Below are 57,671 nucleotides of genomic sequence, written 5' to 3' on the forward strand. Positions count from 1 at the left end.
TAACTCGCTGAGCGAGCAGGAATACCTTTATTTTGCCCGTGAGCAGCTCCGCAACGGCGCGAGGGAGCCGCCGCAGGTCGAGCTGATTCTGGCGGACGGGTCGACCTACGAACACCGGGGAACCTTCTATTTCGCCGACCGGCAAGTAGACGCCAAAACCGGCAGCATCCAGGTGGCAGCGTTATTCCCGAACCCGCAACAGATTCTGCGGCCCGGCCAATTCGGCCGCCTACGCGCCAAGCTCGGTATGAAAAACAATGCGTTGCTCGTGCCTCAGCGTGCGGTATTGCAGATCCAGGATCGCTATCAGGTCGCAATTGTCAATCCGGACAGCAAAATTGCCATGCGTAACGTCACAGCAGGAGAACGGATCGGCTCGTTGTGGGTGATCGACAAAGGGATAGAGCCGGAGGATCGGGTCGTGGTTCAAGGTGTGCAGAAAGTCCGCGAAGGCATGGTCGTGACGCCTGCGCCCTATCATTTCTCAGAGGAATTGCCGAAGGCCGAAACGGCCGACAACAACGTCAGCACACCGCAGCAATAGGCCGTCCACAATGTCCAGCTTTTTCGTCAACCGGCCGATAGTGGCCATAGTGATTTCCATTCTTCTGGTGCTGATGGGCGTGGTGGCGCTGATTCAATTGCCGGTCGCCCAGTATCCGGACATCGTTCCGCGGGAAATTCAGGTGTCCGCCACTTATACCGGCGCGGACTCCCTCACATTGGAGCAATCCGTAGCCACGCCGATCGAACAACAGATGGTCGGCGTTTCGCACATGAATTACATGTACTCCGTCAACGCCAACAACGGCGATATGACGCTGACCGTCAATTTCGACGTCGACACCGATTCCAATACCGATCTGATGCTGACGCAAATGCGTGAAACCCAGGTTGCGGCGCAACTACCCACGGACGTGCAAAACTCCGGCGTGACCGTGCAGGAAACTGCGTCCACGCCGTTGATCATGTTCGCGCTGTATTCGCCCAACGGCTCCTATGACAGCACTTTCCTGGCGAATTACGCCTATATTAATATTACCGACCAGATGAAACGCGTGCCGGGCATCGCCCGCACTCAGGTGTTCGGCGCCGGCAAATACGCGATGCGTATCTGGGTCAAGCCGGATCAACTGGCCAAACTCGGCATCACCATACCCGAGATCACCGCCGCCATCACCGCGCAGAATACCGTCAATCCCGCGGGCAAGGTCGGTGGAGAACCGGTGCCGGCCGGCCAGGAATACACTTACGCCATCCGCGCCCAGGGCCGGTTGCTGAGCGAGGAGGAGTTCGGCAACATCGTGTTGCGCGCCAATGCCAACGGGTCGCTGGTGCGCATAAAAGATGTCGGGCGCATTGAGCTCGGCGCTCAGACTTACGACCAGATCGGAAGCTTCAACGGCAAACCCGCCGCCATGGTCGCCCTGTACCAACTGCCCGGCTCCAATGCGATGAATGCCGCGGATGGCGCAAAAAAACTCATGCAGGAGCTGAAACAGCGTTTTCCGTCCGATCTGGAATACGTCGTGGCGCTGGACACCACGCTGGCGGTCAGCGAAGGCATGAAGGAAGTCGTCAAGACGCTGTTCGAAGCGCTGACATTGGTGATCCTGGTGGTATTCCTGTTCCTGCAGGGCTGGCGCGCCACTTTGATTCCGCTGCTGGCGGTTCCGGTTTCGCTGGTCGGCACCTTCGTGATGTTTCCACTGCTTGGTTTTTCGCTTAATACCCTGTCCCTGTTCGGCCTGGTGCTCGCCATCGGTCTGGTGGTGGACGACGCCATCGTGGTCGTGGAAGCGGTGGAGCAGCATATCGAGAAAGGATTGCCGCCGAAGGAGGCGACGCTGAAAGCCATGTCGGAAGTATCGGGGCCGGTTATCGCGATTGCGCTGGTGCTGGTGGCGGTTTTTCTGCCCACGGCGTTTATTCCCGGCATCACCGGGCAGCTCTACAAGCAGTTTTCGATTACCGTCGGCGTGTCGGTGGTTATTTCCGCTTTCAACGCGCTGACCTTGAGCCCGGCGCTCGCGGCGCTGCTGTTAAGACCCCGGCAGCGCGGAAACAGCCCTGTGCAGAAGTTCTTCGACGCTTTCAACCGCCTATTCGGCCGGGTTACCGACGGTTATGTCGGATTTTGCGGCACATTGATCCGGAAAAGCCTGATCGGCATGATTTTTCTGGTATGCGCTGCGGCGCTGGCGGGCCTGCTCGGGAGCCGTTCGCCCAGCGGATTTTTACCCGAGGAGGATCAGGGCTACCTATTCGCCGTCATACAGCTGCCCGATGCATCTTCCCTGCAGCGTACCGGCGATGCCGCCAGGGAAGTGGAAGACATACTGGCTAACACGCCGGGCGTCGAATCCTATTCCCCGGTCGTCGGTTTCAATATGTTGAGCCAGGTAACCAACACCTACAGCGCCTTTTTCTTCATTACCCTTAAGGATTGGGGGGAGCGCACCAAACCCGAAGAGCAGTATCAGGCCATCGTCGGGCATCTGAATCAGGAGCTGGCGAAACTCAGGTCAGCGATAGGTTTCGCTTTTTCGCCGCCGGCCATCCCGGGTATCGGAACTTCCGGCGGCGTGACTTTCCTGCTGGAAGATCGCGCCGGTAAAGACATTGAATTCCTTGCTCGGAACGTACAAAAATTTATAGACGCCGCCGGTAAGCGTCCGGAACTGGCAAGCGTCAGCACTACCTTTCTGCCGATTGTGCCGCAGTACTTCATCGAAGTTGACCGCGATAAGGTGCTTCGCCAAGGGGTAAGCCTGTCCGACGTGTACAAGACGCTGCAGACTTTCATGGGCAGCGGTTTCGTCAATTACTTCAACCGTTTCGGCCGGCAATGGCAGCTCTATGTGCAGGCCGAGGGGGAATACCGGACCGGCACCGAACAGCTCAGCCAGTTTTATGTCCTGAACTCCGACGGCAAAATGGTTCCGCTGGCTTCGTTGATCAAGGTGAAAAACGTCGTCGGACCGGAATTCACCATGCGCCACAACCTGTTCCGCAGCGCGCAGATCAATGCCCTTCCCGGCCCTGGTTACAGTTCCACCCAGGCCATGGCGGCCATGGAGCAGGTATTCGCCGAAACCATGTCGACCGAGATGGGCTTCGACTATATGGGTATGAGCTATCAGGAAAAAAAAGCTCAGCAAGGCGTTTCGTCAACGGTTATTTTCGGCATGTCGCTGCTGTGCGTGTTTCTGATTCTGGCCGCGCAATACGAAAGCTGGAGTCTGCCGTTCGGCGTGCTGCTGAGTACGCCGGTAGCGGTGTTCGGCGCTTTTGCAGGTCTGAAGGCCGGCGGGTTTGAATATAATGTTTATGCGCAGATAGCGCTGGTGATGTTGATCGGCCTGTCGGCCAAGAACGCCATCCTCATCGTTGAATTCGCCAAAGCCGGTATGGAAGAGGGAAAAACCGCGACGGACGCGGCGCTCGACGCCGCAAAACTGCGTCTGCGCCCGATACTGATGACCAGTTTTGCGGCGATACTCGGTTTCGTGCCGCTTGCTACGGCCAGCGGAGCCGGTTCGCTGGCGCGCCAGGTCACCGGCTTCGTATTGATAGGCGGCATGCTGGCGTCGTCGTTCATTGCCATTTGCCTGGTGCCGGTTACCTTCTATGTCGCCGAAAATCTGATACGCCGCAGCGCCGTAACGGCGCCGAAGACCGAAGAGAATGCACATGAGTAAAAGCGTATTCGTCGCAGTGCTGGCCGGATTACTGATTACCGGCTGCGCCATGGTCGGGCCGGATTACGAGCAGCCCAAGGTCGCCATGCCGTCCAAATGGCGCTTCAGCGACAGCGAAGCGCGGGAAACGGTCAATACGCTTTGGTGGAAGGAATTCAATGATCCGATGCTCGATCGCTTGATCGAACGCGCGGTCCGCAACAATCTCGATCTTCAGAAAGCCATCGCCGCTGTCGAGAAATTCATGGGCGCGTACGGCTCGACCCGCGCCAATCTGTTCCCGCAGATTTATGGAACGGCTAGTTATTCCCGCCTTAATAATGGCATGAACCAGCTTGGGGGGAATCTGCCGGGCGGCCTCTCGTCGAGTAGCGGCGACATCAATTATGCCCGCCTGGGAGCGACCATGGAGTGGGAAATCGACCTGTGGGGCCAGCTGCGCCGCGCCAGGGAGGCGGCCCGCGCCGACCTGCTCGCTCAGGAAGCCTACCGGCGGACTGTGCTGCTGACTGTCGTCAGTCAGGTCGCCATTACCTACGTGACGTTGCGGGAGCTGGATTGCGATCTGGAAATCACTCGAAACATCATGAAAACGCTGGAAAGCGAGCTGCGGATAGCGCGTTCCCGCTTCAGGGAAGGCTACAGTTCGGAATTGGAAGTGAACCAGGTCGAATCAGAATACATCCGGCGCGCCGCCTATATACCGCAGTACGAACAATCCATTGCTGAAACCGAGCATGCCCTGAAAATCCTGCTGGGAGAAAATCCCGGCCCGGTCCCTCGCGGACGCACGCTCGACGAGCTTCATCCGCTGACCGTGCCGGCCGGTCTGCCTTCCGATGTGCTGGCAAGACGGCCGGATATCCTGCAGGCCGAACAGGAACTGGTAGCTTCCAACGCCCTTATCGGCGTCGCTCGCGGCGAGTATTTTCCAAAGATTCTTCTGACCGGAGATGTGGGGCAAACGACGTCGCAACTGTCAATGCTTTTTACTCCCGGCGCGAACTTCTGGTCGGCGGGATCGAGCCTGCTGCTGCCTATATTAACAGCGGGCAAGATCGCCGGCCATGTGCAATCGGCGGAAGCCGTGCAGCGTAGCGCCGTGGCGAATTATCAGCTTTCGATTTTAACGGCTTTTAAGGAGTTCGAGGACGCGCTTGTCGGACATACCAAGACTCGGGAGCAACGCGAACTGCAGAGCGCTCGCGTCAAATCGGCGGAAAAGTATTTTCGCTTGTCGAAACTGCAATATGACGAAGGCTACACCGACTATATAACCGTGCTCGATTCGTTAAGGCAGTCGTTCGACGCCCAGATCGAGCTGGCGAATGTGAAAAGTTCGAATATTGCCGCAGCGATCAAGCTCTACCGCGCCATGGGCGGCGGCTGGGTAGCCCAGGCGGAAAGCAACGGCCATGTTCCGGAACCGCGCGAAGCAGCTATGTTTCCGTAGCCGGGCCGTCAAGCAGCAGAGACGTTTACGAGCCGCCATTTTTATAAGATGGCGGAATAGTGGTTACTGTCTTGCAGCAATTTCAGTTGGTACCGGGAAGTTCCTGAGTTGAGATGAGCGAATATGCCAGATCAGCTAAGCTCTGGAATTAACACGGATGCAGATTGGGTGGTGTGAACTGCGATGCTGACCATCAATCATTTTGTGAGTATTGAAAGCTGGAGATATATACATGAAAAACTATCGAGCATGCACTATCAGAATTGATAACGCTCATCCAATGAATGCCGGCGGTAGCGTTTTCGATGCGAAAAGGGCGGCGCATACGCATCAATTAACAAAGCTGGCAGCTATGTCGGAAATGGCCGGGAATAATAAATCGCCGGCGCCGTTTAAAAAGCAACTTGGCAAAGGCAGTTACAAGACGGTATATATGATAGAAGGCGAACCTCCTGCGCATTTCAAAAGCCTGGATTCCGAATATGTTTTGGCAAAGTTACATATCAAGGAAAAGGAAAATATCAAGGAAAATGAAAATAAATATAATATGGACCGTTTTATTGCAGCAACATTGCAGGATGTTATATCTCAAATGATAGTGCTCGGTCAATATGAAACGACTGTTTTCTTCTCCAATATGGATCAATACGGCAATCCATGCGACTCTGCATATCGATACTGCGTGTATATGGAAAAAATCAGCGGTAAAGAGTGGAAAATTAAAGATTATACGGTAAAGCAGAATGTGCAATTTGCCGGCCGGATATACGAACAGCTTAAATCGTTTCATGGCAGGGGATTCTATCATAGCGATGTGAAACCCGGCAACATCATGATAGTAAATAATGATGCCAGGTTAATCGACTTTGGTGGCTTGAACAGGATTTGGAACGAATATCGAGTGAGCACGCCAAGATACAATCCTTTTTATGGAAATAAAGCGAGGGGGCGTACGTTTTGGGAGTCCTTGCTAAACCGCTTTTCCGAATCGGGAATCATCGACAGGATCGATTTTCCCGATTTGGCTGCAGAGTTCCAGGAAAAATTAAACGAGCTCAATGACGCTATAAAATATGGCGATGTAAAAAAGATATGCTCGGCCGATCTATCCAGGATTAATGAGAAAGGGAAGTTAAGATTGATGTACGGCGTATATATGGATATGGGATCCCTGTATATGATGATATCGGAAATTATAAGCAGTTCGAGCGATAGTAAGGTATTGCAATTGAACCATGATGAAATCTTATGGGAAAGTTGCATCAGGGATTTCTTTTCGCCAAAGGCTATTAAAAGCCTTTTAAATGACCTTGATAATAAACTGGCTATTAATCGTGCGCAGAGCAATGTCTTTAATAATATCATATCCGGCGCAGATGGAATTAGCGTGGAGTGGGCGCCGTATTACGGCATAAATCTAAACGATATGTCGAACGATTTGTTTCGGTTGGAAAATGCATATGCACAGGCCGGCGGCGCACAGCAGCCGGATCGGGTTGAGGTTTCGCTTGGCTTAGAAAGCCTTAACGATTCCGGTAAAACCTTTCTTGCAAAAGAGATTAAATGCCTGCAATATATTTTAAGACCCATTGCCGCTTCCGACTCAGGCGGCGCGAAAAAAAGCAATACGAAAGGCAGAGCATTGCTTGTTGTTTATAGCGCGCTGGCTAATTGCGGCTCGCGCACGCACCTTAAAACGATTCTTGAAAGGTTTTTGTATGTTGCTTTGATCAACAGGCACGGATCAGGCCTGTTCATTAGACATAAACAGATAACAGATACATTCGGAAAAATATATGATCGTATAATTGAATGCGATAGAAATCCAATGCAGGATGAAAATAAGAGGCCAATTCTTAATGACAAGCAGAGTAGCAAACTGGTTGCCTCCGTGCTGGGTTTTGAAGACCATCTCGATGCTTTTGGCAATGTCGAAATGTTTTACAACGCTTTCAAGGAAAGCCAGCATGGCAAGGGGTATGATTTTGTTTTCAATTGGATAGGCCATCAGGGTAGGGCGGAGCAAATTATCGAATGTATCGAAAGAGACTTCACTTACGCAGGAGGTAATCGGCAATTTACCCGCCAGGCGCTGAAACGTAATAATAGAGGGAATGTAAAGTTAAAAGATGCTGCGGATCCGAATGCCGCGGATGTAGAACAAAAAGCCTACGCATTGCATGATTACACAGGTAAAACCAACGAAATCGTACAAGCCCTTTTTAAGGATTACAGCTTGAAACCGGAGAATTATATCGCCAAAATACAGGGGCTTGCTGAAATATTGTATGCCTAGAAAATATCTGGTTATGTGCCGTTTCCGATGTTTTACAATTTTCGATATGTTAAGTCCAAAGTAAATGAAGCGCTTTTCTGAAAATCGACCGGAGATCCCCAGGAGTATCGCTGTCGCCGGTAGCGCCATGCTTGATAATGGTGTTTGTTTAAAAAGCAGTATATTGTTAGAATTTATTGTGAGGTAATTATGTCTATATCCGGCAAATGCCTTTGCGGCGCCGTTTCTTATTTATCCGAAGTAAACTACCAGATGTCCGGGAATTGCCACTGCGTGGATTGCAAGAGAATATCGGGCGCCGCTTACGCCCCAATGATGTTTTTTCCCGAAGATAAGCTAATCGTCAATGGAGATTTGAAATACTATTCATCGCCAGGCGGAAGCGGAAGGATGATGCACCGCGGCTTCTGCCCAAATTGCGGCTCTCAGATGTTCGCAAAAATAGAAGCATTGCCTGGTTTAATCGCCGTCAGAGCTGGTACGCTGGATGACCTTTCCAGGTACGATCCAAAAGTCGACTTGTTCATTAGCCATGCTCCTTTTTGGGATGTGATGGATCCCGCATTGCCAAAATTCGAAAAGATGCCCGGAGCTATCGCGTTATATGGGTTAATTAAATAAGTACTCAATCAAATCACAACATTAGCTGGCTGTTGAAAACTCCAAAAACATACTATTGTCTTGTGTTCATATGTTGCGCAGTGTTTCACTAAGGAAGCACGGATCGGTACAAATTGGCTTATTGCGGACAGGTAAAATCAAATAGTTGCTTTAAATGTACGCGCAAAAACCGATTAAATCAGCGTTTCTCTAACAAACTCGGGAAGGATATCTATATCAATTACTTCGAACTTAGAAAAGGAAATTAAAATCGTATTCGATAGATGTAAATCTCACACCGGTTCACTAATAAATAAAAAAAGCTGTCTGATATGTGCGAAATTACTTAAGGCGGATGATGACAATTCAGCTTGCAATATTTTTCATGAGGGAATAAACGACAGAACAAGCGGCTTTAGCAAGGCGATTGATATTAAAACGGGTTTAGGCAAAGTGTCTTCAGCGCCTTCCAAAACAAGATCTGAAATGGAAGCCCTACAACTGCGCAGTTAAGTTAAGCTCGCTTTGGCGGAATGTTGATACAGAATCGAATAGTCCCAGTCCCAAATTCGTCCGAATGAAAACTCAGGAAACCAATATCTGGTATCGACAAATAACAACAAAGGTCATGGAGAAAATTCAGTTGGAAGCCAACGCGATGGCGATACCCAAAATAGGCCAGCAGCAAACCGTTGGGGAAGTGAGGCTAAAAAAAATTAAAAATGCAGAGCCGATCAAATCGATTGTAAATAAACTGTCGGATGCCCAGTACAGTTTTATAAATACTATTGAATATCATACTGCCACAGCGGTTTGGAAACCGGAAGGCGAAAGGCTGCTGCTGTGCAAGGGTTCGGGAAGGTGTTATGGTCAGGCTCTTCTGCTCAATGAACTTATAGAATTAGGCGCTGTAGCTCAAAATCTAAAACCGGATAAGGTATCCGCGAAACATGAAATTCTCGCGAATAGCTTACATATCACCTACAATGATTTATTAGCTTTTTTCAATTCCTCCGACTATCGAGGGTTTGTACCACACTCGGCCAGTCAGTTAAACCTTAATCCGTGGGAAAAAGAAAATTTCGCAGCACAAGTGGGTTGCGTTCTAATTGAGTCCACATTTGAGCGCAACATGTTATCCAGTAATCTCGTTTTGAGAAAAAATCGTATTACTCCCCAGGATAAATTAAATATCGCGCCTGAAGGCGTACTGGCGTCCGCGGCTTTGCCTGACGTTAATCCCGCCGATAAGGATGATGAGTATAAACTCCAGTCCATCCGTTTAAGATACAGAATAGCGGACTTAAAAGAGGATAAATCAACCCCCTTCAAGCTGGGTTTGTATTTGCCGGGCACTTTTGAGTTAGGCATACGTCTTGAAGAAGTAGAAAACGCAGGCGCTTCAGGAATTGTCGACATAGTAACGTATTGGCATGGCGCCAGTTCATCAGGAACGGACATGTATAATCGGGATCAAACCGTCGCGGCAACTGTGCTGATCACTCAGTAGCAGTTTCGAATAGCGCGATGAAGAATCGTTGCGCCTAAAAACTTCTGGTCCTGTCCAAACTGCTCAGACACTCAGCTAGGAGAATGATCTCCACACCTGAGAAGTTTCATGAAAACTCCAAAGCAGGAAACGAACTTATCCAAATCCAGGCGCAACAAGTATTTGCCGCAGTTCAAAGAGCAGGCGCTAAAACGGGCAAAACGTGATGGCGTCCCCTAGGCAGCCGAAGACCTCGGCATTGCTGCTGCAATGCTCTATAACGGGCAAACAAAAAGCCGGAAAACAGCTCACCCTTTCTGAAGATCAGAAACTTCAGCAGGCGGCATTGGCCCGACTGAAACGGAAGGTTGCCCCCATGGAGGATGAGCTATCCTTTCTAAAAAAGGCAGCGGCGTACTTTTTGTCGGTATCTTGCAGTGGGTGTTAGCAATGGAGAAAATGCCCATTTTTGCTGCTTCAGCAAGCGCGTAAGGCTCCGGCGGACGAGGTAAAGCGTGTTTTAGACGATGAAAAGGGGGAACGGGTTCGATCGGAATCACCAAACATCTTAATGATATCTAGCCTAACGAAGGCTGGCTTTGTTTGGCGGTTGTGCTTGAGTTGTTTTCGCGCAAAGTCCTGAGCCGGACCATGGCTGTACGCATGACTGCTACACCGGTCTGCGATGTATTAATGATGGCCTTGTATAGGCGGCGTTTACCTTCAGGGATTATCGTCCATTGAGATCGAGCTAGTCAGCATAGTCCAAACGCCTATCAGGTTTTGCCGGCAAAACAGCAACCGATTTGCAGTATGGGCAAGAAAGGTGGCTGCTATAATAATGCCGATTTGGAGCGTTGGAATCACAGCCTTAAAGTCGAGGCTATACACGGAGAGCGATTCCTGGCCAGGGACGATGCAAACAACATGGCTTCTATTATATTGAAGTGTATTACAATAGAAAGCGACTTTATTCAAAACTGGGCTATTAGCTCTGCCGGTAATGGCGTACGGTTTTACTTGTAACAGCCTTCTTCTGTTGCGACCGATTACAGGAACTCACCATGCTGCACATCCCGAACCTAGAACAGGCAGGTCAGCTTTTCGTCAAGATGATACGCGATCTATCCTGCTCCGAAGCCGGTGTGCGGGCCAAGTTGCTGTTTATCGGGCTTATCCTTTTTCTGCTGGCGTTTAACGGCCTGAACGTACTGAACAGCTACGTAGGGCGGGATTTTATGACTGCTGTCGCTGACCGTGAGCAGTCGGACTATATCCGTCTGGCGCTGTTTTACATCGGCGTTTTTGTGGCGTCTACCGTAGTGGGCGTTTTTCAGCGTTATTTTGAAGAATTGCTGGGTTTGCTGTGGCGTGAGTTCATGACGCCCCGCCTCGTTCAGATCTATCTTCGCTATCCGACCTATTACCGGATGAATGACCGGGTCATACGCAAGAGCGGTATGGGACATCCCGATCAGCGCATAGCGGATGACGTAAAGACGTTTACCACGGTGACCCTGTCATTCGTGCTGCTGTCACTTAACAGTGCGTTTACCATACTGGCATTTTCCGGCGTGCTGTTATCCATCGACCCATGGTTGTTTGGCGCGGCGTTGGCCTATGCCATGATCGGCACCTTATGCATCATCCTGCTGGGCCGTCCGCTGATCGATCTCAATTATGCGCAACTGGATAAGGAAGCGGCTTTCCGCTCCGGCTTGGTTCATGTGCGCGAGCGGGCCGAATCGGTGGCCTTGCTGCATTGCGAGAGCAGGCTGTTGCCTCGTTCGCTGGGTCAATTCGCGGATCTGGCCGGCAATTTCAGGAAAATCATTTCGGTAAACCGTAACATGGGATTTTTTACATCAGGTTACAATTACCTGATACAAATCATTCCGATCCTGCTGGTGGCGCCGCTTTATATGCAGGGAAAAACCGACTTTGGCGTGATAACCCAATCCGCGATGGCGTTTTCAACGCTGGTGTCCGCCTTCTCGATCGTGGTAACCCAGTTTCAATCGCTTTCCTCGTACGTGGCGGTTGTCGAACGGCTGATAAATCTGTGGTACGTGATGGAAATGACGCAGACCGAAACGGTTTCCACCCTGGATGGCAAAGAAGACGACGATCATGTCGCTTACGAAAATCTGACCTTGTTTTCAGCTACCGACGGCCATGTGCTGGTTAAAGATCTCAACATCTCCATTCCCGTCGGAACCCGAGTCATCGTTTCCGGCACCGATGCCAGTGTCAAGGACGCGCTGTTCAAAGCAACCGCCGGGGTATATGACGCGGGAAGCGGATTGGTGCGCCGGCCGTTTATGGATCGTATCCTGTTTCTGCCAGAACGGCCATATCTTCCTCCCGGAACACTGCGTCAGGCTTTGGTCAATGTAGGCAGCGCTTCCGCGCACACCGATGAAAGTATCGAAGCCGTTCTGCGTACCTTGGGGATAGCTGATATTGTGGTGCGCGTGGAGGGAATGGACGTTCAACATCATGACTGGGATACGGTGCTTTCGTTGAACGAACAGCGTAGCGTGTCGTTCGCTCGCATCCTGCTTGACGCGCCTCGTTTCGCGGTGATTTACGACCCCTTCAAGGACTGCGACGCCGAGATTGCGTTCGAACGGTTGCGCGCGCTGACCGAACATGGAATCACTTATCTGACTTTCGGACCGGAGGGGCGCGAGGAAGGCGATAAACTGTCGCAATACTACGATAATGCGCTCGAAATCAAAGCGCAAGGCGCATGGTCCTGGCGGACCATCCGGCCCCATGCGCCGCGCCAAACATAATGTGCGCATTGGAATAATTTCAATCTAAAAAATCCGGGTAATTATTCGGTAAGTGACGATGAGCAATGACCGAAGCAGCCGGGTTAAGGCAAGCCAGTAAATGTATCCGTTGGTTTCCGGGCGGGTAGGCGCCTTGCCTGTATATATTGAAAATTATTGGCAATTATTCGGCAACCGATATCGGAGGCGTGAGTTTTTTGCGCATCTCAAGCACGTTGCCATCAGTGCATTTGTAGTAATCCACCGTATCCATCAGTTGTTTGATTACGAAGATCCCCCGCCCGCCTTCATCAAGGGCCTCGAAATCGGGCGATTGCACCTGTTTCAAGTCGAAACCTTCGCCATGGTCGTAAACCTTGATGCATAAGTAATCGCCGTCGATGTGGATGTGCACCCGCAACTTGTCGCACTTGTCAGGCGGGGGCGTGTGCTCAATGGCGTTAGCCATGGCTTCCGTCAGCACCAGATTCAGGTGATAGCCCAGCAGATCTCTGTCTCCGTTATATTCCTTGATTTCATGCATCAACACTTCCGCAAGATTACCGACCAGGCTCAGGTAACGGGTATTAGGCGGAACCGCGATTTGCAAATCAATATCGGTCTCGTTCATGAGTGTTTCCCCCCTTCGATATGATCCAGCGCTTCTTGCTGGCTGAGATAAATGTCGAATACCCGCTGTAAACGGGTCAATTCGAACATCGATTGTACTCGCGGCTGAAGGCCGTGCAGCACCAGACTGCCCTGATGCAGGTTGGCATTCTTGTAGCCGGAAAGCAGGGCGCCCAACCCCGAACTATCGATGAAGCTAACCATCGACAGGTCTATAATCACCGCTTTGGCTTCGGCTTCCAGCAGCCGTTTCAAGTATTCCTTCAGATCGCCGGAGTTATTGGCGTCAAGCCTCTCTTCCCTTACGAACAGCAGGGTTTTGCCGTTCCTGTCTTCCGCCGTAATATTCATGCTTAAACCTTTAACTGGAGAATTCCGCGAAGTAACCGATCGGCACGTCATACCGGCATGGGCTCACGCCGGTAGCCAGCGGGGCAAGACCTGTCCTGAGCGGCTTTTGCGCCAAGTAGCCGAGTGGAACGTTAATTCACAAGACGTACCGAACGTCCGGGTTCCGTCTATCCATGACGGAACAGCATCAGCTTTCATAATCCAACTCATCATGGCGCAAGCGTCGCACCCTCACTTCAGATTCATCACCGCCATGCTGACGTCGTCCGCCAGAGGCGCCGCGCCGCGGAAAGAATGAAGGGCATCGACCAGCCCCCGGATTACCTTTTCCGGGGCAACACCCCGGTACGAGGAAAACAGCTCGCACAAACGGGGTACATCGAAAAACTCGCCTTGTTCATTCAGCGCTTCGGTAACGCCGTCAGTATACAACAGCAAGCGGTCGCCACTTTCGATTTGCAGGGTTTTTTCCTCGAAGACAACGTTCCTTTTTACGCCGAGGATCAGCCCATCCGAATCCAGCGGTTCACAGGCGGTAGCGTTTGCGCGGGACAGCAAGGGGCAGTTATGTCCGGCATTGGCATAGGACAAGCGGAGAGTTGTAAGATCGAGCCGCAGGTAAAACATGGTGATAAACAGTTCCGAGCCGGTCAGATCATCATACAAAACTTCGTTTAGCAACGACAGAATTTGAGCGGGGCCGTGTTTGACGCCGCCGGCAAGCGACAATCGCGTTTCCGCCCTCAGCGCGCTTCGCATTTCGGTCATGATCAGTGCCGCGCCGACACTGTGTCCGGATACGTCGGCTATGACCAGATCGAGCATGTTGTCGGTATGGAAATAGTCGAAATAGTCGCCGCCGACATGGGTTGCCGGCAGGCAAACGCCAGCGATCGCTGCACGGTCAATATCTAACGGACGTTTCGGCAGCAGCGACATCTGGATTTGCTTGGCGATCTCCAGTTCGTGGCGCTCCTCGGATGCGCGCCGCAGTTCCGTTACGTCGGTATGCACCCCGATAAAGTGAGTCAATAATCCCTCCGCATCCCGCACCGGTGAAATGCGCAGCTCGTTCCAGAAGGGAGAGCCGTCCTTGCGGTAACACTTAAGCACCACGTCGCAGTGGCGTCCGTCGCTCATGGCCTGGGCGATGGTCTGTAGCGCGGAAAGGTCGGTGTCCGTTCCTTTCAGCAGGAGCATGTTGTCCCCCAGCAGTTCCTCGCGGCCATAGCCTGTGATGCGCGATAGCGCGGGATTGATGTAAATTTTAGGATAGCCCGGACTACGCGCATCAGAAATGTCGATGCCGACGCTGGCTGCTTCGAGCGCTTGCGCGTAAAGCCTGAGCGCGTCTTCATAAAGCTTGCGTTCGGTGACGTTATGATCGACGCCACGCCATTTCAACAGTCCTCCTTTGGCGTCGAAAATCGGTTTTCCTGTGGATTCGGTGATGACTTCGTGGCCGTCCCGATGCCGGTATCTGTTCAATAAATGGCTGAACGGCTGATGGTTGACGGGAGACGCCAGGTGGTTCCAGCGCGCTTTGTCCGCCGGCGTAAGCAGGTCGAGATAATTCTTGTTGAGAACTTCTGCCGGTTCGTAGCCCAGAATTTCACGCACCGCGCTGCTGCAATAAATATAATGCCCGCCGGAATCCTGTTCCCAAAGCCACTCCCCGACCATTTCCGCGACTTGGCGAAAACGTTCCTCGCTTTCCTTTAGCGCTTCCTTGTCCCGTTTGATTTCGCTGATATCCTGAAGAATGGCGAGATATTGCGAAATTTCTCCCGAAGCGTTACGGATCGGCGAGATGGTTTGCAGAGCCCAATACAGCTCACCGGTTTTTTTACAGCCCTGGATTTCTCCCTGCCATTCGCTGCCGCCAAGCAAAACCTCGCATGCAGGAGTAAATATTACGCCGGGAAATAATTCCGACGGTACCTGTCCTACGACGTCTTCGAGACTGTAGCCTGTCAGCCGCGTGTAACTGGGGTTGATATATTCGATTACGCCGTTGGCGTCGGCTATCAGCACCGCGTTGAGTCTTTTTTCGACTGAGCGTGTGAGCGTTTGCAACGTTGCCCCGGCGCGTCTCCGTTCGGTGAAGTCGGGCGGGGCGGGATGACAGCGCAGCAAAACCCGGTCGGTTTCCTGGTCCACCCGGATACGGTCCAGCGTGCAGGAAATCAGGAGCGGGGAACCATCCTTGCGCATGAGTTCGGAGGTTTGCTGTTGGTGATCTTGCGTGGAGGCCAGGAATTCCGTTGCCGGGATTTTGACGGGCGCGAATGTTTGACTTAAGTCTTCGTCCTGCTGAAATCCGAGCATACGCAGGGCGGCGCTATTGACGGTCAATAAGCGTCCGCCGGAATCTAAAATACAGACGCCGTCCTCCAGTGCGTTTAAAATTGATTGAAGCATTTAGTCAACTGCATTCGATACATCCGCCGTTAAAGGTTTCTTGTGACATTTTTAGTCCAGAAATCATGGAGCCTCCAAATTCTGTTCTATGTGATACTTTATAAGTAACTCAGCCCTGAATCGTCCCTGCGGGCTGTTCCCGGCAAAAGCTGCGATGCTCAGCGCGGCCAATGGAGGGAAAGATCAAAAGCATTATGTTGCCATACCCTATTTGATGTCTGGAACCAGCTAACTACCTGCCTTGCAAATTCGCATAAGCCAGCACCAGCCATTTGACGCCCGATTCGGCAAACTTGACCTGCACGCGCGCCTGAGCGCCGCTGCCTTCCGCCTGCAAAATAACGCCTTCGCCGAATTTGGCGTGAAAGACGGATTGCCCCAGCCTGAAACTTCCGCCGGCCGCCGCAGAGCCATCCTCGAAGCCGGAGCGCGCAGCTGCCTCGTACGAAGCAACCGGGCGGTTTACATTGGCTCTGGCGCGCACTTCCTGGCAGTTTTCGGCGGGAAGTTCGTTCAGAAAGCGCGAGGGCCTGGCTCTATGCTCCTTGCCGTACAGCCGCCGCGATTCGGCATAAGTCAGGTAAAGCAGTTTTTGCGCGCGGGTGAGGCCGACATAGCAAAGGCGGCGCTCTTCCTCCAGCCGTCCGGGTTGCTCCAGCGACTGCATGCTGGGAAAAAGCCCTTCTTCCAGTCCGACGATGAACACCAGCTCGAACTCCAGCCCCTTGGCCGAATGCAGACTCATCAATTGCACGCAGGCCTGATACGGATCGCCCTGGGCTTCTCCGGCCTCAAGCGCGGCATGAGCCAGAAAGCGCTCCAGCGGCGTGGCCGATAAGTCTTCTTCCGCGCCGGGGGGTTCCGCTTCGAACTGGCGCGCCGCAGTGACCAGCTCCTCCAGGTTTTCGACGCGCGTTTCCGCCTGTTCGCCCTTTTCCTTGCGATAGTATTCGAGCAGTCCCGAATTTTCGATGGCTAGCCGTATTTGTTCGTGTAAAGGCCGGTCCGCCATGCGTTCGGACAAGGCGTTTATCAGGTCGATGAAGCCGCCCAGCAGCGTTTGCGCGCGCGCCGGTAAATCGTTTGCGGTGCGGGCGTGCAGCGCGGCTTTCCATAAAGTCAGCTGTTGCGCCCTGGCCAGATTGCGCAGATAGTCGATGGTTCTCGCGCCTATGCCGCGTGTCGGGGTATTGATGATACGCTCAAAGGCCGCATCGTTGTCGCGATGCGTCAACAGGTAAAGATAGGCGAGGGCATCCTTGATTTCCTGGCGCTCGAAGAATCGCAGCCCGCCGTAAACCCGGTAGGGAATGCCCATCGCGATCAGTTTTTCTTCGAACTGGCGCGATTGCGCGTTGGAACGATAAAGTATTGCGCACTCCAGCGGACTGCCGCCTTCCTGTATCCAGCGCCGGATGCGATCAACGACGAAATAGGCTTCGTCCTGCTCGTTGAACGCCGCATACAGCGCTATGGGGTCTCCTGCGCCGCTGTCGGTCCAGAGGTTTTTGCCCAAACGGCCGTCGTTGTGGTCGATCAGCGCGTTGGCGGCGTTCAGAATGTTGCCGGTGGAGCGATAGTTTTGCTCCAGCCGGATTATCTGGTGATTCGGATAGTCACGCTGGAAGCTGTGCAGGTTTTCGATTTTTGCGCCGCGCCAGCCGTAAATCGATTGGTCGTCGTCGCCGACTACGCACAGGTTGTCGTTATCCCTTGTCAGCAGATTGAGCCAGGCGTATTGGATACTGTTGGTATCCTGGAATTCATCGACCAGCACATGACGGAAGCGCTGCTGATAATGCGCCAGCGCTGCAGGGCTATCGCGCAGAAATTCGTGCGCTCGCAACAGCAGTTCGGCAAAATCGACCAGGCCTGATTGTTCGCATAGCGTTTCGTATTCGCGATAGATGCGCTGTAACTGCCTTTCAGCCGGGTCGTAGGACTCCTGCAGATGGCATGCGCGTCTGCCTTCTTCCTTGTGACCGTTGATATACCATTGAATCTGCCGCGGGGGCCAGCTGGTTTCCTGCAGCTCGAGTTGTTTGAGTATGCGGCGGAGCAGGCGGTATTGATCGTCGGAATCGAGTATCTGAAAGCTTTCCGGCAGACCTGCCTCGCGCGCATGCCTGCGCAGCAGGCGGTTCGCCAGGCCGTGAAAGGTACCCATCCACATGTTGCCCGCCGGAAAGGAAAGCAGTTGCTCTATGCGTCCGCGCATTTCACGCGCGGCCTTGTTGGTGAAGGTCACGGCCAGAATGCTGTAGGGCGAAACGTTTTCAACGCGCATCAGCCAGGCGATGCGGTGCACCAGCACGCGGGTTTTGCCGCTACCGGCGCCGGCAAGCACCAGCATCGCGTGCGGCGGGGCGGTAACCGCCGTGCGTTGGGCTTCGTTGAGTGATTCTATGATAGAAGTGATGTCCATATGTCTATTTTACATGTTTATCTTGCGTAAATCGGCTTATGCCTGCAAAATCATCAGACCTACTTAAGAGGAGGGTAAAATGAGCTTCGACTATAAAAAAATGTTAAAAAAAGAAGAAATCAATGTCGGCTTGAAAGAGCAAAAGATACGCTACGGCGTTGCGGCCGCAGCCGGTGTCGCGTCTGCGTTTCTGGGTAACATCCCCTTGCTGCTGGTTGCCGGCGCGTTGGCTGCGTCCGGGTTTACACGCTGGTGTCCCGTTTATTCCGGGTTGAGCAAGAGTACGGTGGACCCTAATGAACCGCCTCCCGGTCCAGGCTGCTGCGGCGGTTCGCACAGCGAAGAACAGGGCAAGCATACGGAAGACAAATAGTCACTGCAGCCAGGAAAAGCCTATCCTTGATCCGGTTCGCACGTATAAATCCGCGAGCCGGGTCGACACGGTTTCTACCGCTATCGTGCGCAGCTTTATTCCTCTCGTCGATATTCGCCTTCGATGGTGCTGTTTGTTGCGGTATTGCCAGGATTTGATGACGCCTGTTGTTCGAAGCGGCGTTTCAATAACCACTCTGTAATCAGTTTGCGGGTTTGCGGCAACAGGCATAGCAGACCGGCCAGATCGGACAGGAAGCCGGGCAGCAGCAACAGCACACCGCCGGCCAGAATCACAAAACCATCCATCAATTCAACGGCCGGCAGTTCGCCGTTCAGCAGGCTTTGTTGAACGCGTAGCCATATTGCCAATCCCTGTGTACGCAGCAAGCCGGTGCCTATGGTTGCGGCGGTAACCAGCAGCATGATCGTAGGTATGAATCCGATTGATGAGCCGATTTTTATCAATAGATAAACCTCAAGGACAGGCAGGCTAAGCAGGGTAATCCATGCGAGTTGCGGTATGTTCATATGGCGGTTCCTTATGTCGCGTAGAGAGCGCTGACGTAATATTTCGGGTTGAGTGGAAAAGCTTATGGCGTTGATGGTGGTCTGCCTTCAGTACGGCAGGCGTTTCCTGGGCATAGTCGAAACGTACGCCTCGAATGGAAAAACCTAACGGCATAGGACCCAATGCCAAGAGGGCAGTACTGTTATGCATGCATCGTACTGTCAGTAACCGTTCATCCGGGCCGTTTATGTGTTCTCGATGATGCCTGAAACAGAAGACAGTTTTTGACGGATAGTCTAGTATTGTATGCTCAACTGGCTTGATTCAGAACTAAAACAATAACAGAAGGGGGTTGCATGTTTAGTGGTTTGATTTCCATCGCCGTTGCATTCTGGTTTTATCGTACCGCGAACGCCAAATCCGCACCGGCATTGCAGTGGGCGGGCGTCGGTTTCATTACATATTTATTGCCCAACCTGATTTGGACTTTTACGTTGACCAAGCCGCTGGTGAAAAGCCTGCATACGCAAAACGCGGGCTTTTCCGCTACGCTGGTGAGTCATTCAGGTATTTTGGTCGGTGTGACCGTTGCGGTATTTGTCTGGTACGCGGTTCTTGACAAGCTCAAGACGGACCCCAGGCGGGAAGAGTAGTGGGTTCTGTACGCCCGGACAAGCGCCGTAGAGCGCTTGTCCGGGCGTACAGAGACTAGCTCAGAGCTTATCCGCATTCGAGCTCAAATAAGCCGCTACGCCATCCGGCGTTGCTTTCATGCCTGACTGGCCCTTGCTCCAGCCTGCCGGGCAGACTTCGCCGTGCTCTTCGGTAAACTGAAGCGCATCGACGACGCGCAGCAGTTCGTCGAAATTGCGGCCCAGCGGCAGATCGTTGACAACCTGGTGGCGGACCAGGCCGCTTTTGTCGATCAGGAAGCTGCCGCGGTAAGCAACGGCAGCGCCCTCTTTCTCGACATCGTAAGCCTTGACTATCTCATGACTTACATCCGCTACCAGCGTGTATTTGACCGGGCCGATGCCGCCTTTGTCTACCGGGGTATTCCGCCAGGCATTGTGAGTGAACTGTGAGTCGACCGATACGCCGATGACTTCAACGCCACGCTTTTTGAACTCTTCCACGCGATGATCCAGTGCGATCAGTTCGCTGGGACAGACAAAGGTGAAATCCAGCGGGTAGAACACAATGGCCGCATACTTGCCGCCGGTTTCCTTGGACAGGGTGTAGCTGTCGACGATGGTGCCATCGCCTAAAACTGCTGCTGCAGTGAAATCAGGGGCTGTTTTTCCAACTAAAACGCTCATCAGATATCTCCGTGAATTTAGTGTGTTGCTAAAAGTGGATAGACCAGACCTCGTGGATATAGCATCGAGGTACCAACCAAATTGTACAGAAAATCACTGGGTATTTCTCTTCTCTGTAAAATCGAATCGTAACTATTCGTTTTCGACGCCGGAGCAGGGCTGGTGCGCTGTTGCAGAATAACGTTGCCATCGCGCATGCGTACGGTAATCACTAACCCATGACGCAATTGCCTCAGCCGGCATCGGCCGCGCGATGCCATAACCCTGGGCCAGCTCGCAGCCCATATTCAGCAATACCGTGCCATGTTCGCAGGTTTCCACGCCTTCGGCGACGACTTCGCGCTTGAATGCCCGGGCCAATGCGATGACGCCGTTGACGATGGCGTGATCCTCAGGATCGTCGATCATGTCGCGTACGAAACTCTGATCGATCTTGACGCTGTCTACCGGCAGGCGGCGCAGGTAAGTCAGCGACGAATAGCCGGTGCCGAAATCGTCCAGCGCGAAGCCGACCCCCAGCTCCCTGCGGCACAGCGCGATGACTTCGCTGACGCGTCCCAGATCGTTCAGCACGCTGCTTTCCACTACTTCCAGCTGCAGCCGGCGCGCCGGGATGACGGGGTGCTGGGCCAGCAGCGCGTGCAGCGTGATAAAAAAATCCGGATCCTGCAGGTGGCGCGGCGCAATATTGACGCTGACTTCGATTTCCAGGCCGATGCCGCGCCAGCTATCCAGCTGCGCCAATGCGGTATCGATCACCCAGTTGCCGAGCACAATCTCGAACGCGCTGCCTTCCACAGCCGGCAGAAAAGCCGCCGGCGCTACGATGCCGCGCTCGGGATGATTCCATCGTATCAAGGCTTCCATGCCGACCACCTCGCCGCTGGACATGTTGACTTTGGGCTGATAGAACAGGCAGAACTCCTTGCGCACAAAAGCGGCTTCGATCTGCTCCAGTTGCCGGCTTTGGCGCTGCATCTGTTGCGCCTGCTCGCTATCGAACAGGCAATAGCGGTTGCGTCCGGAGGTCTTGGCCAGATACATGGCCTGATCGGCATGGCGCAGCAAGGTATCGGGGTCGGCGTCGTCGCGGGGGTATAGCGTTACGCCGGTGCTGGCGGCGACATTGACCGCCTGGCCGCCGATCAAATACGGTTGCGCGATGGCCTGGTGGATACGCACCAGCACCTGTTCGCATTCGTCGAACGACTGCAGATCGTTAATCAGCAACGCGAATTCGTCGCCGCCGAGGCGCGACAGCGTATCCTCTCCGCGCAGACTGCTCTGAATGCGGTTGGCGACCTCGATCAGCAGTTGATCGCCGGCGTCATGACCGAGCGAGTCGTTCACCTGCTTGAAGCCGTCCAGGTCGAGATAACACACCGCGAGCAGCGCCGACTCGCGCCGGCTGTAAGAAATGGCCTGATTGAAGTGCTTGGCGAACAGCACGCGGTTGGGCAGTTGGGTCAGCGCATCGTAGTGGGCCATCAGTTCGAGCGCCTGCTGCTGCTGCTTGGTTTGGGTGATATCGGAAAACAGCGCGACATAGTGCAGCACGATGCCATGATCGTCGCGCAGGGCCGAAATGGTCAGGCGTTCGGCATAGAGATCGCCGTTTTTCTTGCGGTTCCAGAGTTCGCCCTGCCAGTGTCCGGTTTCGGTTAAGGCGCACCACAGCGTGGTGTAAAATTCGGGGGGTTGCTTGCCGGAGCGCAGGAAACGAGGCGTTTGTCCGATGGCCTCGTCGCGCGTATAGCCGGTGATGGCGCAAAAGGCCGGATTGACATCAATGATCAGATTATGCACGTCGGTGATGATGATGCCTTCATGGGTTTCATTGAAAACCCGGTCGGACAAGGTCAGTTTTTCTTCTATTACGGCGCGCGCTCGCGCGCTGTCCAGCTCGTTGAGGGCAAAGCTGATGTTGTTGCACATGTTTTGCAACAGCCCGGTTATTTGTTCATCAAACGCGCCGCGCTCCTGGCTGTATACCGAAAGCACGCCCCAGACTTGTCCTCCTCTCGATATGGGTATCGCTGCGCTGGATAGGCAGTCGAAGCCGGAATACTTTATTTTCCAAAGCTCCAGGCCGGGGTTGCTGTTATTATTGCTGAATATGGGCTTGTTTTCGCGCAAGGCGGTTCCGGTTGGGCCGCATCCTTCGGGCCCGTCCGCCTGCATCGATATTTCAATTCCGTCCAGATAGGTTTTGGCTTGCTCGTCGTACCAGGCGACCGGCACTATGCTACGCTTGTTGTAATCGGCTACGCCTATCCAGACCATGCACATCTGTCCGTCTTCCATGGTAATCCGACAGATGGTATCCAGCAGCGCATTCTCGTTCCTGCAGTGAATGATGGCTTCATTGCAGTGCAGCATGGCTGTATAGAGCATGCCGACGCGTGCGAGACGTTTTCCATTTTGCTTTTGCTGGGTGATGTCTCTCGATGCGGCGCAGATGAAAGTCGAATCGTCAAGGGTAAATGGACGCGCCGTGATTTCCACGTCTATCAGGTGACCGTCGCGGTGTTGATGGCGAGTTTCGAAGCATGTCAATGTGTCGGCGGTAAGGATGATATTAATCGCCTGCAGCGATTTTATCTCGTCATGGTCGATATCCCAGTCGGGAATCCGCATGTGTCCGACGACTGATTCGTCATAGCCCAGCATATCGAGAAAAGCCTGATTGGCCATGACCAGGCGGCCCTCATGGTCGAAGATATGAACTCCGTCGCTGGTTGCGCGAAGGATGGTGTTCAGGCGGGTCTGTTCGCGAGCGGCGCTGCGTTCGGCGCGGATTTTTTCCGCCAGGTGCTGGCGCAGACGTAGAAAAGCGATGATGATAAAGAAAACGCCGGTTAAACCGGTCAGCCCTGTTGCCAGTGAAGTGCTGTTATTGCTGCTTAACGCCTGATTTTGCCGTTCTTGCAGCCGCACCTCCTCGACTTGTTCCATTTCGGTAACCAGTTTGCGAATTTCCTTGATGAGCGGGCCGTCGTATTGGGAAGTAACCGCCTTGGCGACGTCTTCCAGTCTGGTTTGTTTGCGGAGTTCGGAGGTTTGATCGGTTAAACGGAACAGCTCTTCGGTCTGTTTTTGCAGTGTATTCAGTTTCTGCTGCTGGGCGGCGTCGCGCAGACTATGCCGGCTCAGCAACTTCAGGTTTTCGACGAGCCGTTCCCTGGAGCGCGCCAACAGAGGCAGGCAATCCATCTGTCCCGTCAGTAGAAAGCCATGGTTGGTAGCCGAGATGATTTCCACCTCGGTCATGACGGATTCGAGCAGTCTCAAAATATCAATGGATTGGGTAACGGAAGCGTAAGTCAGGCGCAGTTGATGAGAATTGACGCGTAATGCGCTTCCCGACAGCAGCATTAACAGCAGCGCTACCGTAAAAAGTATTGCCGGCAGTCGCAGGCGTATGCGTTCATAAGTCTGTGCTGAGGTGCAGTAAGCCAGCGCGCCGATTGACAGCACCAGGAGCCCCAGCGTCCCATGGGTGGTCATCAGGCCGGTCTGTTTGGGGTAAAGCGTGAGCGGGGCGCAGAACAGGTAGTTGCCGAGCGTGATAGTCGGGATGACGGTCGCGAGGGCCGCCATCAGCAGCGCCGCGCCGCGTTTGCCGGGCTGCTGCAGTGCCAAAATCGCACCGTTCAGTAATATGAAACAAATGCCTCCTTGTGGGGTGATGCGCCCGGGAGAAGTGTTGGTGAAAGGGATGCCGTCAGGCATCGTAAACAGCATTTGGTCTATGCCGAGATCCTGTCCGGTAAGGTATTGGCTGAGAGTCGCCAGAATAAACATCAGTGTTGAGCCCGCGAGGAGCCGTACCAGGAAGCGTAGTGCGGGGTTCTTCGCGGCTGCGGGCGTCAGGCTCAGAGCAAGCCCTGTCAATATGAAGGCAAGCGCAACATTGGGTTTCATTGGCGCCTGCCCGATGACCATGTGTTTGAGGAGCGGGTTCTCCCATGTCCAGCCGGATAATACGCTCAGCCCCAGCAAGGCCGCGACCAGGCCCGCCGTTTTGCCTATGAAATTAAGGAAAAGCGATGGATTTGTATCGGTCATGCCTATCGCAACGCGCTTGACGCACTTCACGGCTTATGATGCGAAGCGCATGGGCGCCGGGCATCTTTCATCGTGTCCGCTTTCGGGCTTGTTGTTTCTATGAAGGCTGGCAGGCGGGGTGGGCAGGCTGCTTCTGACTCGATGTGCATGATCCGGTCTCCGTACGTGAGCATCAGCTTATATAAATCGCCGATTCGCCGCAAGTACGGATGGTGGGGTATTGGTCTCGCCAGCTCTATTCCCGGTCTTGGTCCGCTACGCGTCCGGCTGTGTCGGGCGGAAGCAGGCTGCGAGAAAGGCGCTTATGCGGCTGCCAGTGTAGGGTTGCCAAAAACATCCTGCCAGATGGCTTGCGTCCGGCTGTCCGGGAGGCTGAAAAGCCGCGCAACCAAAGCGCGCGCGCAGTTATATATCTCTATGACCACGCTATCGCCGTCGCGATCTTCCGCGCTGGTGCCTACCACCCAGATGCTGTACGTATCGCCATGCGCAAGCGAAGAGGCGATGTCGTTATTAAGCCACGGGAAGCCAGTGGATTCAGCGTCGGTAATGGAGTGGATTTTGCATGCGTCCGGCGGGGTCTCCGCTTTGGGCGTGTATATCATGCATGGCACCTGCAGGCTGGATAACAGGATCAGTCTCTGTAGCAGGTCTCCGGGCGTTAAGGGCAGGTACCAGGAACTATTATTGCAGCGTGCCGTATCGCTGGGGTATGGATGCGCCGTCAGTTGATTGTTGAGGGCGGGTTGTGTTGCGGGGTGGGCCGTCATTTCTGTGCTGGTGATGGTCGATATCTTGTCGTTCATGTATGTTCCCCCGGCTAAGCATTAAGTTCCAACGGTTTTCGCAAGCTTGGCGATGATGTTAATAATGAAAGCAAAAAAAATGCCATTTGTTTTCATATGTCTGGTGCTTGGGAGGCGCTGAATTATTCGAAGCTCGCGGATTTTGCATCTATATAATCAATCGCCGGATAAACAATGGTATACAAAAAATGAACGATCGATGTTTTCCTGGTTGACCGCCCATGAAAACATCCGTTATACGAGCAGTCTAGCGGGGGAATATGAAAAACATGTGACCAGGGTGGGTTATTTGACATGACGTATGTTTTTTCGCGCATAAGAGCTCAGGGGCTTTACCTGATGCTTTAAATAGTACTAAAATGGTACCCATTGTGTTATCTAGCTGAAGGAGGCGGAGTTCATGCTCAAGATCGGTAAGCTGACTGATTACGCCATTATCGTTTTGGAGTTCATGGCGCGAGAGCCGGATAGAGTGTATGCGGCTTCGGAACTGGCTGAAGCCGTCCGGCTGGCAACGACGACGGCCAGCAAGGTTTTAAAGCAACTGACAAAAAGCGGCATTATCAGTTCGACACGCGGCGCGCATGGCGGTTATAGCCTGAGCAGCGCCCCGGCAGAAATCAGCATTGCTTCCGTTATCCATATTATGGAGGGTCCCATTGCATTGACCGATTGCGGCACCTTGCTGCAGGGATGCGAACAATCGGGTTTCTGTCAGGCCAGGGCCAGCTGGGAAGTAATCAATCGCGCGGTGCGCAATGCGCTGGAGGCAGTGTCGCTTGCGGATATGGCGGCGGTAACACCCCCTGTTCGCAGAAACTATCTGGTGCAGATCGATAATTCGTTGCAGAAGCGGGCTTCAAGCTCGCGAAAGATGAGCAAAATTGCCGGCTAAAGCCCGCTCCTGCAGTATCTGTATACCCATTAACATTGAACGAGGAAATCATGTCCGCGACAGCAAAAACCCTGGAAAAGATGATGGCCCAGGATTACAAGCCGGGATTTGTGACAGAGATGGAATCCGATACGCTGCCGCCGGGATTGAGCGAGCAGGTGATACGAACTATTTCGGCGCGCAAGCAGGAGCCCGAATGGCTGCTCGCATGGCGTCTGGACGCATACCGGCATTGGCTGGCCATGGAAGAGCCGCACTGGCCTTATCTGAACTACCCGCCGATCGATTACGATGCAATCAGTTATTACTCGGCGCCCAAGTCAGGCAATACGCCGAAAAGCCTGGACGAAGTCGACCCGAAATTGCTGGAAACCTATAGCAAACTGGGCATTCCGCTTTATGAGCAGAAAAAGCTGGCCGGCGTCGCCGTCGATGCGGTTTTCGACAGCGTTTCCGTCGCGACCACATTCAAGGATAAGCTGGCGGCTGCCGGAGTGATTTTCTGCTCGCTGTCCGAGGCGGTGCGCGAACATCCCGACCTGATGCGGCAGTATCTGGGGCAGGTGGTGCCGGCTGCCGACAACTTCTTTGCCGCGTTGAATGCAGCGGTATTTACCGACGGTTCTTTCGTTTATATCCCCAAGGGCGTGCGCTGCCCGATGGAGCTGTCCACCTATTTCCGCATCAACGCCGCGAAAACCGGCCAATTCGAACGCACGCTGATTATCGCCGAAGACAACAGCCATGTGTCTTATCTGGAGGGTTGTTCGGCTCCGATGCGCGACGAAAACCAGCTCCATGCCGCCGTCGTGGAATTGATAGCGCTGGAAGGCGCGGAAATCAAGTACTCGACGGTGCAGAACTGGTATCCCGGCGACGAGGAAGGGCGTGGTGGAATTTACAATTTTGTGACCAAGCGTGGCGAGTGTCGCGGCGCGCGTTCGCGCATTTCGTGGACGCAGGTGGAAACCGGTTCCGCGATTACCTGGAAATATCCCAGCTGCATACTGCGCGGCGACGATTCAGCCGGCGAATTTTATTCGGTGGCGCTGACCAACCATCGGCAGCAGGCCGATACCGGCACCAAGATGATACATATCGGACGCAATACGCGCAGCACCATTATTTCCAAGGGCATTTCCGCCGGGCGCGCGCAGAACACTTACCGTGGTCTGGTCAAGGTGCTGAACAGCGCGGAGAACGCGCGTAATTACACTCAGTGCGATTCGCTGTTGATCGGCGACCGCTGCGGCGCGCATACCTTCCCCTATATAGAAGTAAAACAGCCTACCGCCCAGGTTGAGCATGAGGCGACCACATCGCGTATCAGCGAGGATCAGCTTTTTTTCTGCCGCCAGCGCGGCCTGTCCGCCGAGGATGCCGTTTCGATGATCGTCAACGGCTTCTGTAAGGACGTGTTCAAGGAGTTGCCGATGGAGTTCGCGGTGGAGGCGCAGGCGCTGCTGGGCATCAGTCTGGAAGGCAGTGTAGGTTAGTAATTGGGGTTACGCGCGTACTGTAAAGCAGTAAAAGACGTTGTCCACGAAAGACACGAAAGGCACGAAAAAAAGAATGAGGGGGCAGAGAAGACGTATGGCGCACTGCGAAAACAAAGATATATTATCACCCTCACTCTTTAGGGGCGGCGGTAATATGGGTGGGCTTGATAGCCACGACGGTTGGAAGGAGAAGATTGTGAAGTGTTTTCGTGTTTTTCGTGTCTTTCGTGTCTTTCGTGTCTTTCGTGGACAGTATGTAACATCGGCTAATTAGAGAAACCATACCATGCTAGAAATAAAAAACCTTCATGTCCGCATAGGCGACAAACCGATACTCAAGGGTATAGATCTGGAGATCAAGGCGGGCGAAGTGCATGCCATAATGGGGCCGAACGGCTCCGGCAAAAGCACACTGTCGCATGTGCTGGCCGGACGCGAGGGCTATGAAGTCACCGCAGGCAGTATCAGCTACCAGGGGCGCGATCTGCTGGCGATGCCGGCGGAGCAGCGCGCGCGAGAGGGGGTATTTCTGGCGTTTCAATATCCGGTGGAGATTCCCGGGGTCAGCAATATCTACCTGCTCAAAGCCGCGCTGAATGCGATGCGCCGCCATCGCGGGTTGAACGAGCTTGATGCGATGGATTTTATTGCGATGATCAAGGACAAGGTCAAACTGGTCGATATGGACGAGCAGTTTCTGTACCGCGCGGTCAACCAGGGGTTTTCCGGCGGCGAAAAGAAGCGCAACGAGATTCTGCAAATGGCGGTGCTGGAGCCCAGCCTGTGCATACTGGATGAAACCGATTCGGGACTGGATATCGACGCGCTGAAATGCGTGTCGGAAGGCGTCAATCGTCTGCGCGATCCCAAGCGTTCTTTTATTCTGGTCACGCATTATCAGCGCCTGCTTGATTACATCAAACCGGATTTCGTGCATGTACTGGCGCAGGGGCGCATAGTGCGTTCAGGCGATGCCGGTCTGGCGCTGGAGCTGGAAAAACACGGTTATGGCTGGATCGATCAGGGTGTGACGGGTAATTGATATGAGTGTCGCCGAATATCTTGACGAGGTCTCCCATGCTATTGCCAGCCGGAACGAGCGGCTGCCCGACTGGCTGAAAGCTGAACGTGAACAGGCGCGTAATCGTTTCAGCGCGTCCGGTTTCCCAACGGTCAGGGACGAAGCCTGGAAATACATGGCGCCTTTGCCGATGCTAAAACGCAGCTTCATGCCTGCGTCAACCTTGTTGCCGGAACCGCCGGAAAGCGCTGCACGTTTGCTTGAGCATTGGTTCTTGCCTGATGCCTGGGTGATAGTATTGCTCGACGGTTATTTTGCGCCTGCTTTGTCCCGTCTGGACGGTCTGGCCCCGCGTGTCGTGTTGACCGGTCTGAACCGGGCGTTGAGCGAGTTTCCCGAGCGCGTTCGCTTGCATAGCCAGACAGCGCGGGGCGCCGATGCTTCATATCGTCACGGCCTTTTTTATTTTAATGCGGCGGTATTCACCGACGGTATGTATCTGGAAATTCCGTCAGGCGCGGTTTTGAACAGACCGGTGCAATTGCTGCATATATCGACACGGGCTGAAGGTTTGGCTGTTACACATAACCTCGCGGTTTTGGGAGAAGGCGCGTCAGCGCAATTGATCGAGACCTATGTTTCGGCGCCCGGAGTTAACTGCATGACTTCGGCGTCGACAGGGTTGAGTCTGGCGCCGTCAGCGCGGCTGGAGCATTTCAAGATACAGGCCGAATCGGAACAGGCCGCTCATTTCGCATCGCTGCATGCGGATCAATCGCCGTCTTCGCTATTGATACAGCACAATATTACGCTGGGCGGATCCTGGGTGCGCAATGATATTGCCTCGGAGCTCAGGCAGGGCGCGGAGTGCCGGTTGAGCGGCCTGTTTCTGGGACGGCACCGGCAGTATATCGACAACCATACCCGCATCGTGCATGCTGAGCCGCATGCCGTGAGCCGGCAGGAATACCGCGGCGTGATGATGGATCGTTCGCGCGGCGTGTTTCAGGGGCGCATCGTGGTGGCTCCCGGCGCGCAGCAGACCTCGGCAGCGATGAACAGCCGCAATCTGCTGTTGTCGCCCGATGCCGAAATCGATGCCAAGCCGCAACTCGAAATACTGGCCGACGACGTGCGTTGTTCCCATGGGTTCAGTGTTGGCGATCTAGCTCCCGAATCCCTGTTTTTTCTGGCATCGAGAGGCATTGATGCTGCGACCGCGCGTAATATGTTGATATTTGCATTTGCGTATGAGCGCGTGGAACAGATAGCTTTAACCAGCTTGCGCAGCCGCGTGCAGGATCGCCTGCTTGACAGTTTTCCGCATACCGACATACGGAGGGATTGGCTATGATACATGCAATGCGTCCTGACGAGCTGGATGTACTGCGATTACGTCAGGATTTCCCGGCGCTGCATCAATATATCAACGGGCATCCGCTGGTTTATCTGGATAATGCCGCTTCCGCACAGAAGCCGAAAGCGGTAATCGACGCGATCACGCATGTCTATGAGCACGATTACGCCAACGTGCATCGCGGCGTGCATACCTTGAGCCAGCGCGCCACCGATCTTTTCGAAGGCGCGCGCGCCAAGGTGCGCGCCTATATCAATGCGCGCAAAATCGAGGAAATTATTTTCGTGCGCGGCACTACCGAAGCCATCAATCTGGTGGCGCAGAGCTATGGCCGTCCCCGTTTGCAGACGGGAGACGAAATACTGATCACCGCGATGGAACATCATTCCAATATCGTACCCTGGCAGATGCTGTGCGAACAGACCGGATCTGTACTCAAGGTCGCGCCAATGTCGCAGCAGGGCGAGCTGTTGCTGGACGCCTTTGCCGGTCTGCTGTCCGGCCGGACGCGCCTGGTGGCGGTGACCCATATGTCCAATGCGCTGGGTACGCTCAACCCGGTCAAGGACATGATTGCGCTGGCGCATGCGCGCGACATTCCAGTGCTGCTGGACGGCGCGCAGGCGGTTCCGCATCTGGCGGTGGACGTGCAGGAGCTGGGTTGCGATTTTTACGCCTTTTCCGGCCACAAAATATATGCCCCATCCGGCATAGGCGTGCTCTATGGCAAGGAAGCCTTGCTGAAGGCGATGCCGCCGTGGCAGGGCGGCGGCGACATGATCCGCCAGGTTCGCTTCGAGCGTTCCGAGTATGCCGGTTTGCCTTATCGTTTCGAAGCCGGTACGCCCAATATCGCCGACGCTATCGCGCTGGGCGCGGCGCTGGATTACGTGCAGGGTATCGGCATCAACGCCATCGCGTCTCATGAAGCCGATCTGCTGGCGTATGCGGCACATAAGGCCGAGCAGGTTGACGGCCTGACGCTGATCGGAACCGCGAAGCACAAAGGCGCGATTCTGTCGTTTACGCTGGATCGCATCCACCCGCACGATATCGGCACCATACTGGATCAGGTCGGTATCGCGATACGCGCCGGGCATCATTGCGCGATGCCGGTCATGGATTTTTATCATGTGCCGGCCACCGCGCGCGCGTCGTTTGCCTTGTACAATACCCGCGAAGAAGTCGATAAACTGATCGACGGCATAGAAGAACTGATAGAGGTATTTCGCTAATGTTGGAGCATATCCGCGATTTGTACCAGGAAGTGGTGTTCGACCATAACCGTAACCCGCGCAACTTCAGAGTCATGGAGGATGCGACGCGCACCATAGAAGGCTTTAACCCGTTGTGCGGCGACCGCATCACGCTGTACGTCAAACAGGAGGGCGATGTGATCAAGGATGTCAGCTTCCAGGGGCAGGGCTGCGCCATTTCCACTGCTTCCGCCTCGCTGATGACGGAAATCGTCAAAGAACACACCGAGGCGCAGGCGCACGAATTGTTCGAGCTGTTTCATCGCATCACCACCGGGCAGGACGATCACGCCAATCTCGAAGGTCTGGGCAAGCTGGCGGTTCTGGCCGGTGTGCGCGCGTTTCCGGCGCGCGTCAAATGCGCCACGCTGGCTTGGCATTCCCTGGAAGCGGCGCTGAAGGATGATGCGGACGTCGCATCGGTGACCACGGAATAGCGGCCGAGACGAGATATATGGTAGACGCTAACTGGATTGACGTAGCCCCGGAAGGTAATCTGGCTCCCGGCGAGCATGTCGTCGTGGACGTCAACGGCACGGCTGTGGCAGTATTCCGTATCGGCGACGAATATTACGCAATCGAAGATATTTGTACTCACGACCGCTCGGCTATTTCGCGGAATTGCATGCTTGAGGGCCGCGAAATCATCTGCTCGCGGCACGGCGGACGCTTTTGCCTGCAAACCGGCAAAGCTTTACTGGGGCCTGTTTACGAAAATATCGGCGTATTTCCGGTGCGTATCGAACAAAGTGTAATTCAGGTGCGCGAGGCGGATTGACGGTTTTTCCCGTAATTACGGGTAATGTCCAGCACCGCTGAAAGCACAGGTACATGCGAAGGAGCGATAAAACGATGTCGTTGAATTTATATTTGCTGAGACATGGCGAAACCGAAGCAAGCCTTAGCGGCGGCTATTGCGGCAGGTTGGACCCGGACCTGACGGAAGCAGGCCATGAGATGGCCCATGATTTCGCGGAAGCATACCAGGAGCACTCATGGTCTGCCGTCTATGTCAGTCCGCTGCTGCGAACCCGCTCGACCGCAGCGCCGATCTGTCGGCTGACAGGACTCGACATGCGCCTGCGCGACGGCCTGCGCGAACTGGATTACGGCTGTTGGGAAGGCAAGTCGCCGGCAGAGGTGGAGCGAGAATATCACGATGACTATCTGCATTGGCTGGCCGACCCGGGGTGGAATGCGCCTACTGCCGGTGAGCGCGGCATAGACGTGGCGCAGCGCGCACTGGGCGTGCTTGCCGAAATTCAGGCGGAACATGCCAGTGGCAACGTATTGGTGATTTCCCACAAGGCGACACTGCGTCTTTTGTTATGCAGTCTGATGGGGATTGATGTCGGGAGCTACCGCGACCGGGTGAACGTGCTGGTGGCCTCGGTGGCTGTGGTCGAGTTCGGCACGCACGGACCCTTGCTCGTTCGCCTGGGAGATCGATCCCATCTGCGTTCGGTGCTTCGTGAGCGTCCGGGCACCTGAGTTACGGGCGGTAAAAGTCGTAAGGCCATCCATGGCGCTGACCGGATTACCGGCAAGATATTTCCATTCGGCGAATACCCGTTACGCTTATTGCAAGGGCTCTATGTTCCAAATGTTCTTTCCATACTCGCGGATGGCTCTGTCGGACGAGAATTTACCCATGCGTGCGACATTCAGTATCGACATATGAGTCCAGTGCGCGGGATCGCGATAAGCGTGATCGACCTCCTGCTGGCAGTCCACGTAGGGCCGGTAATCCGCCATCAACAGGTATTCGTCATGATGCAGCAGGTGATCGGTAAGCGGACGGAAAAGCCTGGTGTCGCCGTGCGAAAACAGTCCGCAGTTGATCAGGTCGATAGCCTGCTTGAGCTCCATGTCGCCGTGATAATAATCGTAGGGGGCGTAGCCATCCGTTTTCAGCGAGGCGACCTGATCGGCGGTCAAGCCGAACAGGAAGAAATTTTCTTCTCCGACCTCTTCGCGAATCTCGATGTTGGCGCCGTCCAGCGTGCCTATGGTCAACGCGCCGTTCATCGAAAACTTCATGTTGCCGGTACCGGAAGCTTCCTTGCCGGCGGTCGATATCTGCTCGGATAAATCCGCGGCCGGATAAATGTTCTGGGCATGCTTGACGTTATAATCCGGCAAAAACACGACCTTGATCATATCCCGTACCTGCGGATCGTGATTGATGACCTCGCTCACCGAATTAATCAGCTTGATGATCAGCTTGGCCATGAAATAACCGGGCGCAGCCTTTCCGCCGAAAATAAAGGTGCGGGGCGTGCCGACGTATTTGGGGTCGTGTTTTATGCGCTGATACAGGCTGATGATATTCAGCACGTTCAGATGCTGGCGCTTGTATTCATGAATACGTTTTACCTGAATATCGAACAGCGATGCCGGATCGACTACGATGCCGGTGCGGTGCTTGATGATTTTCGCAAGACGTATCTTGTTGTCGCGTTTTACATCGGCCCAGACCTGCTGAAACCCGGTATCGTTGGCGTAGGTTTCGAGTCCCTTAAGACGGTCGAGATCGGTCAGCCAGCCATCGCCGATCTTGTCGTCTATCAGCCGCGCCAGTCCCGGATTGCTCAAAGCGATGAAGCGCCGCGGGGTAACGCCGTTGGTCACGTTATGAAACCTTTCCGGCGCCATTTCGTGGAAGTCCGCAAACAGCTGGCTCTTTACCAGTTCGGAATGCAGTTCCGCTACGCCGTTAATGGCATGGCTGCCGATAACCGCCAGGTTGGCCATGCGCACGTATTTCTCACCGCTCTCGTCGATGATCGACATGCGTTCGACTTTTCCTTCGTCGCCCGGATAGCGGATGCGAATTTCATCGAGAAAGCGGTGGTTGATTTCGTAGATGATTTCGAGGTGGCGCGGCAGCACGGACGAGAATAAAGGCAGCGGCCATTTTTCAAGGGCCTCGGGCAGCAGGGTATGATTGGTGTAGGAGAAAGACTTGCGCGTAATGTCCCAGGCCTGTTCCCAGGGCAGGGCGAACTTGTCTACCAGCTGGCGCATCAATTCCGCGATGGCAATGGCCGGATGCGTATCGTTGAGCTGGATGCAATACATCTCGTTGAAACGTTCGATCGGCAGCCCCCTGCGCAGACAGAGCCGTATCATGTCCTTGATCGAGCAGGCGACGAAAAAATATTGCTGCTCGAGACGCAAATGCTTGCCCTGTATCTGCTCGTCATTGGGATAGAGGACTTTGGAGATATTTTCCGAATAGACTTTCTCATGCACCGCTCCGTAATAATCGCCGCGGTTGAAGTCTGCAAAATCGAAGGATTGGGCCGCCTCCGCGCTCCATAACCGCAGCAAGGCGCAGGTTTCCACGCCGTGTCCGAGTATCGGCGTGTCATAAGGTGTGCCCACCACGACCCGGCCCGGAACCCAGCGTATCCGATCCGCTCCGTGTTCGTCGGTGTAATGCTCGCTATTTCCTCCCAGTTTGACCACCTGGGCAAAGTGCGGACGCGCGATTTCCCAGACGTTGCCGAAGCGGAGCCATTTATCGGTGACCTCGACCTGCCAGCCGTCCTTGATGATCTGATCGAAGATGCCGAATTCGTAGCGTATGCCGTAGCCGATGGCCGGGTAGCCGACGGTCGCCAGCGAATCGAGATAGCAGGCTGCCAATCTGCCCAATCCGCCGTTTCCCAAACCGGGCTCTTCTTCCAGACCGATGAATTGATCGAGATCGAGACCCAGCTCGGTCATCGCCTGGCGCGCATGCTCGGTAATCCCAAGATTAAGCATTTCCTTGCCCAGATGCGGCCCCATCAAAAACTCTGCCGACAAGTAGGAAACCTGTCTGAGATTGGCGCCATTCCATCGTTCGACCTGTTTTATCCAGCGCTGCATGATGCGGTCGCGCACCGAAAGCGCGACGGCGTGATAGCGGTCCTCGGCTGTGGAAATTTCCAGCGGACGTCCGACAACCAGGTTGAGATTGTCCTGGAAAGCGGCTTTCAGTGCGCGAGGACTGGTTCCGGTTCGCACATGTTCATGTTCGGCCTGCGGCAGCGGGTTGTCGTTTGGCGTTTTTACGGTCATGGAAGTCTCCTTGGTATTTGGCAGAGCTAACGATTGGTCAGGCATGTGGGGCGGGGGCAGGAAATGGGCTGACGATAGCGAGGTTTCCACCCTGACAGTCTACTCCACAACATACGTGTGGAATAGTTACGACACTTTTAACGAGCGCCGATGACAAGGTGATGAAAACCACTACTCTTCGTCAATTTGAATATATTTTTATTTATTAAGTTTTTGTCATCAAGTATTCATATGCGATATCTATATGTTAGGTGTCCATCCTCTTCATCTCCCCCAAATCTGAGGGTCATCCCATGAATAAGCTCTGTTTTATGTCATGCTTGTTTGGTGTTTTTCTCAATCTGTTTCCCTTCAATCCGGCGGCCGCGGAAGAAAAATTAAGGCTGACGGGGTCAGGAGCCAGTTTTCCTTTCCCACTGTATTCCGCCTGGTTCAAAAACTACAGCCGCGATCACAAGGACGCCAACATTGACTATCAGGCCAAAGGCAGCGGCGCAGGCGTCCTGGATTTCATTAACCGCACGGTTGATTTTGCCGCCAGCGACGCGGCAATGACCCCTGACGAAATTGCCAAAGTCGAGGGCGGGGCCGTCCTGTTGCCGATGACTGCGGGAGAAATCGTCATTTCTTATAATCTGCCCGGCAATCCGCAGGGTTTAAAACTGTCTCGGGACGTCTATCCGGATATCTTTCTCGGTAAAATCACCCGATGGAACGATGCGCGCATTCAGAGCGCGAACGCCGGCCTGAAACTGCCGGATCTGCCCATTACCGTAGTGCGCCGGGCCGACAGCAGCGGCACGACTTTTGTGTTTACCCATCATCTCGGCGCAGTAAGCCCGTCGTGGCGGCAGGGACCGGGGGCCGGAACCACAGTGAACTGGCCGAGCAGCGACAAAATCGTTGCCGCGCCGAAGAACGACGGCGTCACCGCCACTATCAAGCAGACGCCCGGCGCGATAGGCTACATCGAATACGCTTATGCCGTCGGCGCCAGGGTCGAGATGGCCGAACTGCAGAATAAAGCCGGCCGGTTTATCCGGCCCGGCGCGGAAAGCGGTCAGGCGACGCTGGCCACCGCGCAGCTTCCGGAAAATCTGATTGCCTGGGTGCAGGACCCGGATGGTGAAAAATCCTATCCGATAGCCACCTTTACCTGGATGCTGTTCTACCAGCGGAACGCCACGCCCGCAAAGGCCAAAATCCTGCGCGATGTGGTCGAGTACGGGCTGACCGAGGGACAGAAATTGAGCACCAAAATGGGCTATATCCCGCTTCCCGAGAATGTCGTATCGGCTGTTCGCGTTGCGGCCCGGAAAATTCAGTGAAAAAAACTGTTAGCGGAGGCCGCGCTGGACTTCGAGACGGCCGGAACGCATCCTCCGTAATTTTTCCACCGTTTGCTTCTCCTGCACCCATAGAGTAAGCGCCATGAAAATATTTGAAGAGGACGCAACCAGCACACAAATCTCGCGGCCGCCTGCGCAGGCCGATTATCTGTTGGACCGCTTGTTCCGCGGGTTGGCCACGGCTTGCGCCTGGTTTCTGCTCATCGTGGTTGGACTGCTCCTCGGCGTCATCGGCGTCAAGGCTGTACCCGCCATCAGCGAATATCATCTCGGTTTTCTGACGGGCACTACCTGGGATGTCAATAAGCAGACTTTCGGGATTTTACCGGAAATCTGGGGCACCCTTTACAGTTCGATCCTGGCCTTGATTATCGGCGGATTTTTTGGCGTCACCATGGCGATTTTTCTGACTCAGGATTTTCTCCCGGCTCGGCTGGCTCTGGTTTTCCGCACCATCGTCGAATTGCTGGCCGCCATACCCAGCGTCGTCTACGGCTTTTGGGGCATTTTTGTGGTGATTCCGGCCATCCGTCCGATAGCCGACTGGCTGAATGCCGAATTCGGCTGGATTCCGTTTTTCGGCACGACCTTGAGCGGACCGGGTATGCTGCCGGCGGCGCTGGTGCTGGCCATCATGATACTGCCGACCGTCGCAGCCGTGTCGCAGGACGCCATCAGACAGGTGCCTCACCGCATCAAGGAGGCGGCTTTCGGCTTGGGCGCTACGCGCTGGGAGGCGATCCTGCGCGTGATACTGCCTACGGCTTCGACCGGAATTTTCGGAGCCCTGGTCCTGGGGTTCGGCCGGGCGCTCGGGGAAACCATGGCGCTGGCCATGCTGGTCGGCAACTCCAACCAGCTCAGCCTGTCCCTGTTTTCTCCGGGCAATACCCTTGCCGCGCTGCTGGCGCTGAATTTTCCCGAAGCGGGCGAGCATGAGGTGCCGGTGCTGATGTACGCCGCCCTGGTGCTGCTGCTGATCACACTGGCTGTGAATATGGTCGGCACCGCCATCATGACGCTCACTTCCTCGCAAATGAGAACCGACAAATGAATGTGCCTGATCCTCTTTTGGCAAACAACCAGACCTTGGGCGAGATACCCAGCCTGAAACGCTCGTTGTTGGAGCCTCGCGGCCTGTTCAGCACCCTATTGAGCGGTGCGGCATGGCTGGCTGCTATTATCGCCAGCGTTCCGCTGGTTTCTGTTCTGTATGGATTGATCGTTCGCGGAGGGCACCGGCTGAGCCTGGAGGTTTTGACGGAACTGCCGCCGGCAGGTTTCGAGCAAGGCGGCGGTTTCGGCAACGCCATAGTCGGAACGCTGGTGACCGTAGGCATCGGTGCGCTCATCAGCATTCCTTTCGGCATTCTGGCCGCAATTTTTCTGGGAGAACTGGAGCCGGACAGTCGAGTGGCCCATGTTGCGCGATTCAGCGCCAAGACGCTGACAGGATTGCCTTCGATTCTGGCAGGCGTGTTCGCTTATGCTGTGGTGGTCATGACGACGCACACCTACTCGGCGCCTGCGGCAGGGGTTGCGCTGGCGCTGCTGATGCTGCCCACTGTGGTGCTGACTGCTGAAGAAGCGATGCGGACGGTACCCTCCAATATGAAAAATGCCGCCTACGGCATGGGCTGTACCCGCAGTCAGGTTGTCTGGAAAATTGTATTTCCAACCGCGCTGCCGGGGATTCTGACCGGAGTAATGCTGGCGGTTGCACGCGCAGCCGGGGAAACGGCGCCCTTGCTGTTCACCGCCCTGTTCAGCAGCTACTGGTTCGTGGAAAACGGAAAAGCGGATCTGATGACGCCCATCGCCTCGCTGTCGGTATTGATCTACAACTTTTCCGGCATGCCTTACGATAATCAGATCGAACTGGCCTGGACCGCTTCGCTGGTGCTGGTGATGCTGGTGCTGCTGTTCAATATTCTTGCCAGGGTGTTGGGGCGCAAAAAATTCTAGGTTTCGAGCAAAGCGGCAATGAAAGCGGTTTACCCGCGGGAGGCTATGAGATGGCGAGCAGTGAAGCGCAATCCGATGTAGTCATCGACTGCAGACTGGACAAGGTTTTTTACGGAGATTTTCTCGCTGTAAGGGACAGTTATATTCCGATCCGGAAAGGCCGGATCACCGGCTTTATCGGTCCCTCGGGCTGCGGCAAGAGCACGGTTCTCCGCAGCCTCAACCGAATGAACGATCTGGTGCAGGGGTTTCGCTTCGAGGGCAAGGTGCATTTCCACGGTCAGGATGTCTATGAGAGCACTGTAGATCCGGTGGTGGTGCGCCGCTATATCGGCATGGTATTCCAGCAGCCCAACCCCTTTGCGATGAGCATTTACGATAACGTCGCATTCGGGTTGCATTTGAACCACTACAAGGGCAACATAACCGAGCGTGTGGAGAATGCCCTGAAGAAGGCCGCGCTCTGGGATGAAGTCAAGGATAAGCTCAAAGCCAGCGGACTTTCTCTGTCGGGCGGCCAGCAACAGCGGCTGTGCATAGCGAGAGCTATCGCCACCGAACCTTCGGTAGTTTTAATGGATGAACCGTGCTCCGCGCTCGATCCCATCGCCACCCGGCGTATAGAGGAACTGATGGTCGAATTAAAGGAAAAGCATACGATTGCGCTGGTTACTCATAATATGCAGCAGGCAATGCGCATTGCCGACAAGACGGCGTTTTTCTCGGTCGAAATCTCGAAGGGAGGGCGCACCGGTTATCTGGTTGAATTTGGAGATACCAGGCAAATCTTCGAAGACCCGCAAGAACAGTTGACCAAGGAATATATCCGTGGCGAGTTCAGTTAGCCGGACGGAGTCATACTGATGAACAGTAAAATCAGCTTCGGCAAAAGCCCTTGGGGCTTAATTCTAATCGCTTCAGCATGTATTGCCGTCATGGCGGGAGACGCGGCAGCCCAGTCCGAGAGCATGATGCTGCGCGGCGGCGGGGCGACATTTCCCGCACCGCTCTATCAGCGCTGGATAGAAGCTTACGCCGGGCAGCATCCCTGGTCCCGAATCGGCTACGCGAAACTGGGCAGCGGCGAAGGCGTTCAGCGCTTTCTCGCCGAAAAGCTGGACTTTGCCGGCAGTGATGCAGCGCTTGACGATGAGCAGATGGCCCAGGTAAAAAGAGGTGTTCGACTGGTGCCGGCGACGGCGGGTCTCATCGTGCTCGCCTATCACGTGAAAGGTCTTACCGGGCCGTTGAAACTTCCACGGGAAGTTTACAGGGACATTTTCTCCGGAAAAATATCCCGATGGAACGATGCGAGAATCAAGGCGGCCAATCCCGATTTAAACCTTCCCAACCAGAGCATTACTCTCGTTGCCCGGCTGGACGGCAGCGGAACGACTTATGCTTTTACCAATCATCTGAGCGCGATCAGCCGGGAATGGCGCGACAATGGCCCCGGAGCCGGGATGACGGTGGCCTGGCCGGGCAACGCGATGCTGGTTCACGGCAATGAAGCCGTGGCGTCCCGCATCAAAGTCAGCGAGGGAACGATAGGCTACCTGGAGTACGGTTTTGCCAAACGTCTCGGATTGCCGATGGCCTGGCTGGAAAACAAAGCCGGACATTTCGAGGAGCCAAACGAACAGACCGGTGTGGAAGCGCTGGCCGGTAACGCCCTGCAGATGCCGGATAACCTGCGTCTGATGATTCCCGACCCCGAGGGCGCGGATGCCTACCCGATATTGACCTTGAGCTGGCTGCTGCTATACCAGCGTTATCCCGATACGGAGAAGGCATCCGCGATTAAACAGTTTGTGACATTCGGTCTGACCGAAGGCCAGCGTTACAGCCACGAGCTCGGTTATATACCATTGCCCGCCGATATCGTTTCCCGGTCGCGTCAGGCATTGGACAGTATCCGATAATCCGCGCGCCAGAGAGGTATGGAAAGATCGTTATACGAACCAGGGCCGCGCCTTGATCTTCGGTTGATTGAGGCGTCGCTGAGAGGGGTTCAACGCGACTTCCCGCGGATCAACCAGGCGTTGAATTTTTCCCGGGAACCGATGGATGACGCTGTTGTGGAGAACATGATCTCGGGTTATGCCCTAATCAGTCAGCTGCTGGAAGCCAGGGTCGAATTATTAGCGCTGGGCAACTCGGCCTATCTGCTGGAACTCAATACCCGCGTGTTATGCGGAACGGGCGAGCGCTATCGGCGCGAATACAAAAAACATATCATGGCCAACATCAGGCGTTTTTACGAGTGTACCGACGGCGGTATTCAAGGCCTGTACGAATGGTATATTCTGCACCGTCATGAGTCGGCCTGGTTTTGCGCTGCGGGTATTTATATCCGCATACTGAGCGAACCACAGCTGTTTATTGAGGGTAACGACCGTACCGGCGCCCTGGTGATGAGCTATTTCCTCGCGAAGGACGGACAGCCGCCGTTCGTGTTGACTACAGCAAATGCCGGAGCATATTTCGATTACTCCGCCCAGATTCAAAAACTGTCGAGAACCAGCCTGAGCAGGCCGTTCCGCTTGCACCGCCTGAAGGCGCGCATTGCAGGTTTTCTCAAGGATCAGGCCAATAGCGGCTATTTGCTTTGATTCCGCCCGGAAGGGCGTCTGCCTGGGAAACTGTTGGCCGTCAGCTTCAGGCCGTCAGCGAATCAGGCCCCCTGCCGCGATTGCTGTCTATGATGCGCTCGAATTTATCGGGGTCGGTTTTGATCAGGTTCAGATACTCATCCGCAAGAGCCATCCCGCGCGAACCGCCATGCTCCCTGAATTTGGCCAGCGCGACCAGCAACAGCTTGGCGGCTGCCCGGATCTCGCGGTCTTCGCCCTCGCCGTAATGTCTGACCAGTTCGTCGTAGAGCGTTTCAACCTTTTCGAGCGGAGTCATGGCCGGTTCTCCTTTTGGTCCTTGTTGATTGGCCGCTAGCGCATCCTCAGCGACGGCACCGAAGCCAGCAGGCGGCGGGTATAGGGATGTTGGGGCGCGAACAATATCTGTTCCGCCTGACCGCTTTCGACGATAACGCCCCGATGCATGACCAGAATGCGGTCTGCCAGTTCGGCGACTACCGCCAGATCATGGCTGATGAAAAGATAACTTAGATTTTGCGTACTGCGCAAGGTCTTCAGTAAATCCAGAATCTGCCGTTGCACGGAAACATCCAGTGCGCTGGTCGGCTCGTCGCAGATAATCAATGCCGGATTAACCGCCAGCGCTCTGGCTATGCAGATACGCTGCCGTTGTCCGCCGGAAAACTCGTGCGGATAGCGCAAACGCGAGGCTGCAGGCAAACCGACCGCTTCCAGCAAATGTTCGATCTGCTCCCGGAGGGTATCCGCATCCGCCTGGGGTGCTTGCACGCGCATGCCTTCGGCGACGATATCGCCGACCAGCATGCGCGGGTCCATTGCCGCATAAGGGTCCTGGAAAATAATCTGCAATGCATGTGCGGCGTGATGTTGCCCGGCAAATGAAAATTGCCCGCCGCTGTGCTTGATCAGTCCCAGCAAGGCCTTGCCAAGCGTGGTTTTCCCGCAGCCGGATTCGCCCACCAGCGCCACGCTTTCGCCCCGAGCGACGCTGAACGATACGCCGTCCACCGCCTTGACATAACCGGAGGTGCGCTGAAAAATGCCGCTGCGCACCGGGTAATGGACGCGAAAGTCCTGAACGTCCAGCAGCGTCTGCTGCTTTTCCGGCAATGCTCTACCACGGCAGCTTTGCATACGTGGCATCGCATTGAGCAATTGTTGGCTATAAGCATGGGTGGGTTTGGCGAAAAAAGCCGCGCAGCCGTTTTCTTCGACAATTTCGCCGCAACGCATCACCGCAATTCGATCCGCTATATCGTGCACGATGCCTAGGTCATGAGTGATCAGCCATAGCGCCATCCCGGTTTGCCGCTGTATCTTTTTCAGCAGGGTAAGAATCTGCGCCTGTATGGTCACATCCAATGCGGTGGTAGGCTCGTCGGCTATCAGCAGCTCCGGCTCGCCCGCCAGTGCCAGCGCGATCATCACACGCTGGCGCTGGCCGCCGGAAAGCTGGTGCGGATACTGGCGCAAATGCTGTTCCGGACGCGGCAATCCGACCTGTTCGAGCAGTGCCAGCGTGCGGGCGCGCAGCGCCGCGCGATCGAAAGAGAAATGCTGGTCGATCATTTCGCCGATCTGCCGGCCTACCGTCATTACCGGATTCAATGCGGAAAGCGGGTCCTGAAAAATAATGCCGATGCGGCGGCCGCGGATACGATTGAATTGATATTCCGGCTGCTTGAACAGCGCTTCGCCGTTCAATTGCACCGAGCCGGAAACAACCTGCCCACCTCGGGGCAGCAGCCGCATCACCGCCAATGCGGATACCGACTTGCCGGAACCCGATTCGCCCACCAGCGCAAAGGTTTCGCCGCGGTTGATGGTCAGGCTGAGGCCTTGTACCGCCGCCACTGCCTCGCCGGACTGGCGGAATGCGACGCCGAGATTGTTTATGGTTAATAAAGGCTGTTGAGTCACGAGAAATACAGTGGTCGACACGATAGGGTTGCCGGCGCCGCAGAAGCGGCTCGGAGGCTGTCCGAGAAGACAAATCTTGGAAACCAGTCACGATCTGTTTTCTAATTATATAAGATAAAACAGTGTATGCTGTGGTCGATTTTTAAAATGTCTATTTTTCGGACAGCCTCCTGCCCAACATCAACTTGCCATTAGAAAGTCGTTATGCAAATCGTCACGATAAGGGCACCATGATTGACCGCATCGTACGAATTGTACGCGGGGACACACCAAAGTGATCGGAATAGGTACTGGCAGTTAAAAAAACAGCTTGCACTCAGCTCCATTGCGAACTATGGTTCGCAATGCGACAACTGATAAGATCAAATCGTTGACAGATCGTTGACAGACGAAGTAACACCAAAACAGGTTATCGTCTATTCCGGGGATAACGGGAAAGAACCTTTTACCGAGTGGCTTTATGGCCTGAGGGATATCATGGGACGAAAACGGATTCTTGCCCGCGTATCCCGTCTGCAACAAGGCAACTACGGCGATTGTGAGCCTGTCCCGAGAAGGCGTCAGCGAACTGCGCCTGTTTTTCGGTTCCGGTTACCGTGTCTCTCGGTGAACAAGATAACCAGATCATCGTCCTGCTTTGTGGCGGAGACAAAGGAAGCCAAAGCAAAGACATTGAACAGGCAAAAGCTTCGGAAGGAGTATCTAAACCATGAGCAACTATAGAACCATCAGCGAAGTCGAAGAAGAATACCTGCGCAACCATCCGGAGGAAATAGACGATTACATCGACATCTTCTTCGATGCATACGCCGAAAACGACGACACCGCCGTTCCGTTATCCTCTCTGCGCGTAGTCAGCCGCGTAAAAGGGGTAAGCCGAATAGCGGAGGCGTCCGGCCTAAGCCGGAAAGGCGTACAAAAAGCCCTGTCTGAAAACGGCAATCCGCAATTAGGTAGCGTGAACGACATCATGCACGCCATGGGCTATCGCCTCACTCAGCAAAAACTACCGGCGACTACGCGCGCTCCCAGGTAAATAGTAGCCGTCTGTGTTTCCCTAATTCACTTTGTCGATGGGTTAGGTAAAAACACATACTGTTTGGATAAATGCTTAGCAAAACAATGCATAGCAAAATACTGGCTATTTATCCGTATTGCATATTTCACCCGCCACCCAAGGTCTTTACTCGACCTCGTTTTCGAATATATTCATTGCATTTCAATAATATAAATTAGATTATTTTTTTAAAGACCCATCATGAATGAACCTTTTAAAATAGGCTGCTGCAGAATCATCGCGGCTTTTCTTCTAATCCCGTGGGCTCCAGACGGCAATGCCGGGCAAATTTGGCACGTTACAGCCAATGTTCATGTTTCGTCTACCGGCACTGACTGGAAAAATGCATTTAATTCCTTGCAGACTGCGCTTGGTTACGCAAAGTCAGGCGACGAAATATGGGTAGCCCATGGAACATACCATCCAGATAAAACCGATCGCAAAGTATCGTTTAATCTTAAACGCGGCGTAGCCGTCTACGGAGGGTTTTCCGGGAATGAGAACAAACTGACTGAACGTGATTATCGAAAAAACAAGACGATTCTTAGCGGTAATATTGGCGGCGGCGACAAAACAAAAAATACCATCACTATTGTTAAAGGCGAAAATAATGCAATATTGGACGGATTTATTATTGAGGATGCCTATTCTACCGCCGAAGCAAAAAAGATGCACTTGACCCCGGATGAAATCAGAAAAAATGACGCGAATGATGGGGGAGGCATGCGCAACTTCATGGTAAGCCCGACTGTCAGGAATTGTATTTTTAGAAACAATCACGCGGCAAAAGGCGGAGCAGTTTACAATGTACAGGAAGCAAAGCTTGCTCAGGCGCGGTTTATTAATGTCATTTTCGATAAAAACTCCGCATTAATGCGAGGCGGTGCGGTAAGCAATGATTTAGGCGCTTCACCGGAGTTTATTAATTCAAAATTCACAAACAATCGCAGCGATGACAAAGGCGGAGCCCTCTATAATGATTTTGCTTCATCGCCGATCATCGTTAATTCCCTGTTTGAATCGAATAGCGCAGCGAGTGCCGGCGCCATAGGTAATGACGGGGGATCATCTCCGCTATTGCTGAATGTTACGATAAAAAACAATCATGCTTCAAGCGGCATGGGCTCAGGACTTTATCAGGGAACCGGCGCCAACAATAATCCAATAGCAATCAATTCCAGGATAGATAATATATACAATTGGCATGAAGATACGGTCGCAACATTAAATTCAGAATTACCGGCAGAACATGCGGTTCCGCTGGGCAAATTTATTTTTATGAGCAACCTGTCACCACAAATACCCTCCCAGCGTTTACTGTTGCAGCCGCGCACAAAAATCGGTTACCAGGAAAAATATGACTGGGCCGCCATCCAAAAAAACGCTTTGATTGACAGCCTGCTAAAATTCTATGCTCAAAATGGCGGCGCTATAGAATATAGGGACGCATACCAGGTGCCGGTAATGACTGACCCGGCTTCGAAAAATTCAATCATTTATGTGGTTCCTGACTCAAATTCCCCCTTGAAAGACGGCAGCTCGTGGCAACATGCGCTAACCGATTTACAGCAGGCCATCAATATGGCGGCAGTCAATCACGCGCCGATTTGGCTTAAAAAAGGAAAGTATTATTCTACTGCGGATAAGTCGCTTATTTCAGCCTTCATACTATACGACAATATCGAGGTTTATGGCGGTTTCAGTGGCAATGAAACCTCATTGCAAGCGCGAAACATTGCTGAAAATCCAACGATAGTCAGCGCCGTATCAAGCAGAGCCGGCTTTGTTTTTCAACATGTACTATACGGCGCAAATAATGTTGTTTTAGACGGATTAACCATTCAGGATGGAAATGCAGACGGTTTCACCTATAACGGCAAGGGCGGCGGATTGCTCGCCTACCATGCCGGCAAAACTTTCTGGCCGCATGATCAGGCTGCTGGTTTTGTCATGACCATTCACAATTGCACCTTCGCCAATAATTTTGCGAAGGAAGGAGGCGCAATTTATGCTTTTGGCAAAGCGCAATTAGTCATTACCAATACTTATTTCAAAAACAACAGCGCCATATACGGCGGTGCGCTTATGGATCGCGAGGGTAACAAAATTGACTGTAATAACTGCTTTTTTATAAATAATCATGCAAAAAAAGATGGCGGCGCGGTATATATCGATTATGGGTCGCATGCAAAATTCAATGGCACGCTTTTCGATGGCAACTCGGCTGAGCATTATGCCGGAGGAGTATTGGCTGTCAGCCGGGCTTCGCAGCTCGAAGAAACGATGGTTGATATCGATAATAGCTCATTCATACATAATCAGGCCTTAAGCGGCAGTAATATATTTAATTTGGATCAAAGTATTGTAAATATAAAAAACTCGATAATTAAGGATACATCATATCAGGGGGTAGTGAACATATACTGAACCGGCGCTCGCCTGAATAACTGATGCCAACCCAATACATTCCATGTGTAAAGAATAAAGCGATTGAGGAAAATATGAACTCAAACATACCAAAACTACTGGCCGTAGCAATTAGCGCTGTAATTTTTGCCCCCTGTGCAGTCTTCGCCGAAACAGCACCTGTCATCGATACGACAGCCGGCATCAAGTCTGCCCAATGGGGCAAGAACGTTACGATTACATTCGGCACAGACACATTTGCCTTGTTCTCCGATGGGATCCCAAACCACCCCCGCCCGACCAGGTATCTCCTCCCTAAACCCGGTGTAGTGGTTCCGGAATTGGCGGCAGACTTGTTTGTAGGCGACGACCCAACCATGCCGCAAAATTACGCGTTTACGCTTCCGCTCCATCCCCGGAAAAAGGCTGCCGCCACCCCGACCGGCCTCGGACCCATTGGCATTCTGGTGAGCGGCGCGGCACTGTTCAACCCCTATGAAGCCGACGATCACACAATCGCCCTCCAGCACAACTTTACGTTTGATGGCGTATCGTTCGTCGATGCGTGCAACGGACATGCGACCCCTGCGGGATTCATTCCTGTGGGGACATACCATTATCACGGGGTTCCTCATTGCATCACCGATCCCATTGACAAGCCCCGCGAGCATTCGAAGATCATCGGCGTTGCCCTGGACGGATTCCCCATCTATGGCCCTCACGGGAAGGATGGATTGAACCCCGCGCCACTTGATGAATGCAACGGACATACCGAGCAGACGGGAGAGTTCGCGCAGGGAATTTACCACTATCACCTGACCGAAGGTTCTCCTTACAGCATCCGTTGCCTGATGGGAGAAGTACCGGCATCCAACATTCAACATCCTCCCGTGATCAAAAACTGAGCTTGACCCTAGTTGATAATCACTGGAAATCGCCCGATTGCTATATCTGATCTGATGAGATGAATCTACGAAGCATCGACTTAAACCTGCTCACTGTATTTGAGGCGGTATACGAAGAGGGTAGTCAGGCCCGAGCGGCGGAACACATTGGCATGACGCAACCCGCCGTCAGCAATGCCCTGGCACGTCTCAAATACATTACCAAAGATGCTTTATTTACCGGTAAACCCGGCCAGCCATTGATTCCGACGCCGCGCGCCAAAGAAATTTATGATCAGATACATCATGGGCTCGATCTGATCAGAACCGGGTTATCCGACGAATTGGAGTTTGAACCGTCACGCAGTCACCGAGAGTTTTCAATCTCTATCAGCTACGGCGGCGGTTCCATTCTCGGTAAATCCCTCTATGAAATAATCAGCACGGAAGCGCCCAATGTGCGCTTGACAATGCGCAGCATTGATCCGGAAAAAGAAGCGGTTGCCCTGTTACGCGATAATAGTCTGGATATCTTGCTGCATCATTGCCGGTTTCCCGGCAAAGGTTTGGCGCACGAACAAATCTATCAACACCAACCTGTTATTATTGCCAGAAAAGCCCACCCGAGAATCAGAGATGCGTTTACACGCGAAGACGCCTTAAATGAGCGTTTTGCCATAGTTTATGATGCCATGCCGCACGGCTATATTGCTCATCCTGAACTTGATCGCTGGCTTGATGCCGTTGATGAGCGCATTATGCTGAAAGTTCCCAACTTCATGACATTGTTGCTGATAGTGGCCGAATCGGATCTTCTTGCGTTCTCTACGCAGCAACTGGTTCATAGGATGATGGGGCGTTTCGAAATCAACAGTTATGCCATGCCATGGCAAGTAGCCAGAGCGCCGCTGTACATGATATGGCAACGCAATGCTCAATTTGATCCCGGGCATCGCTGGCTAAGAGAAAAAATCAAGGCAAGCATACGCGATACCTGGATAGCGCCTTACGACGAAAGAAAACACGAAGGCAGGGGGATCGACTTTGGCGGCTTGTTTACGAATATGCCCTCATAGAGTAAGCGGCTTTGCTACGTCATCGATGAGATTGATCGCGCTATATTCTTTATTAATAAAAATCAACTTGGTAACACGCCGCTCGCCTCAAGCTTGTCGAAGGATTAAGCCCAGCGCGCTCCTCTTGCCTTGGCAATCTTGAGCTTGCCAGCCTGAACGATCATAGGGCCGCAGCATTGCACTTTCAGTCTGGGGGAAGCGGTTTTTTCGCCGTCGAAACGCACCGCGTCCTGTTTGATCAGGCGGATCGATTCCGAGGTGCTTGAGTTCAACCCCAGATCCGGCAGCAGATTTGCTACCGGGTATGGGCATGTCAATGTGCTGGGGGATTACTCGTTTACACCGGCAGAACAGGTGATGAACGGGCAACTAAGGCCGCTGAACCAGTCTACGGAAAAAGTTGACGGCCGTTAGCGTACGTTTCTGTACCATTGGACTTCAAACCCCGTTTATGGCAATTACGGATAAACCCCCGACATCAGCTCGGCCTGGTTTTCGCGCCAACGATCAGTCGTGCAACTTCATCAAGACCACGCCGACAGACATCGGTTAATTGATCAAGCCGTGAGGTTTCGTCAGTCAGCGGCCCAGGTTTGTGTTATGAGTAGCTTTGCAAAGTCAGATGGTGTCCGCTGGCTAGACGGTCGTATATCCCGCCTGGGACGGTCACTTTGTAATACGCAGCTTTGGGCTCGGGATTCTTCAATGCTGCGTCGGTGACCACCGGTGTTTTCCCAAGAGAGACCGGCTTTACCGCCACTCGCTCTCAAACTCCGAACCTGCTTGGAAATCAAACGTCTGTGAAGCGAAACGCATCACTCCCACTCTATGGTCGCAGGCGGCTTGCCGGAAATATCGTAAACGACGCGCGAGATGCCCGGCACTTCATTGATGATGCGGCGCGATACTTCGTCGAGGAAGTCGTAGGGCAGGCGCGCCCAGTGCGCGGTCATGAAGTCGATGGTTTCCACCGCGCGCAATGCGACGACGTAATCGTAGCGGCGGCCGTCGCCCATCACGCCGACCGAGCGCACCGGCAGGAATACCGCAAACGCCTGACTGGTCTTGTCGTACAGGCCGTGGCGGTACAGTTCCTCGATATAAATCGCATCGGCCTTGCGCAGCAGTTCGGCATATTCGGCCTTGACTTCGCCGAGGATGCGCACGCCCAGGCCCGGTCCCGGAAACGGATGGCGGTACACCATCTCGGCGGGTAACCCCAGCTCAACGCCGATGGCGCGCACTTCGTCCTTGAACAGCTCGCGCAGCGGCTCCAGCAGTTTGAGCTTCATGTTCTCCGGCAGGCCGCCGACGTTGTGATGCGATTTTATAACCTGCGCCTTGCCGTTGACGCCGGCGGATTCGATGACGTCGGGGTAGATGGTGCCTTGCGCAAGCCAGCGCACGGCGCTCAGTTTGGCGGCTTCTTCGTCGAAAATTTCAACAAACAGCGCCCCGATGATCTTGCGTTTCTGCTCAGGATCGCTGACGCCGGCCAGCGCGCTGAAATAGCGCTCCGCGGCATTCACCCGGATCACCTGAACTCCCATGTGCTCGGCAAAGGTCGCAATCACCTGGTCGCCTTCATGCAGGCGCAGCAGACCGGTATCGACAAATACGCAGATCAGCTGTTTCCCTATGGCCTTGTGCAGCAGCGCGGCCACGACCGACGAATCGACGCCCCCGGAAAGGCCGAGTATCACCTGCTCATTGCCGACCCGTTCGCGCAGGCTGGAAATGCTGTCTTCGATAATGTTGCGTGAGGTCCACAGCGTATTGCAATCGCATATGCCGCGCACAAAACGCTCGATAATACGCTTGCCCTGGGAGGTATGCGTGACTTCGGGGTGAAACTGCAAGCCGTAGAAACGCCGGTCTTCGTCGGCGATGCCGGCGATTTCAGCATTATCGGTGCTTGCTATCAGTTTGAAACCGGGAGGCAACACGGTAACCTGATCGCCATGGCTCATCCACACGTCGAGCATGCCGAAACCTTCTTCCGAGCGGAAATCCTGGATATTGCGCAGCAAGGCGGAATGACCGCGCGCGCGCACTTTGGCGTAACCGAACTCGCGGTGCGAAGCACTTTCGACTTTGCCGCCCAATTGTTCGGCCATGGCCTGCATGCCGTAACAGATTCCCAGCACCGGCGCTCCCTGTTCGAATACGGCTGCAGGCGCGCGCGGCGTGCTGTCGGCGGTAACCGTTTCCGGTCCCCCGGACAGAATGATGCCCTGCGGTTTGAAAGCCGCCAGGCGCGTAGCGTCCACGTCCCAGGGCTGGATTTCGCAATACACGCCCAGTTCGCGCACGCGTCGCGCGATTAATTGGGTATATTGCGAACCGAAATCCAGTATCAGGATTTTATGCGCGTGGATATCGCCGCTCTTTTTCTGTGTCGTGCTGTTGGCCGTCATGATGGTTCATCCTTAGTCGAGACGGTAATTGGGCGCTTCCTTGGTAATCGCTACATCGTGCACATGGCTTTCGCGGATACCGGCGGAGGTGATGCGTACGAACTGCGCATCGCAGCGCATGGCCTCTATTGTCGCACATCCGGTATACCCCATGGCCGCGCGTATGCCGCCTACCAGCTGGTGCACGATGGCGAGCAGCGTGCCTTTATAGGGTACGCGGCCTTCGATGCCTTCCGGCACCAGTTTTTCAGCTTCGGTGCTGTCCTGGAAATACCGGTCGCTGGAACCCTGCTGCTGCGACATCGCGCCGAGCGAACCCATGCCGCGGTAGGATTTGTAGGAGCGTCCCTGGTAGAGCTCTACTTCACCAGGCGCTTCCTCGGTGCCGGCAAACAGACCGCCCAGCATGACTGCATAGGCGCCTGCCGCCAGGGCCTTGGCGATATCGCCCGAATAGCGCACTCCGCCGTCGGCAATCAGTGGAACGCCGGATTCCCTGAGCGCGTCGGCGACGTTGGCGATGGCGGTGATCTGCGGTACGCCGACGCCGGCAATAATACGCGTGGTGCAGATAGAACCGGGACCGATACCGACCTTAACGGCGTCCGCCCCGGCTTCCACCAGCGCCAGTGCAGCGGCGGCGGTAGCGATATTGCCGCCTATGACCTGCAAGTGCGGGAAATTGCTTTTGACCCAGCGCACGCGATCCAGCACGCCCTGCGAATGGCCGTGCGCGGTATCGACGACCAGCACATCCACGCCCGCGTCGGCCAGTACCGCGACGCGCTCATCGGTGCCGGCGCCCGTGCCCACTGCGGCACCGACGCGCAAACGTTCGTGTTCGTCCTTGCTGGCCTGCGGGTAGTCTTTCGCTTTCTGAATATCCTTGACGGTGATCAGGCCGCGTAATTCGAAACGGTCATTGACGACCAAAACCTTTTCGATGCGGTGTTTGTGCAGCAAATGTATCGCTTCGGCCTGACTGGCGCCCTCGCGTACCGTCACCAGCCGGTCCTTGGTGGTCATGACCTTATGCACCGGTTCGTCCAGGCGCGTTTCAAAGCGCAGGTCGCGGCTGGTGACGATGCCGACCAATTCCCCATTGTCCACCACCGGCACGCCGGAAATGTTGCGCGCGCGCGTCAGCGCCATCACTTCGCGTATGCTGATCGACGGCGGCACCGTTATCGGGTCCTTGATAACGCCGCTTTCGAATTTCTTGACCGAACTGACTTCGCGCGCCTGATTTTCAGCAGACATGTTTTTGTGGATAATGCCGATGCCGCCTTCCTGCGCCATCGCAATGGCCAGACGGCTTTCGGTCACGGTATCCATTGCCGCCGACATCAGCGGAATCTTGAGTTCTATCTTGCGCGTCAGCTGCGTCGTCAGCGAGACATCGCGAGGCAGGATGTTGGAGTACGCCGGTACCAGCAGAACATCATCAAACGTCAGAGCGTCCTGAACTATGCGCATGGCTTACCTCACCTATAACGAAACCCCTAATTATAAGGCTTTCAAGGGATTTTTGTAAATATTTCCCTTGCTGCATCAATAAGTAGCAGGAACTCAACCTGCGCGATCCACAATTTTTTTGTAAGCACAGGAATGCGTCGCCAAGGCTTGCGACAGATCCGGACTATCGGCTTGCCGCTCGGCGTAACATTGCAGATAAACCGTAACCAGCGCCGACGTTGCGATCGGCGTTAAAAAAGCGGCTTTCAAAGCCCAGGCAAATAGCAACGCGAATGCCGTGCGCCAGAGACCGACATCGACCGGCAGGCTGGCGGCAGCGGCATCAACCGGGTACAGCATCAACGCGTAGAATACGGCAAATCCGCCATATTCGAAAATTAACGCATACAGCCGGTACCGCAGCAACTGCGGAAAACCGGCTGCCTGCATCAGCAAGGCCGATTGAGCGGAGCGCCAGGGATTGTCCTGCTCGCGCTGAAAATGCAGCGCCAGCATCGCCTGGCTGGCTGAGCCGGCAATCAACCCGGCCAGACGAATCGACATTCGTTTTAATACCGGGGAGGCGGGCTTCGAAAGACAAGGAAGATAATGCTCGGGCATTTCTGTCAGCGCATTGCCTAGCATGCGTTTGATTTCAAAAAATTCAGTAGCGTTGAAGCGGCTCGTCGCGGCGGTTTTGGCAAAGGCGATCTGTGCCTTGCCTTCGGGGAGTTTGACGCCATCCGCCAGCGCGGCCAATAAAGCCAATTGTCCGGCCTCGACATCGAAAAAGAAAAAATTTTTCAGTGTGTGCAGCGCAAAAGCAAAACCGGCGCAACCAACAGCCGCGCCAAAACCGGCAAATGCGGCCGGCTTGGCGGAGAGAGAGGCAAATGCTATCAACAGGCCGGCGCCGCTCAATGCGGAAAAAAGAAATCCGACCGCTATGCCCAGATAAGCCATCAGACGGTACAGGACAAAAGGCATTGCGCTTTCTATTACACGCGTAGCTGCAAGCAGGTTGAAACCGGACATAAATATCTCCTGTTATACTTAGCCCGGTAAAGGCTCGGGCTTATTGCAACTGAAAGACGGCTATCGCTTCCTGCAACTGCGCCGCCTGCTCTTTAAGATGTCCGGCGGAAGTCACTGCTTCCTGCACCAATGCAAAGTTCTGCATGACGATATCGTCCATCTGGGTAACGGCCTTATTGACCTGATCGATACCGGAGCTTTGTTCCAGCGACGCGGCTGAAATTTCCGACACGATTTCTGTTACACGCTTGACCGACAGGACAATTTCATCCATGGTCTGTCCGGCATCCTTCACCTGCAGGCTGCCGCTGTCGACCTTTTCCACCGAATCGGAAATCAGCTGTTTTATTTCCCTGGCGGCGGAGGCGGAGCGTTGCGCCAGAGTGCGCACTTCGCTGGCGACTACCGCGAAACCGCGGCCCTGCTCGCCCGCGCGGGCCGCTTCCACAGCTGCATTCAAGGCCAGAATATTGGTCTGGAACGCCAGACCGTCGATAACGGCGATGATATCCGACACCTTGCGCGAACTTTCCTGTATCGAGTTCATGGTTTTTACGACCTCGGCGACAACCTTGCCGCCTTTGCTTGCTACTTCCGATGTTTCAATGGCCAGCAGGCTTGCCTGTTGCGCGCTTTCGGCATTGCGTCTGACCGTTGCGGCCAGTTCATTCATGCTCGACGCCGTTTTTTCCAGCCCGTCCGCCTGTTGTTCCGAACGCTGGGACCGCTCCTGGTTCACGGTCGCAATTTCGGTTGCGGAATGATCGATCGTCCTCGCAATATCGACAATGCGGCCCATCATAAGTTTCAATTGCTTGCAGGTCAGATTGATGCTTTGCGCGGATTGTCCGAACAAGCCCGGATACTCCAGTTCGACCTGTTGCGTTAAATCGCCCTGCGCCACCGCAGTCGCTACGCGCGATATATCGCTCAACCCCTGGAAGGCCATATGATCCAGGGCGTTCAACATTTCCGCCATGGTTTTGGAACACCCGTGCCGGGCGGTTACGTCGACATTGTAGGAAAAATCGCCATTGGCAAACGCGCGCACGACTTCACGTACCTCGTCGATCATCTCCAGCAGACTGGCTTTCATTTCCGCCATTGCAGCGAGGATGCTATCCTTGTCGCCTGGCTGCAGCGGGATATGGACGCGTAAATCCCCCATGGCGATAGCCTGAGCCACAGACACGACCTCGCGCGGCGTACCGCCTATGGTCAGCAGCAAGCCGGCGCGCAATTCGTTCAAGGCCCGGCAAATAGTGCGGTCGAAACCGATGCGATCGGTCAGATAAATTTCATGGCTGAAATCGCCCTTGCCCATATTTTTTACCGCCAGTTCCACTTCAAGTACGATGCCGCGCAACTCGTTGCGCATGGTCTTGAGCGCATGGAGCAGACTGATGTCATCGCCGGGACGCAGATGTATCGGTACCGACAGGTCTCCCAGCGCGATATGTTCGGTTATTTCTACGAGATTAGCCGGCTCGCCCCCCAGGTTGAAGAAAATGCTGCGCGAAATAAGTACCGCCGCCGCCGCCGCGCTCAGCAGTGAAACGAACAAAATCAACAACGATAGCGCATTCGCGCCCAGGATATCTTTCGATGCCGTTGTTTCATCGGACAGCACGCGTTGGCGGGCAAGCGCCGTGACCTTGTCTATCGCCGCGCGGTGCGTTTCATAAGACTGATTCAAGCGCGGTATGAGTGCATTGGCCGCGGCTTTGTCGCCTTTTATTACGGCCGGGATAAATTCGTTTAAAGATACGTTGTAGAATGTCTGCGCGGATTGGTAGGATTGCTGAAGCAGCGCCAGCGCCAATTCGCCGCTCAATCCCTGCTTGGCCCAGAATTCATGACGCGCGTCGTATTCGTCCTTTAATTTCTTCTCTCGCTCGATCAGGCGCTCCTGTTCCTTTCTGTCCTCGGCTCTCAGCAGTTGCAGGTTGACCAGGTAGGATTCGATGATGTATTCCGGCGGTGGCAAGACATCTGCTATCAAATCCTTGCCCTGTACAATATGCTGATACCTTGATCCGTTCACCTGCCACTCGTGCAGGGTCATGAAAGACCAGCCGCCATACGTTACGAATCCCAGTGTAATGATGGATATCAGCACGACAAAACGGTGCGGAATCTTCATTGTTCCGAACAATACTTTCACTGGAGTACCCTTATCAATAAAGCGACTTGCTACGAATGGCGGGCCAAGCCATGTTGGCGGACGGATTCGGGCATATACACCCCGGGTACATGTTTTGCAAAATGCGGTACCTGCTGTTACATGATGGCGCGGAAGCGGTTACATGCCTTTTTTAGGCGTGGAGACGGCTGCCGGAAAACACGCCTGGGCGGAAGCGGTCTTGGCTTCCTTTAAGCGCGCACGCAATTTTTCCGACTGCGGCGGGTCCCGGAACTCGCCGCCTCTGTCGCCGGCCATGCCCATGAAATGGGAAAACGTCTGTGCTTGCGAAAAATCTTCATAAGGCATCAGGCTTGCAATTTTATCGATGCTGCACACACAGTGATAAAGATTGTCATAATTCTGCTCACCCAAATCCTTCATGCACTCGAAAACGTATTCCACGCGCGCCTGCGTCGGAAAATCGTTTAGTGGTTTCTCCGTAACCGCTTGCTGCTGCCGGTTACAACCTGGCAATACGGCAAAAACGGCGGCGAGTACAGAGGCAAGTAAGGCTATTCGTTTCATAATGCGTTTTCTCGACATGTTTGGTGCTTCGGGTTTTCTCATTAACTATTCTGTCGGCGTAATTTGCGCATGGTTATCTGCTCATTCTATTGAGCCGCGCACGAGCCTTCGGCTGAAATATTTTGCAAGGGTAACTGAATAGTGGTTACTCTATTCATTTTTCGACCGCAAAGTCGACTATTTGTTTCAATTGCCGGTTTATCTCCCGGAAAAACGCATTAAGCTTTTCATTCTCGGTATCAGTCGGCAGTAAGTGAGTCGTTACCATCACCTTGCCGTTTTCCGAGCGCACAGCAACATTACACGGCATGTAAGCCACCGCTGCCGGGGATATCTCCAGCATTTCCCTGGCCTGTGTCAGATTACAGAATTGCAGCGTATCATAATCGGGAAAAGGGATGGCTTCGCGGGTGCGTATGACGCTGCCGATATGATTGTGGCCCGTAATCCTGTAATTATGCTCAGCAATTGCCAGCTCCAGCTCGGCGAGCACGTCCGCGTAGGGTTTGAACGACTCGGCCTGATACCATGACGGCGCCGTCGCTGCGGACGGGTACGGCGCGCAACCGTTGATCACGAAGGCCTGGCATAAAACTATAAACTGATATAATACGTTACCCTGCCTGGGCATGGAAGGCCACCGCATTCGGTCTGCAAAGAAACCGGATTAATAACAGTAATATTGCAATAAAACAAGGATGCCTGACCCAAGACACGAAATTACCGGCATTATTCTGGCGGGCGGCATGGCCAGGCGTATGGGCGGTATCGACAAAGGCCTGTTGCTCTACCGGGGGCAGCCGTTGGCAAGCCACGCATTAAAAACGATGGAAACCATAACCGGCTCGATATGCATCAGCGCCAATCGCAATCAGGCGCGTTACGCCGTCTTTGGTTATCCGGTCGTTTCCGATACGGTAACGGGTTACGCGGGACCTTTGGCCGGATTGCTGGCGGGGATGAAATCGTCCGATACCCCCTATGTGCTTTCCATTCCCTGCGATTGTCCGTTTATCAGCGCTGAAGTTCTGACGCGTCTGCGCGATGCTGCCGCGGATGCCGAAATCGTCACGCTGCATGACGGTTCGCGCACGCATCCTGTTTTCATGCGGGTTAATCGCAATCTGGCGGATTCTCTGGAAAACTATCTGGCGCAAGGTCAACATAAAGTGATCGCATGGATAGAACGGCACCGTTACCAGATGGTGGATTGCAGCGATCTGGCCTCCTGCCTGCGCAACATCAATACGCCGCAGGATCTGGCGGCCGTCAACAGGGACGCAGACTGACCGAAACACCCGACTTATCAAACGCACCGAGCACCGTCTCAAGTTGGCTGCGTCCGCCCTGCCAGGGTATTTCTATCCAATATCCTTGTATTGCCGTTTCGCGCGGACGGATTTCCGTCGCGATATTGCGCTCGAAGTATTTTTTTTGGGCGTCCTCCACGCCTTCTTTGGTCTGAAA

47 protein-coding genes (2 of these 47 running past the window's edge) are annotated in these 57,671 nt (G+C 54.1%); 28 read left to right on the plus strand and 19 right to left on the minus strand.

What is annotated here, in order from left to right:
- The 7 genes from F6R98_RS00460 to F6R98_RS00490 all read left to right on the plus strand — a co-directional run.
- Positions 1-544: the 3' end of an efflux RND transporter periplasmic adaptor subunit gene (locus F6R98_RS00460; RefSeq protein WP_153247250.1), read on the plus strand. 659 nt of this gene lie to the left of the window's left edge; the window shows 544 of its 1,203 coding nt (coding positions 660-1,203); its start codon lies off the left edge, out of view; its stop codon occupies positions 542-544.
- A gap of 10 nt (positions 545-554) precedes the next feature.
- Positions 555-3,701, plus strand: a complete 3,147-nt coding sequence (locus F6R98_RS00465; protein WP_153247251.1) for an efflux RND transporter permease subunit — start codon at positions 555-557, stop codon at positions 3,699-3,701.
- The gene (locus F6R98_RS00470) at positions 3,694-5,154 is read left to right on the plus strand and encodes an efflux transporter outer membrane subunit (RefSeq protein WP_194270071.1); all 1,461 of its coding nucleotides are present in this window, start codon (positions 3,694-3,696) and stop codon (positions 5,152-5,154) included. The genes F6R98_RS00465 and F6R98_RS00470 overlap by 8 nt, the downstream gene beginning before the upstream one ends.
- 232 nt (positions 5,155-5,386) lie before the next feature.
- Complete coding sequence (locus F6R98_RS00475; RefSeq protein WP_153247253.1) at positions 5,387-7,450, plus strand: protein kinase domain-containing protein; 2,064 nt, start codon at positions 5,387-5,389, stop codon at positions 7,448-7,450.
- Between the two features lie 189 nt (positions 7,451-7,639).
- A complete protein-coding gene (locus F6R98_RS00480) occupies positions 7,640-8,071 on the plus strand; it encodes a GFA family protein (protein ID WP_153247254.1) in 432 nt (143 codons plus the stop codon).
- Positions 8,072-8,627: 556 nt separating this feature from the next.
- Positions 8,628-9,560 (plus strand): hypothetical protein, encoded by a 933-nt coding sequence (locus F6R98_RS00485; RefSeq protein ID WP_153247255.1) that lies wholly within the window; start codon positions 8,628-8,630, stop codon positions 9,558-9,560.
- 1,043 nt (positions 9,561-10,603) lie between these two features.
- Entirely contained in the window at positions 10,604-12,337 is a 1,734-nt protein-coding gene (locus tag F6R98_RS00490; protein WP_153247256.1) for an ABC transporter ATP-binding protein/permease, read from the plus strand.
- A 163-nt stretch (positions 12,338-12,500) separates the two neighbouring features.
- Here F6R98_RS00490 and F6R98_RS00495 read toward each other — a convergent pair whose 3' ends face one another.
- The 4 genes from F6R98_RS00495 to uvrD all read right to left on the minus strand — a co-directional run bounded on the left by F6R98_RS00495 (position 12,501) and on the right by uvrD (position 18,143).
- Entirely contained in the window at positions 12,501-12,947 is a 447-nt protein-coding gene (locus F6R98_RS00495) for an ATP-binding protein (protein ID WP_153247257.1), read from the minus strand.
- Entirely contained in the window at positions 12,944-13,297 is a 354-nt protein-coding gene (locus F6R98_RS00500; protein WP_153247258.1) for an STAS domain-containing protein, read from the minus strand. Before F6R98_RS00500 ends, F6R98_RS00495 begins: the two co-directional genes overlap by 4 nt.
- A 231-nt stretch (positions 13,298-13,528) precedes the next feature.
- A complete protein-coding gene (locus tag F6R98_RS00505; protein ID WP_153247259.1) occupies positions 13,529-15,718 on the minus strand; it encodes a SpoIIE family protein phosphatase in 2,190 nt (729 codons plus the stop codon).
- Between the two features lie 232 nt (positions 15,719-15,950).
- Positions 15,951-18,143, minus strand: a complete 2,193-nt coding sequence (gene uvrD / locus F6R98_RS00510; protein ID WP_153247260.1) for a DNA helicase II — start codon at positions 18,141-18,143, stop codon at positions 15,951-15,953.
- A gap of 79 nt (positions 18,144-18,222) precedes the next feature.
- On the opposite strand from uvrD, the gene F6R98_RS00515 reads away from it, so the two are divergent.
- Entirely contained in the window at positions 18,223-18,516 is a 294-nt protein-coding gene (locus F6R98_RS00515; RefSeq protein ID WP_153247261.1) for a YgaP family membrane protein, read from the plus strand.
- A gap of 95 nt (positions 18,517-18,611) precedes the next feature.
- On the opposite strand, the gene F6R98_RS00520 is transcribed toward F6R98_RS00515, so the two are convergent.
- The gene (locus F6R98_RS00520; protein WP_153247262.1) at positions 18,612-19,046 is read right to left on the minus strand and encodes an FxsA family protein; all 435 of its coding nucleotides are present in this window, start codon (positions 19,044-19,046) and stop codon (positions 18,612-18,614) included.
- Positions 19,047-19,382: 336 nt separating this feature from the next.
- Here F6R98_RS00520 and F6R98_RS00525 point away from each other — a divergent pair, with 336 nt between their 5' ends.
- On the plus strand, positions 19,383-19,679 hold the full coding sequence (locus F6R98_RS00525; protein ID WP_153247263.1) for a hypothetical protein: 297 nt from the start codon (positions 19,383-19,385) through the stop codon (positions 19,677-19,679).
- 60 nt (positions 19,680-19,739) lie between these two features.
- Here F6R98_RS00525 and F6R98_RS00530 read toward each other — a convergent pair whose 3' ends face one another.
- The 3 genes from F6R98_RS00530 to F6R98_RS00540 form a co-directional block, all read right to left on the minus strand.
- Positions 19,740-20,345, minus strand: a complete 606-nt coding sequence (locus tag F6R98_RS00530; RefSeq protein ID WP_153247264.1) for a peroxiredoxin — start codon at positions 20,343-20,345, stop codon at positions 19,740-19,742.
- Between the two features lie 132 nt (positions 20,346-20,477).
- Positions 20,478-24,413 (minus strand): EAL domain-containing protein, encoded by a 3,936-nt coding sequence (locus tag F6R98_RS00535; protein WP_153247265.1) that lies wholly within the window; start codon positions 24,411-24,413, stop codon positions 20,478-20,480.
- A 302-nt stretch (positions 24,414-24,715) separates the two neighbouring features.
- Entirely contained in the window at positions 24,716-25,219 is a 504-nt protein-coding gene (locus F6R98_RS00540; RefSeq protein WP_153247266.1) for a hypothetical protein, read from the minus strand.
- 400 nt (positions 25,220-25,619) lie between these two features.
- Here F6R98_RS00540 and F6R98_RS00545 point away from each other — a divergent pair, with 400 nt between their 5' ends.
- The 8 genes from F6R98_RS00545 (at position 25,620) to F6R98_RS00580 (ending at position 32,738) form a co-directional block, all read left to right on the plus strand.
- Positions 25,620-26,114 (plus strand): SUF system Fe-S cluster assembly regulator, encoded by a 495-nt coding sequence (locus F6R98_RS00545; RefSeq protein WP_153247267.1) that lies wholly within the window; start codon positions 25,620-25,622, stop codon positions 26,112-26,114.
- A 50-nt stretch (positions 26,115-26,164) separates the two neighbouring features.
- The gene (gene sufB, locus F6R98_RS00550; protein WP_153247268.1) at positions 26,165-27,610 is read left to right on the plus strand and encodes a Fe-S cluster assembly protein SufB; all 1,446 of its coding nucleotides are present in this window, start codon (positions 26,165-26,167) and stop codon (positions 27,608-27,610) included.
- A 289-nt stretch (positions 27,611-27,899) separates the two neighbouring features.
- On the plus strand, positions 27,900-28,655 hold the full coding sequence (sufC, locus tag F6R98_RS00555; protein ID WP_153247269.1) for a Fe-S cluster assembly ATPase SufC: 756 nt from the start codon (positions 27,900-27,902) through the stop codon (positions 28,653-28,655).
- 1 nt (position 28,656) lies between these two features.
- Complete coding sequence (gene sufD / locus F6R98_RS00560; RefSeq protein ID WP_153247270.1) at positions 28,657-29,988, plus strand: Fe-S cluster assembly protein SufD; 1,332 nt, start codon at positions 28,657-28,659, stop codon at positions 29,986-29,988.
- Positions 29,985-31,226, plus strand: coding sequence for a cysteine desulfurase (locus tag F6R98_RS00565; RefSeq protein ID WP_153247271.1), 1,242 nt, complete (start codon positions 29,985-29,987; stop codon positions 31,224-31,226). Before sufD ends, F6R98_RS00565 begins: the two co-directional genes overlap by 4 nt.
- Positions 31,226-31,684 (plus strand): Fe-S cluster assembly sulfur transfer protein SufU, encoded by a 459-nt coding sequence (gene sufU / locus F6R98_RS00570; RefSeq protein ID WP_153247272.1) that lies wholly within the window; start codon positions 31,226-31,228, stop codon positions 31,682-31,684. The genes F6R98_RS00565 and sufU overlap by 1 nt, the downstream gene beginning before the upstream one ends.
- Positions 31,685-31,701: 17 nt before the next feature.
- A complete protein-coding gene (locus F6R98_RS00575) occupies positions 31,702-32,025 on the plus strand; it encodes a non-heme iron oxygenase ferredoxin subunit (protein ID WP_153247273.1) in 324 nt (107 codons plus the stop codon).
- A gap of 74 nt (positions 32,026-32,099) precedes the next feature.
- Positions 32,100-32,738 carry a histidine phosphatase family protein gene (locus F6R98_RS00580; protein ID WP_153247274.1) on the plus strand — a complete coding sequence of 213 codons (639 nt, stop codon included), beginning with the start codon at positions 32,100-32,102 and terminating at the stop codon, positions 32,736-32,738.
- Between the two features lie 87 nt (positions 32,739-32,825).
- On the opposite strand, the gene F6R98_RS00585 is transcribed toward F6R98_RS00580, so the two are convergent.
- On the minus strand, positions 32,826-35,315 hold the full coding sequence (locus F6R98_RS00585) for a glycogen/starch/alpha-glucan phosphorylase (protein WP_153247275.1): 2,490 nt from the start codon (positions 35,313-35,315) through the stop codon (positions 32,826-32,828).
- Positions 35,316-35,608: 293 nt separating this feature from the next.
- Here F6R98_RS00585 and pstS (F6R98_RS00590) point away from each other — a divergent pair, with 293 nt between their 5' ends.
- From pstS (F6R98_RS00590) to F6R98_RS00615, 6 genes are all read left to right on the plus strand, one after another.
- Positions 35,609-36,643, plus strand: a complete 1,035-nt coding sequence (pstS, locus tag F6R98_RS00590; protein ID WP_153247276.1) for a phosphate ABC transporter substrate-binding protein PstS — start codon at positions 35,609-35,611, stop codon at positions 36,641-36,643.
- A 103-nt stretch (positions 36,644-36,746) separates the two neighbouring features.
- The gene (gene pstC / locus F6R98_RS00595; protein WP_153247277.1) at positions 36,747-37,718 is read left to right on the plus strand and encodes a phosphate ABC transporter permease subunit PstC; all 972 of its coding nucleotides are present in this window, start codon (positions 36,747-36,749) and stop codon (positions 37,716-37,718) included.
- Positions 37,715-38,629 carry a phosphate ABC transporter permease PstA gene (gene pstA, locus F6R98_RS00600; protein ID WP_153247278.1) on the plus strand — a complete coding sequence of 305 codons (915 nt, stop codon included), beginning with the start codon at positions 37,715-37,717 and terminating at the stop codon, positions 38,627-38,629. Before pstC ends, pstA begins: the two co-directional genes overlap by 4 nt.
- 50 nt (positions 38,630-38,679) lie before the next feature.
- Positions 38,680-39,474: a phosphate ABC transporter ATP-binding protein PstB gene (gene pstB, locus F6R98_RS00605; RefSeq protein WP_153247279.1), complete on the plus strand. Its 795-nt coding sequence runs from the start codon at positions 38,680-38,682 to the stop codon at positions 39,472-39,474.
- Between the two features lie 18 nt (positions 39,475-39,492).
- Positions 39,493-40,551, plus strand: coding sequence for a phosphate ABC transporter substrate-binding protein PstS (gene pstS / locus F6R98_RS00610; RefSeq protein ID WP_153247280.1), 1,059 nt, complete (start codon positions 39,493-39,495; stop codon positions 40,549-40,551).
- An 18-nt stretch (positions 40,552-40,569) separates the two neighbouring features.
- Positions 40,570-41,241 carry a hypothetical protein gene (locus F6R98_RS00615; protein ID WP_153247281.1) on the plus strand — a complete coding sequence of 224 codons (672 nt, stop codon included), beginning with the start codon at positions 40,570-40,572 and terminating at the stop codon, positions 41,239-41,241.
- Positions 41,242-41,287: 46 nt separating this feature from the next.
- Here the strand turns inward: F6R98_RS00615 and F6R98_RS00620 are convergent, their stop codons facing one another.
- Together F6R98_RS00620 and F6R98_RS00625 are read right to left on the minus strand one after the other, a co-directional pair.
- The gene (locus F6R98_RS00620; protein WP_153247282.1) at positions 41,288-41,539 is read right to left on the minus strand and encodes a hypothetical protein; all 252 of its coding nucleotides are present in this window, start codon (positions 41,537-41,539) and stop codon (positions 41,288-41,290) included.
- 35 nt (positions 41,540-41,574) lie between these two features.
- Positions 41,575-43,185, minus strand: a complete 1,611-nt coding sequence (locus tag F6R98_RS00625) for an ABC transporter ATP-binding protein (protein WP_228125013.1) — start codon at positions 43,183-43,185, stop codon at positions 41,575-41,577.
- Positions 43,186-43,873: 688 nt separating this feature from the next.
- On the opposite strand from F6R98_RS00625, the gene F6R98_RS00630 reads away from it, so the two are divergent.
- From F6R98_RS00630 to F6R98_RS00645, 4 genes are all read left to right on the plus strand, one after another.
- The gene (locus F6R98_RS00630) at positions 43,874-44,200 is read left to right on the plus strand and encodes an addiction module antidote protein (RefSeq protein WP_153247283.1); all 327 of its coding nucleotides are present in this window, start codon (positions 43,874-43,876) and stop codon (positions 44,198-44,200) included.
- 222 nt (positions 44,201-44,422) lie between these two features.
- Complete coding sequence (locus F6R98_RS00635; RefSeq protein WP_153247284.1) at positions 44,423-46,648, plus strand: right-handed parallel beta-helix repeat-containing protein; 2,226 nt, start codon at positions 44,423-44,425, stop codon at positions 46,646-46,648.
- 74 nt (positions 46,649-46,722) lie between these two features.
- Positions 46,723-47,532 (plus strand): YHYH protein, encoded by an 810-nt coding sequence (locus tag F6R98_RS00640; protein ID WP_194270073.1) that lies wholly within the window; start codon positions 46,723-46,725, stop codon positions 47,530-47,532.
- A 59-nt stretch (positions 47,533-47,591) separates the two neighbouring features.
- The gene (locus F6R98_RS00645; protein WP_153247286.1) at positions 47,592-48,587 is read left to right on the plus strand and encodes a LysR substrate-binding domain-containing protein; all 996 of its coding nucleotides are present in this window, start codon (positions 47,592-47,594) and stop codon (positions 48,585-48,587) included.
- A 104-nt stretch (positions 48,588-48,691) separates the two neighbouring features.
- Here F6R98_RS00645 and F6R98_RS00650 read toward each other — a convergent pair whose 3' ends face one another.
- From F6R98_RS00650 to F6R98_RS00680, 7 genes are all read right to left on the minus strand, one after another.
- A complete protein-coding gene (locus F6R98_RS00650; RefSeq protein WP_153247287.1) occupies positions 48,692-48,859 on the minus strand; it encodes a hypothetical protein in 168 nt (55 codons plus the stop codon).
- Positions 48,860-49,402: 543 nt separating this feature from the next.
- The gene (guaA, locus tag F6R98_RS00655) at positions 49,403-51,004 is read right to left on the minus strand and encodes a glutamine-hydrolyzing GMP synthase (RefSeq protein ID WP_153247288.1); all 1,602 of its coding nucleotides are present in this window, start codon (positions 51,002-51,004) and stop codon (positions 49,403-49,405) included.
- 12 nt (positions 51,005-51,016) lie between these two features.
- Positions 51,017-52,480 (minus strand): IMP dehydrogenase, encoded by a 1,464-nt coding sequence (guaB, locus tag F6R98_RS00660; protein ID WP_153247289.1) that lies wholly within the window; start codon positions 52,478-52,480, stop codon positions 51,017-51,019.
- A gap of 93 nt (positions 52,481-52,573) precedes the next feature.
- Complete coding sequence (locus F6R98_RS00665; protein ID WP_153247290.1) at positions 52,574-53,494, minus strand: hypothetical protein; 921 nt, start codon at positions 53,492-53,494, stop codon at positions 52,574-52,576.
- Positions 53,495-53,534: 40 nt separating this feature from the next.
- The gene (locus F6R98_RS22580) at positions 53,535-55,637 is read right to left on the minus strand and encodes a methyl-accepting chemotaxis protein (RefSeq protein ID WP_320412145.1); all 2,103 of its coding nucleotides are present in this window, start codon (positions 55,635-55,637) and stop codon (positions 53,535-53,537) included.
- A 159-nt stretch (positions 55,638-55,796) separates the two neighbouring features.
- On the minus strand, positions 55,797-56,204 hold the full coding sequence (locus F6R98_RS00675; protein WP_153247291.1) for a hypothetical protein: 408 nt from the start codon (positions 56,202-56,204) through the stop codon (positions 55,797-55,799).
- A gap of 154 nt (positions 56,205-56,358) precedes the next feature.
- Complete coding sequence (locus F6R98_RS00680) at positions 56,359-56,835, minus strand: DUF302 domain-containing protein (protein ID WP_153247292.1); 477 nt, start codon at positions 56,833-56,835, stop codon at positions 56,359-56,361.
- Positions 56,836-56,902: 67 nt separating this feature from the next.
- Between F6R98_RS00680 and mobA the strand changes: the two genes are divergently transcribed.
- Complete coding sequence (mobA, locus tag F6R98_RS00685) at positions 56,903-57,493, plus strand: molybdenum cofactor guanylyltransferase MobA (RefSeq protein ID WP_153247293.1); 591 nt, start codon at positions 56,903-56,905, stop codon at positions 57,491-57,493.
- On the opposite strand, the gene F6R98_RS00690 is transcribed toward mobA, so the two are convergent.
- A protein-coding gene (locus tag F6R98_RS00690) for a hypothetical protein (RefSeq protein ID WP_153247294.1) crosses the window boundary here: on the minus strand, positions 57,474-57,671 show its 3' portion. Its footprint extends 570 nt past the window's final position; 198 of the gene's 768 nt are visible here — the last part of the coding sequence; its start codon lies beyond the right edge, outside the window; its stop codon occupies positions 57,474-57,476. The two genes, mobA and F6R98_RS00690, sit on opposite strands and share 20 nt — an antisense overlap.

This window comes from Candidatus Methylospira mobilis (genome assembly GCF_009498235.1).
Taxonomy (GTDB): domain Bacteria; phylum Pseudomonadota; class Gammaproteobacteria; order Methylococcales; family Methylococcaceae; genus Methylospira; species Methylospira mobilis.

What these genes read in the sequence shown, in the direction of transcription:
- F6R98_RS00480 (WP_153247254.1), top strand. Translation starts at nt 7,640, where the DNA reads ATGTCTATATCCGGCAAATGCCTTTGCGGCGCCGTTTCTTATTTATCC.
- F6R98_RS00580 (WP_153247274.1), top strand. Translation starts at nt 32,100, where the DNA reads ATGTCGTTGAATTTATATTTGCTGAGACATGGCGAAACCGAAGCAAGC.
- F6R98_RS00565 (WP_153247271.1), top strand. Translation starts at nt 29,985, where the DNA reads ATGATACATGCAATGCGTCCTGACGAGCTGGATGTACTGCGATTACGT.
- F6R98_RS00575 (WP_153247273.1), top strand. Translation starts at nt 31,702, where the DNA reads ATGGTAGACGCTAACTGGATTGACGTAGCCCCGGAAGGTAATCTGGCT.
- pstS (WP_153247276.1), top strand. Translation starts at nt 35,609, where the DNA reads ATGAATAAGCTCTGTTTTATGTCATGCTTGTTTGGTGTTTTTCTCAAT.
- guaA (WP_153247288.1), bottom strand. Translation starts at nt 51,004, where the DNA reads ATGACGGCCAACAGCACGACACAGAAAAAGAGCGGCGATATCCACGCG.
- F6R98_RS00530 (WP_153247264.1), bottom strand. Translation starts at nt 20,345, where the DNA reads ATGAGCGTTTTAGTTGGAAAAACAGCCCCTGATTTCACTGCAGCAGCA.
- F6R98_RS00535 (WP_153247265.1), bottom strand. Translation starts at nt 24,413, where the DNA reads ATGACCGATACAAATCCATCGCTTTTCCTTAATTTCATAGGCAAAACG.
- F6R98_RS00645 (WP_153247286.1), top strand. Translation starts at nt 47,592, where the DNA reads ATGAATCTACGAAGCATCGACTTAAACCTGCTCACTGTATTTGAGGCG.
- sufC (WP_153247269.1), top strand. Translation starts at nt 27,900, where the DNA reads ATGCTAGAAATAAAAAACCTTCATGTCCGCATAGGCGACAAACCGATA.
- F6R98_RS00540 (WP_153247266.1), bottom strand. Translation starts at nt 25,219, where the DNA reads ATGAACGACAAGATATCGACCATCACCAGCACAGAAATGACGGCCCAC.
- sufU (WP_153247272.1), top strand. Translation starts at nt 31,226, where the DNA reads ATGTTGGAGCATATCCGCGATTTGTACCAGGAAGTGGTGTTCGACCAT.
- pstB (WP_153247279.1), top strand. Translation starts at nt 38,680, where the DNA reads ATGGCGAGCAGTGAAGCGCAATCCGATGTAGTCATCGACTGCAGACTG.
- sufB (WP_153247268.1), top strand. Translation starts at nt 26,165, where the DNA reads ATGTCCGCGACAGCAAAAACCCTGGAAAAGATGATGGCCCAGGATTAC.
- F6R98_RS00665 (WP_153247290.1), bottom strand. Translation starts at nt 53,494, where the DNA reads ATGTCCGGTTTCAACCTGCTTGCAGCTACGCGTGTAATAGAAAGCGCA.
- pstC (WP_153247277.1), top strand. Translation starts at nt 36,747, where the DNA reads ATGAAAATATTTGAAGAGGACGCAACCAGCACACAAATCTCGCGGCCG.
- F6R98_RS00680 (WP_153247292.1), bottom strand. Translation starts at nt 56,835, where the DNA reads ATGCCCAGGCAGGGTAACGTATTATATCAGTTTATAGTTTTATGCCAG.
- F6R98_RS00620 (WP_153247282.1), bottom strand. Translation starts at nt 41,539, where the DNA reads ATGACTCCGCTCGAAAAGGTTGAAACGCTCTACGACGAACTGGTCAGA.
- F6R98_RS00495 (WP_153247257.1), bottom strand. Translation starts at nt 12,947, where the DNA reads ATGAACGAGACCGATATTGATTTGCAAATCGCGGTTCCGCCTAATACC.
- sufD (WP_153247270.1), top strand. Translation starts at nt 28,657, where the DNA reads ATGAGTGTCGCCGAATATCTTGACGAGGTCTCCCATGCTATTGCCAGC.
- F6R98_RS00475 (WP_153247253.1), top strand. Translation starts at nt 5,387, where the DNA reads ATGAAAAACTATCGAGCATGCACTATCAGAATTGATAACGCTCATCCA.
- F6R98_RS00485 (WP_153247255.1), top strand. Translation starts at nt 8,628, where the DNA reads ATGAAAACTCAGGAAACCAATATCTGGTATCGACAAATAACAACAAAG.
- F6R98_RS00505 (WP_153247259.1), bottom strand. Translation starts at nt 15,718, where the DNA reads ATGCTTCAATCAATTTTAAACGCACTGGAGGACGGCGTCTGTATTTTA.
- F6R98_RS00465 (WP_153247251.1), top strand. Translation starts at nt 555, where the DNA reads ATGTCCAGCTTTTTCGTCAACCGGCCGATAGTGGCCATAGTGATTTCC.
- guaB (WP_153247289.1), bottom strand. Translation starts at nt 52,480, where the DNA reads ATGCGCATAGTTCAGGACGCTCTGACGTTTGATGATGTTCTGCTGGTA.
- pstA (WP_153247278.1), top strand. Translation starts at nt 37,715, where the DNA reads ATGAATGTGCCTGATCCTCTTTTGGCAAACAACCAGACCTTGGGCGAG.
- F6R98_RS00635 (WP_153247284.1), top strand. Translation starts at nt 44,423, where the DNA reads ATGAATGAACCTTTTAAAATAGGCTGCTGCAGAATCATCGCGGCTTTT.
- F6R98_RS00515 (WP_153247261.1), top strand. Translation starts at nt 18,223, where the DNA reads ATGAGCTTCGACTATAAAAAAATGTTAAAAAAAGAAGAAATCAATGTC.
- F6R98_RS00640 (WP_194270073.1), top strand. Translation starts at nt 46,723, where the DNA reads ATGAACTCAAACATACCAAAACTACTGGCCGTAGCAATTAGCGCTGTA.
- F6R98_RS00630 (WP_153247283.1), top strand. Translation starts at nt 43,874, where the DNA reads ATGAGCAACTATAGAACCATCAGCGAAGTCGAAGAAGAATACCTGCGC.
- F6R98_RS00525 (WP_153247263.1), top strand. Translation starts at nt 19,383, where the DNA reads ATGTTTAGTGGTTTGATTTCCATCGCCGTTGCATTCTGGTTTTATCGT.
- pstS (WP_153247280.1), top strand. Translation starts at nt 39,493, where the DNA reads ATGAACAGTAAAATCAGCTTCGGCAAAAGCCCTTGGGGCTTAATTCTA.
- F6R98_RS00500 (WP_153247258.1), bottom strand. Translation starts at nt 13,297, where the DNA reads ATGAATATTACGGCGGAAGACAGGAACGGCAAAACCCTGCTGTTCGTA.
- F6R98_RS00520 (WP_153247262.1), bottom strand. Translation starts at nt 19,046, where the DNA reads ATGAACATACCGCAACTCGCATGGATTACCCTGCTTAGCCTGCCTGTC.
- F6R98_RS00470 (WP_194270071.1), top strand. Translation starts at nt 3,694, where the DNA reads ATGAGTAAAAGCGTATTCGTCGCAGTGCTGGCCGGATTACTGATTACC.
- F6R98_RS00490 (WP_153247256.1), top strand. Translation starts at nt 10,604, where the DNA reads ATGCTGCACATCCCGAACCTAGAACAGGCAGGTCAGCTTTTCGTCAAG.
- F6R98_RS22580 (WP_320412145.1), bottom strand. Translation starts at nt 55,637, where the DNA reads ATGAAGATTCCGCACCGTTTTGTCGTGCTGATATCCATCATTACACTG.
- F6R98_RS00585 (WP_153247275.1), bottom strand. Translation starts at nt 35,315, where the DNA reads ATGACCGTAAAAACGCCAAACGACAACCCGCTGCCGCAGGCCGAACAT.
- uvrD (WP_153247260.1), bottom strand. Translation starts at nt 18,143, where the DNA reads ATGGACATCACTTCTATCATAGAATCACTCAACGAAGCCCAACGCACG.
- F6R98_RS00615 (WP_153247281.1), top strand. Translation starts at nt 40,570, where the DNA reads ATGGAAAGATCGTTATACGAACCAGGGCCGCGCCTTGATCTTCGGTTG.
- mobA (WP_153247293.1), top strand. Translation starts at nt 56,903, where the DNA reads ATGCCTGACCCAAGACACGAAATTACCGGCATTATTCTGGCGGGCGGC.
- F6R98_RS00675 (WP_153247291.1), bottom strand. Translation starts at nt 56,204, where the DNA reads ATGAAACGAATAGCCTTACTTGCCTCTGTACTCGCCGCCGTTTTTGCC.
- F6R98_RS00545 (WP_153247267.1), top strand. Translation starts at nt 25,620, where the DNA reads ATGCTCAAGATCGGTAAGCTGACTGATTACGCCATTATCGTTTTGGAG.